This window comes from Parafrigoribacterium soli (assembly GCF_040227235.1).
GTDB lineage: Bacteria > Actinomycetota > Actinomycetes > Actinomycetales > Microbacteriaceae > Parafrigoribacterium_A > Parafrigoribacterium_A soli.
This window is the reverse complement of sequence record NZ_JBELNZ010000002.1, coordinates 285816-341832: the sequence shown is the minus strand read 5'-3', so window position 1 is coordinate 341832 and position 56017 is coordinate 285816. Positions and strand designations below refer to the sequence as shown.

Annotated in this window: 57 protein-coding genes and 1 tRNA gene (2 of these 58 only partly in view); 21 read left to right on the top strand and 37 right to left on the bottom strand. The window is 66.0% G+C overall.

Features of this window, described 5'->3' with window-relative positions; genetic code table 11:
• The 5 genes from ABUA37_RS05835 to ABUA37_RS05815 form a co-directional block, all read left to right on the top strand.
• A protein-coding gene (locus tag ABUA37_RS05835; RefSeq protein WP_349898190.1) for a HesB/IscA family protein crosses the window boundary here: on the top strand, positions 1 to 55 show its end. The gene continues 308 nt to the left of window position 1, outside the view; 55 of the gene's 363 nt are visible here — the last part of the coding sequence; its start codon lies beyond the left edge, outside the window; its stop codon occupies positions 53 to 55.
• A 165-nt stretch (positions 56 to 220) separates the two neighbouring features.
• Positions 221 to 1099, top strand: a complete 879-nt coding sequence (ctaC, locus tag ABUA37_RS05830) for an aa3-type cytochrome oxidase subunit II (protein ID WP_349898189.1) — start codon at positions 221 to 223, stop codon at positions 1097 to 1099.
• Between the two features lie 6 nt (positions 1100 to 1105).
• A complete protein-coding gene (ctaD, locus tag ABUA37_RS05825) occupies positions 1106 to 2851 on the top strand; it encodes an aa3-type cytochrome oxidase subunit I (RefSeq protein ID WP_349898188.1) in 1746 nt (581 codons plus the stop codon).
• A 4-nt stretch (positions 2852 to 2855) separates the two neighbouring features.
• On the top strand, positions 2856 to 3281 hold the full coding sequence (locus tag ABUA37_RS05820; protein WP_349898187.1) for a cytochrome c oxidase subunit 4: 426 nt from the start codon (positions 2856 to 2858) through the stop codon (positions 3279 to 3281).
• On the top strand, positions 3250 to 3711 hold the full coding sequence (locus ABUA37_RS05815) for a GNAT family N-acetyltransferase (RefSeq protein ID WP_349898186.1): 462 nt from the start codon (positions 3250 to 3252) through the stop codon (positions 3709 to 3711). The genes ABUA37_RS05820 and ABUA37_RS05815 overlap by 32 nt, the downstream gene beginning before the upstream one ends.
• A 309-nt stretch (positions 3712 to 4020) precedes the next feature.
• Here the strand turns inward: ABUA37_RS05815 and qcrB are convergent, their stop codons facing one another.
• The 4 genes from qcrB to ctaE are packed head-to-tail and all read right to left on the bottom strand — an operon-like array spanning position 4021 to position 8221.
• Entirely contained in the window at positions 4021 to 5616 is a 1596-nt protein-coding gene (qcrB, locus tag ABUA37_RS05810) for a cytochrome bc1 complex cytochrome b subunit (protein ID WP_349898185.1), read from the bottom strand.
• The gene (gene qcrA / locus ABUA37_RS05805; RefSeq protein ID WP_349898184.1) at positions 5613 to 6683 is read right to left on the bottom strand and encodes a cytochrome bc1 complex Rieske iron-sulfur subunit; all 1071 of its coding nucleotides are present in this window, start codon (positions 6681 to 6683) and stop codon (positions 5613 to 5615) included. Before qcrA ends, qcrB begins: the two co-directional genes overlap by 4 nt.
• A 54-nt stretch (positions 6684 to 6737) precedes the next feature.
• A complete protein-coding gene (gene qcrC, locus ABUA37_RS05800) occupies positions 6738 to 7547 on the bottom strand; it encodes a cytochrome bc1 complex diheme cytochrome c subunit (protein ID WP_349898183.1) in 810 nt (269 codons plus the stop codon).
• Between the two features lie 35 nt (positions 7548 to 7582).
• On the bottom strand, positions 7583 to 8221 hold the full coding sequence (gene ctaE, locus ABUA37_RS05795; protein WP_349898636.1) for an aa3-type cytochrome oxidase subunit III: 639 nt from the start codon (positions 8219 to 8221) through the stop codon (positions 7583 to 7585).
• Between the two features lie 97 nt (positions 8222 to 8318).
• Between ctaE and trpD the strand changes: the two genes are divergently transcribed.
• Both trpD and ABUA37_RS05785 read left to right on the top strand, forming a co-directional pair.
• On the top strand, positions 8319 to 9377 hold the full coding sequence (gene trpD, locus ABUA37_RS05790) for an anthranilate phosphoribosyltransferase (RefSeq protein ID WP_349898182.1): 1059 nt from the start codon (positions 8319 to 8321) through the stop codon (positions 9375 to 9377).
• Between the two features lie 43 nt (positions 9378 to 9420).
• Entirely contained in the window at positions 9421 to 9567 is a 147-nt protein-coding gene (locus tag ABUA37_RS05785) for a hypothetical protein (protein ID WP_349898181.1), read from the top strand.
• Positions 9568 to 9580: 13 nt separating this feature from the next.
• Here ABUA37_RS05785 and ABUA37_RS05780 read toward each other — a convergent pair whose 3' ends face one another.
• Complete coding sequence (locus ABUA37_RS05780) at positions 9581 to 9934, bottom strand: YchJ family protein (protein WP_349898635.1); 354 nt, start codon at positions 9932 to 9934, stop codon at positions 9581 to 9583.
• 92 nt (positions 9935 to 10026) lie between these two features.
• Here ABUA37_RS05780 and ABUA37_RS05775 point away from each other — a divergent pair, with 92 nt between their 5' ends.
• A complete protein-coding gene (locus ABUA37_RS05775; protein WP_349898180.1) occupies positions 10027 to 10626 on the top strand; it encodes an HD domain-containing protein in 600 nt (199 codons plus the stop codon).
• 27 nt (positions 10627 to 10653) lie between these two features.
• On the opposite strand, the gene ABUA37_RS05770 is transcribed toward ABUA37_RS05775, so the two are convergent.
• Both ABUA37_RS05770 and ABUA37_RS05765 read right to left on the bottom strand, forming a co-directional pair.
• Entirely contained in the window at positions 10654 to 11703 is a 1050-nt protein-coding gene (locus tag ABUA37_RS05770; protein ID WP_349898179.1) for a zinc-binding alcohol dehydrogenase family protein, read from the bottom strand.
• Complete coding sequence (locus tag ABUA37_RS05765; RefSeq protein WP_349898178.1) at positions 11700 to 12791, bottom strand: saccharopine dehydrogenase family protein; 1092 nt, start codon at positions 12789 to 12791, stop codon at positions 11700 to 11702. The genes ABUA37_RS05770 and ABUA37_RS05765 overlap by 4 nt, the downstream gene beginning before the upstream one ends.
• A gap of 91 nt (positions 12792 to 12882) precedes the next feature.
• Here ABUA37_RS05765 and ABUA37_RS05760 point away from each other — a divergent pair, with 91 nt between their 5' ends.
• Positions 12883 to 13449, top strand: coding sequence for a TetR family transcriptional regulator (locus ABUA37_RS05760; protein WP_349898177.1), 567 nt, complete (start codon positions 12883 to 12885; stop codon positions 13447 to 13449).
• Here ABUA37_RS05760 and ABUA37_RS05755 read toward each other — a convergent pair.
• On the bottom strand, positions 13446 to 13889 hold the full coding sequence (locus tag ABUA37_RS05755; RefSeq protein ID WP_349898176.1) for a winged helix-turn-helix transcriptional regulator: 444 nt from the start codon (positions 13887 to 13889) through the stop codon (positions 13446 to 13448). The genes ABUA37_RS05760 and ABUA37_RS05755 overlap by 4 nt on opposite strands.
• 92 nt (positions 13890 to 13981) lie before the next feature.
• On the opposite strand from ABUA37_RS05755, the gene ABUA37_RS05750 reads away from it, so the two are divergent.
• The 3 genes from ABUA37_RS05750 (at position 13982) to ABUA37_RS05740 (ending at position 16772) form a co-directional block, all read left to right on the top strand.
• Positions 13982 to 14557 (top strand): dihydrofolate reductase family protein, encoded by a 576-nt coding sequence (locus ABUA37_RS05750; protein WP_349898175.1) that lies wholly within the window; start codon positions 13982 to 13984, stop codon positions 14555 to 14557.
• Positions 14558 to 14568: 11 nt separating this feature from the next.
• A complete protein-coding gene (locus tag ABUA37_RS05745) occupies positions 14569 to 15381 on the top strand; it encodes an MBL fold metallo-hydrolase (protein WP_349898174.1) in 813 nt (270 codons plus the stop codon).
• A gap of 167 nt (positions 15382 to 15548) precedes the next feature.
• A complete protein-coding gene (locus ABUA37_RS05740) occupies positions 15549 to 16772 on the top strand; it encodes a low temperature requirement protein A (RefSeq protein ID WP_349898173.1) in 1224 nt (407 codons plus the stop codon).
• Here ABUA37_RS05740 and ABUA37_RS05735 read toward each other — a convergent pair.
• From ABUA37_RS05735 to ABUA37_RS05725, 3 genes are all read right to left on the bottom strand, one after another.
• Positions 16757 to 19123 carry an excinuclease ABC subunit UvrA gene (locus tag ABUA37_RS05735; RefSeq protein WP_349898172.1) on the bottom strand — a complete coding sequence of 789 codons (2367 nt, stop codon included), beginning with the start codon at positions 19121 to 19123 and terminating at the stop codon, positions 16757 to 16759. The two genes, ABUA37_RS05740 and ABUA37_RS05735, sit on opposite strands and share 16 nt — an antisense overlap.
• Positions 19120 to 19623, bottom strand: a complete 504-nt coding sequence (locus ABUA37_RS05730; RefSeq protein WP_349898171.1) for a heme-degrading domain-containing protein — start codon at positions 19621 to 19623, stop codon at positions 19120 to 19122. Before ABUA37_RS05730 ends, ABUA37_RS05735 begins: the two co-directional genes overlap by 4 nt.
• A gap of 67 nt (positions 19624 to 19690) precedes the next feature.
• Positions 19691 to 20449: an SDR family oxidoreductase gene (locus tag ABUA37_RS05725; protein WP_349898170.1), complete on the bottom strand. Its 759-nt coding sequence runs from the start codon at positions 20447 to 20449 to the stop codon at positions 19691 to 19693.
• A gap of 125 nt (positions 20450 to 20574) precedes the next feature.
• On the opposite strand from ABUA37_RS05725, the gene ABUA37_RS05720 reads away from it, so the two are divergent.
• From ABUA37_RS05720 to ABUA37_RS05705, 4 genes are all read left to right on the top strand, one after another.
• Positions 20575 to 21048, top strand: a complete 474-nt coding sequence (locus ABUA37_RS05720; protein WP_349898169.1) for an NfeD family protein — start codon at positions 20575 to 20577, stop codon at positions 21046 to 21048.
• Entirely contained in the window at positions 21045 to 21962 is a 918-nt protein-coding gene (locus ABUA37_RS05715) for an SPFH domain-containing protein (protein WP_349898168.1), read from the top strand. Before ABUA37_RS05720 ends, ABUA37_RS05715 begins: the two co-directional genes overlap by 4 nt.
• Complete coding sequence (locus ABUA37_RS05710) at positions 21940 to 22713, top strand: glycerophosphodiester phosphodiesterase family protein (RefSeq protein WP_349898167.1); 774 nt, start codon at positions 21940 to 21942, stop codon at positions 22711 to 22713. The genes ABUA37_RS05715 and ABUA37_RS05710 overlap by 23 nt, the downstream gene beginning before the upstream one ends.
• Positions 22714 to 22816: 103 nt before the next feature.
• Positions 22817 to 23182 (top strand): RNA polymerase-binding protein RbpA, encoded by a 366-nt coding sequence (locus tag ABUA37_RS05705; protein WP_349898166.1) that lies wholly within the window; start codon positions 22817 to 22819, stop codon positions 23180 to 23182.
• Positions 23183 to 23208: 26 nt separating this feature from the next.
• On the opposite strand, the gene ABUA37_RS05700 is transcribed toward ABUA37_RS05705, so the two are convergent.
• The 10 genes from ABUA37_RS05700 to ABUA37_RS05655 all read right to left on the bottom strand — a co-directional run bounded on the left by ABUA37_RS05700 (position 23209) and on the right by ABUA37_RS05655 (position 33757).
• The gene (locus ABUA37_RS05700) at positions 23209 to 23928 is read right to left on the bottom strand and encodes a polyprenol monophosphomannose synthase (RefSeq protein WP_349898165.1); all 720 of its coding nucleotides are present in this window, start codon (positions 23926 to 23928) and stop codon (positions 23209 to 23211) included.
• Positions 23921 to 25453, bottom strand: coding sequence for an apolipoprotein N-acyltransferase (gene lnt / locus ABUA37_RS05695; protein ID WP_349898164.1), 1533 nt, complete (start codon positions 25451 to 25453; stop codon positions 23921 to 23923). Before lnt ends, ABUA37_RS05700 begins: the two co-directional genes overlap by 8 nt.
• A gap of 49 nt (positions 25454 to 25502) precedes the next feature.
• Entirely contained in the window at positions 25503 to 27956 is a 2454-nt protein-coding gene (locus ABUA37_RS05690) for a DEAD/DEAH box helicase (protein WP_349898163.1), read from the bottom strand.
• The gene (gene tatC / locus ABUA37_RS05685) at positions 27953 to 28714 is read right to left on the bottom strand and encodes a twin-arginine translocase subunit TatC (protein WP_349898162.1); all 762 of its coding nucleotides are present in this window, start codon (positions 28712 to 28714) and stop codon (positions 27953 to 27955) included. The genes ABUA37_RS05690 and tatC overlap by 4 nt, the downstream gene beginning before the upstream one ends.
• A gap of 47 nt (positions 28715 to 28761) precedes the next feature.
• A complete protein-coding gene (tatA, locus tag ABUA37_RS05680; RefSeq protein WP_349898161.1) occupies positions 28762 to 28995 on the bottom strand; it encodes a twin-arginine translocase TatA/TatE family subunit in 234 nt (77 codons plus the stop codon).
• A gap of 100 nt (positions 28996 to 29095) precedes the next feature.
• Positions 29096 to 30073: a helix-turn-helix transcriptional regulator gene (locus tag ABUA37_RS05675; protein ID WP_349898160.1), complete on the bottom strand. Its 978-nt coding sequence runs from the start codon at positions 30071 to 30073 to the stop codon at positions 29096 to 29098.
• The gene (locus ABUA37_RS05670; RefSeq protein WP_349898159.1) at positions 30066 to 31079 is read right to left on the bottom strand and encodes a helix-turn-helix transcriptional regulator; all 1014 of its coding nucleotides are present in this window, start codon (positions 31077 to 31079) and stop codon (positions 30066 to 30068) included. The genes ABUA37_RS05675 and ABUA37_RS05670 overlap by 8 nt, the downstream gene beginning before the upstream one ends.
• 13 nt (positions 31080 to 31092) lie before the next feature.
• Positions 31093 to 32034, bottom strand: coding sequence for an FKBP-type peptidyl-prolyl cis-trans isomerase (locus tag ABUA37_RS05665; protein WP_349898158.1), 942 nt, complete (start codon positions 32032 to 32034; stop codon positions 31093 to 31095).
• Between the two features lie 38 nt (positions 32035 to 32072).
• On the bottom strand, positions 32073 to 33086 hold the full coding sequence (locus tag ABUA37_RS05660) for a tRNA (adenine-N1)-methyltransferase (protein ID WP_349898157.1): 1014 nt from the start codon (positions 33084 to 33086) through the stop codon (positions 32073 to 32075).
• Entirely contained in the window at positions 33083 to 33757 is a 675-nt protein-coding gene (locus tag ABUA37_RS05655) for an HAD family hydrolase (protein WP_349898156.1), read from the bottom strand. The genes ABUA37_RS05660 and ABUA37_RS05655 overlap by 4 nt, the downstream gene beginning before the upstream one ends.
• An 85-nt stretch (positions 33758 to 33842) precedes the next feature.
• Between ABUA37_RS05655 and ABUA37_RS05650 the strand changes: the two genes are divergently transcribed.
• Positions 33843 to 34772 carry a proteasome assembly chaperone family protein gene (locus ABUA37_RS05650; RefSeq protein WP_349898155.1) on the top strand — a complete coding sequence of 310 codons (930 nt, stop codon included), beginning with the start codon at positions 33843 to 33845 and terminating at the stop codon, positions 34770 to 34772.
• 128 nt (positions 34773 to 34900) lie between these two features.
• Here ABUA37_RS05650 and ABUA37_RS05645 read toward each other — a convergent pair whose 3' ends face one another.
• Together ABUA37_RS05645 and mshC are read right to left on the bottom strand one after the other, a co-directional pair.
• Positions 34901 to 35404 (bottom strand): DinB family protein, encoded by a 504-nt coding sequence (locus ABUA37_RS05645; protein WP_349898154.1) that lies wholly within the window; start codon positions 35402 to 35404, stop codon positions 34901 to 34903.
• A 93-nt stretch (positions 35405 to 35497) separates the two neighbouring features.
• Positions 35498 to 36748: a cysteine--1-D-myo-inosityl 2-amino-2-deoxy-alpha-D-glucopyranoside ligase gene (gene mshC / locus ABUA37_RS05640; RefSeq protein ID WP_349898153.1), complete on the bottom strand. Its 1251-nt coding sequence runs from the start codon at positions 36746 to 36748 to the stop codon at positions 35498 to 35500.
• A gap of 92 nt (positions 36749 to 36840) precedes the next feature.
• On the opposite strand from mshC, the gene ABUA37_RS05635 reads away from it, so the two are divergent.
• A complete protein-coding gene (locus tag ABUA37_RS05635; protein WP_349898152.1) occupies positions 36841 to 37278 on the top strand; it encodes a VOC family protein in 438 nt (145 codons plus the stop codon).
• 9 nt (positions 37279 to 37287) lie between these two features.
• Here ABUA37_RS05635 and ABUA37_RS05630 read toward each other — a convergent pair whose 3' ends face one another.
• Both ABUA37_RS05630 and ABUA37_RS05625 read right to left on the bottom strand, forming a co-directional pair.
• Positions 37288 to 38145, bottom strand: coding sequence for an undecaprenyl-diphosphate phosphatase (locus tag ABUA37_RS05630; RefSeq protein ID WP_349898151.1), 858 nt, complete (start codon positions 38143 to 38145; stop codon positions 37288 to 37290).
• Positions 38146 to 38163: 18 nt separating this feature from the next.
• Positions 38164 to 39492 carry a M20/M25/M40 family metallo-hydrolase gene (locus ABUA37_RS05625; protein ID WP_349898150.1) on the bottom strand — a complete coding sequence of 443 codons (1329 nt, stop codon included), beginning with the start codon at positions 39490 to 39492 and terminating at the stop codon, positions 38164 to 38166.
• A 200-nt stretch (positions 39493 to 39692) separates the two neighbouring features.
• On the opposite strand from ABUA37_RS05625, the gene ABUA37_RS05620 reads away from it, so the two are divergent.
• Positions 39693 to 39777 (top strand) — tRNA-Leu (locus tag ABUA37_RS05620).
• 14 nt (positions 39778 to 39791) lie between these two features.
• Here the strand turns inward: ABUA37_RS05620 and ABUA37_RS05615 are convergent.
• The 3 genes from ABUA37_RS05615 to ABUA37_RS05605 form a co-directional block, all read right to left on the bottom strand.
• The gene (locus ABUA37_RS05615; RefSeq protein WP_349898149.1) at positions 39792 to 40565 is read right to left on the bottom strand and encodes an alpha/beta fold hydrolase; all 774 of its coding nucleotides are present in this window, start codon (positions 40563 to 40565) and stop codon (positions 39792 to 39794) included.
• A 125-nt stretch (positions 40566 to 40690) separates the two neighbouring features.
• A complete protein-coding gene (locus ABUA37_RS05610) occupies positions 40691 to 41440 on the bottom strand; it encodes an SDR family NAD(P)-dependent oxidoreductase (protein WP_349898148.1) in 750 nt (249 codons plus the stop codon).
• Positions 41441 to 41545: 105 nt separating this feature from the next.
• Positions 41546 to 41986, bottom strand: a complete 441-nt coding sequence (locus ABUA37_RS05605; protein WP_349898147.1) for an OsmC family protein — start codon at positions 41984 to 41986, stop codon at positions 41546 to 41548.
• 276 nt (positions 41987 to 42262) lie between these two features.
• Between ABUA37_RS05605 and ABUA37_RS05600 the strand changes: the two genes are divergently transcribed.
• Positions 42263 to 43018, top strand: a complete 756-nt coding sequence (locus ABUA37_RS05600) for an SDR family NAD(P)-dependent oxidoreductase (protein ID WP_349898146.1) — start codon at positions 42263 to 42265, stop codon at positions 43016 to 43018.
• A 38-nt stretch (positions 43019 to 43056) separates the two neighbouring features.
• On the opposite strand, the gene ABUA37_RS05595 is transcribed toward ABUA37_RS05600, so the two are convergent.
• On the bottom strand, positions 43057 to 44067 hold the full coding sequence (locus ABUA37_RS05595) for an aldo/keto reductase family protein (protein ID WP_349898145.1): 1011 nt from the start codon (positions 44065 to 44067) through the stop codon (positions 43057 to 43059).
• A 128-nt stretch (positions 44068 to 44195) separates the two neighbouring features.
• On the opposite strand from ABUA37_RS05595, the gene ABUA37_RS05590 reads away from it, so the two are divergent.
• On the top strand, positions 44196 to 45047 hold the full coding sequence (locus tag ABUA37_RS05590; protein WP_349898144.1) for a universal stress protein: 852 nt from the start codon (positions 44196 to 44198) through the stop codon (positions 45045 to 45047).
• 25 nt (positions 45048 to 45072) lie between these two features.
• On the opposite strand, the gene mgtA is transcribed toward ABUA37_RS05590, so the two are convergent.
• The 8 genes from mgtA to ABUA37_RS05550 all read right to left on the bottom strand — a co-directional run.
• Positions 45073 to 47715 (bottom strand): magnesium-translocating P-type ATPase, encoded by a 2643-nt coding sequence (gene mgtA / locus ABUA37_RS05585; protein ID WP_349898143.1) that lies wholly within the window; start codon positions 47713 to 47715, stop codon positions 45073 to 45075.
• A gap of 34 nt (positions 47716 to 47749) precedes the next feature.
• Positions 47750 to 48382 carry a response regulator transcription factor gene (locus ABUA37_RS05580; RefSeq protein ID WP_349898142.1) on the bottom strand — a complete coding sequence of 211 codons (633 nt, stop codon included), beginning with the start codon at positions 48380 to 48382 and terminating at the stop codon, positions 47750 to 47752.
• Positions 48379 to 50103, bottom strand: a complete 1725-nt coding sequence (locus ABUA37_RS05575) for a sensor histidine kinase (RefSeq protein WP_349898141.1) — start codon at positions 50101 to 50103, stop codon at positions 48379 to 48381. The genes ABUA37_RS05580 and ABUA37_RS05575 overlap by 4 nt, the downstream gene beginning before the upstream one ends.
• 122 nt (positions 50104 to 50225) lie before the next feature.
• Positions 50226 to 50717 (bottom strand): universal stress protein, encoded by a 492-nt coding sequence (locus ABUA37_RS05570; RefSeq protein ID WP_349898140.1) that lies wholly within the window; start codon positions 50715 to 50717, stop codon positions 50226 to 50228.
• A gap of 63 nt (positions 50718 to 50780) precedes the next feature.
• A complete protein-coding gene (locus ABUA37_RS05565; protein WP_349898139.1) occupies positions 50781 to 51668 on the bottom strand; it encodes a universal stress protein in 888 nt (295 codons plus the stop codon).
• A 46-nt stretch (positions 51669 to 51714) separates the two neighbouring features.
• Positions 51715 to 53619 (bottom strand): heavy metal translocating P-type ATPase, encoded by a 1905-nt coding sequence (locus ABUA37_RS05560; RefSeq protein ID WP_349898138.1) that lies wholly within the window; start codon positions 53617 to 53619, stop codon positions 51715 to 51717.
• Between the two features lie 14 nt (positions 53620 to 53633).
• Positions 53634 to 54098 (bottom strand): pyridoxamine 5'-phosphate oxidase family protein, encoded by a 465-nt coding sequence (locus ABUA37_RS05555; protein ID WP_349898137.1) that lies wholly within the window; start codon positions 54096 to 54098, stop codon positions 53634 to 53636.
• Between the two features lie 53 nt (positions 54099 to 54151).
• A protein-coding gene (locus ABUA37_RS05550; RefSeq protein ID WP_349898136.1) for a phosphoketolase family protein crosses the window boundary here: on the bottom strand, positions 54152 to 56017 show its 3' portion. Its footprint extends 633 nt past the window's final position; only the last 1866 of its 2499 coding nucleotides appear in the window; its start codon lies beyond the right edge, outside the window; its stop codon occupies positions 54152 to 54154.

The following is a 56017-nucleotide window of genomic DNA, read 5'->3' as shown; positions in this document are numbered from 1 at the left end:
GATCGACAACCCGAACGCCAGCGGTAGCTGCGCCTGCGGGGACTCCTTCCACTAGCACCTGTCCACACGATGGTGTGATCGAAAGGGGAATCGCTGCGGCGGTTCCCCTTTTTTCTCGACTGGGCCCATTTTCGGTCGGCGGGAGCGCCTCCGGCGGCTAGGCTGGGAGCAACAAATAGACTGTGCTTCGTAACAGTCCGTGTCATCCGAGAGGTCACAGGTGCGTTCTTACCGCCGTCTTCGATGGGCTGCCATCCCGACTGCCGCTCTGCTTATTGCGACAATGGCTGGCTGCACGCAGGAGCAACTTAGAGGCTTTTTGCCGGGCACGCCCGGTATCACCAATCACACCGATGGCATCACCGGTCTATGGGTCACGTCATGGCTCGTGCTGCTCATCGTGGGTCTGATCACCTGGGGTCTCATCATCTGGGCGATCGTGGTGTACCGCCGCCGCAAGGGCCAGACCGGCCTCCCGGTGCAGTTGCGCTACAACATGCCGATCGAGATCTTCTACACGGTCGTTCCGCTGATCATGATCATCGGCTTCTTCGCGTTCACCGCGAAGGAGCAGGCGTCGATCGAGCAGCCGACCAAGAATCCGGATGTGCAGATCGAGGTCTACGCGAAGCGCTGGGCCTGGGACTTCAACTACCTCAACGTCGGTCCTTCGAAGGAGGGTGTCTACTCTGCCGGCATCCAGGCGCAGGAGCTCGAGAAGGAGAAGTCAATCGACTACTCCCAGCTCAACACCCTGTACCTGCCGGTCAACAAGACGGTCGAGATCAAGCTGGAGAGTCGGGACGTTGCCCACTCCTTCTGGGTCGTCGACTTCCTTTACAAGAAAGACAACATCCCTGGCAAGGACAACTACATGTACTTCACTCCGACGAAGGTCGGAACATACGCCGGTAAGTGCGCTGAGCTGTGTGGTGACTACCACTCGCTCATGCTCTTCGAGGTGAAGGTCGTGCCGCAGGACGAGTACGACGCGTATATCCAGAGCCAGGCTGATAAGGGCTTCACGGGCGCACTGGATGAGAAGTACGACACGAACACGAATCAGCCTGACAACAAAGCTCCGAAGAGCAACGAGTAGGTCGACATGAGTACAGCAACACCCACCCGCCCCACAGTGCGCGGCACCAGCTCCGGGCAGGACTTCGGCGCATCGAAGGTCGGCCGCAAGGGCAACGTTCTGGTCAGTTGGATCACCTCCACCGACCACAAGACCATCGGGTACATGTACCTGATCACCTCCTTCATCTACTTCATGCTCGGTGGTGTGATGGCGCTCGTCATGCGGGCACAGCTGTTCGAGCCCGGCCTGCACCTCTTGCAGACCAAGGAGCAGTACAACCAGCTGTTCACGATGCACGGCACGATCATGCTGCTCATGTTCGCGACGCCGCTGTTCGCAGGATTCGTGAACGTGATCATGCCGCTCCAGATCGGGGCCCCTGACGTCGCGTTCCCGCGTCTGAACGCCTTCGCTTACTGGCTCTACAGCTTCGGAAGCCTCATCGCTGTCGGCGGCTTCCTCACGCCGCAGGGTGCTGCGTCCTTCGGTTGGTTCGCGTACGTCCCGCTCTCAACGACGACCTTCTCGCCATCCCTGGGTGGCAACCTCTGGGTGTTCGGACTAGGCATGAGCGGATTCGGCACCATCCTCGGTGCGGTCAACTTCATCACGACCATCATCACGATGCGCGCGCCGGGCATGACCATGTTCCGGATGCCGATCTTCACCTGGAACGCCCTCGTCACGTCCATCCTCGTGCTCATGGCCTTCCCGGTGCTTGCCGCGGCAATGCTCGCGCTCGGCTCCGACAGGGTGTTCGGCTCTCAGCTCTATAACGTTCAAGCCGGTGGTGCGATCCTCTGGCAACACCTGTTCTGGTTCTTCGGGCATCCCGAGGTCTACATCATCGCACTGCCCTTCTTCGGCATAGTGTCAGAGGTGTTCCCCGTCTTCAGCAGGAAGCCGGTCTTCGGTTACAAGACCCTCGTCTACGCCACAATCAGCATCGCCGCTCTGTCGGTGACGGTATGGGCGCACCACATGTACGTGACCGGCTCGGTGCTGTTGCCGTTCTTCTCGCTCATGACGATGCTCATCGCTGTTCCTACCGGCCTTAAGATCTTCAACTGGCTGGGAACGATGTGGCGAGGGTCCGTGACCTTCGAGGCGGCAATGCTCTGGGCAATCGGCTTCCTCGTAACCTTCACCTTCGGTGGTCTCACGGGCGTCATCCTCGCCTCGCCGCCGCTCGACTTCCACGTCTCCGACACGTACTTCGTCGTCGCACACTTCCACTACGTGGTCTTCGGCACCGTCGTCTTCGCGATGTTCAGCGGCTTCTACTTCTGGTGGCCGAAGTGGACCGGCAAGATGCTCAACGAGCGACTCGGCAAGATCCACTTCTGGCTGCTGTTCATCGGATTCCACACGACCTTCCTCGTGCAGCACTGGCTCGGCGTCATCGGCTTCCCTCGTCGCTATGCGACCTACCAGCCGGAAGACAACTACACCTGGCTCAACCAGGTCTCCACTATCGGCGCGATGATCCTCGGAATCTCGATGATCCCGTTCCTGTACAACGTCTACATCACGGCTCGCAACGCGCCCAAGGTGACGGTGAATGACCCATGGGGTTACGGCCGCTCGCTCGAATGGGCGACCTCGTGCCCGCCGCCGCGTCACAACTTCACCTCCATCCCGCGCATCCGGTCGGAGTCGCCGGCGTTCGACCTGAACCACCCGGAAGCAGGCGTCCCACTGGGCGTCGGACCGGGCAAGGATGCTCCGGAGGCCGACGTGTACGACCGCAACGACGGAAAGGTCAAGTAGCGCAATGACAATCAACGTCAGGGTCTTTTGGGTGCTGTGCGCGTTCTTCGCGGCAGCCACCGTCGAGTACACGGTGTGGGGCTTGCTCGATCCGTTCCACTACCGCGTGGAGTGGGTTGGCACGATCGCCCTGGGGCTCTGCTCGGCGCTGTTCGCGCTCATTGCCTTCTACCTTGCACGTGTTCGCAACAGCCTTGAGGGTCGCATCCTCCCCGAGGACGCGGCTGACGCCAACGTCGACGACGGTGATCCCGAGCAGGGATTCTTCAGCCCGTGGAGCTGGTGGCCCGTGAGCCTGGCATTCGGTGCCGGTCTCGTGTTCCTCGGTATCGCCGCCGGCTTCTGGATCGCCTTCATCGGTGCCGTCCTGGCTGTCATCGCACTGGTCGGATGGATCTATGAGTACTACCGCGGAAACTTCGCGCATTAGCGGCACGACCATCCGTCTCGCGTCTGCTGACGACGCGGACGCGATCTTTGGGCTGCTCGAGCAACTGCCGTCCAGCTATAACCCGCCCCGGGCGTCGTTCGACGAGGCGTTCGGCGATGTGGTTCGCGATCAAGAAGATCGCTTTCTCTACGTGGCGGAATTCGGCGGCTCCGTCGTCGGCTACGCGCTGACCACTGTCGTGAGGCCGCTTTACACTGACGGCCTCTCTGCGGAGCTCCAGGAGCTCGTGGTCGACGTTGCGGCGCGCAGTCGCGGCATAGGTAGCCAGCTTGTTACCGCCGTCGAGGCGGAGTGCCGCCGCAGGGGAGCTCGTCAGCTCACCGTGGCCAGCAGCCGTGGCGCCGCCTTCTACGAGCGGCTCGACTACCGCTCCACCGCAGACTTCCTCAAGAAGGTCCTCAGCGACTGACGCTGGTGGGACTGCGGCGGCAGCGCGGCCATTCGTGCTCCTGTGTCGACTCGTTCTGTGCCGCACGAGCGCAACTCGGTGGCTTCCGTGCGCCCTCTCGGGCCTCGCTGGTGCGGAGCATGTCAACGTGCGCGTTGCTCCCAGGCGAAGATCCCGCGACGGCTCGTGCCGTGTCAGTGGCTGCGTGCGCGTCGCCTTCGATAGGTCCCGCCGGCATCGACACCTGCGTTGACGGGCACCCTCCGGCGCAACACAAGTAGGTGCGCCCGATCGAAAGATCGGGCGCACCTAGGTTGTTGTGCTGAGCGCCTAGTGGTGCTCGCTTGACTCGAGCTCGTGGCGGGTGACGGGTGAGATCCGGTCCTCGAAGAACCACCGCGAGAAGCCGGCCCGCAGTCGCTGACCGAACGTGATGCGGCCGCGCGCATCCGGACGGATCATCAGGGGCTTGTAGTCGAGGAAGCTCACGAGCCTCCAGCGCTCGTACTCGCTGAGCTGCTCGTGCACCTCGATGTACTCGCCTCCCGGCAAGCGCACGATGCGGCCGGACTCGAAGCCGTGGAGCGCGATCTCGCGATCCTTCTTCTGCAGTCCGATCGCGATGCGCTTGGCCAGGTGATAGGCCACGAATGGACCGACGAAGAGCAGGGCCTGGAGGGTGTGCGTGACTCCCTCGATCGTGAGCTTGAAGTGGGTGGCGATCAGGTCGGAACCCGCAGCAGCCCAGAGCACGCAGTAGAAGGTGACTCCCGCTGCGCCGATCGCGGTGCGCACGGGGGCATTGCGCGGACGTGCAATGTGGTGCTCACGCTTGTCGCCGGTGATCCACGCCTCGATGAAGGGGTAGATGGCCACCGTGACGATGAACAGACCGAGTACCAGCACCGGGATGATGATGTTGAACGACCAGGTGTGGTCGAGCCAGACGAACTCCAGCCCCGGCGGCATCAGTCGTAGCGCGCCGTCGGCGAATCCGATGTACCAGTCGGGCTGGGTGCCGGCCGATACGGGGGAGGGGTCGTACGGCCCGTAGTTCCAGATGGGGTTGATCGTGAAGAACGAGGCGATCAGGACGATCACACCGAAGATGACGAAGAAGAACCCTCCGGCCTTGGCTGCGAACACCGGCAGGATCGGAACACCCACGACGTTGTCGTTCGTGCGACCGGGACCGGCGAACTGCGTGTGCTTGTTGATGACCATCAGCAGGAGGTGCAGGCCGAGTGCCGCCACGAGAATCGCGGGCAGCAGCAGAATATGCAGACTGAACAATCGCCCGACGATGTCGGTTCCGGGGAACTCTCCTCCGAAGAGGAGGTACGAGATCCAGGTGCCGACCACGGGGAGGCCCTTGACCATGCCGTCGATGATGCGCAGGCCGTTGCCGGAGAGCAGGTCATCGGGCAGCGAGTAGCCGGTGAAACCCTCGGCCAAGGCCAGGATGAACAGCACGAAGCCGATGACCCAGTTGATCTCGCGCGGCTTGCGGAACGCACCGGTGAAGAACACGCGCACCATGTGCAGGCCGATCGCGGCGATGAACAGCAGCGCCGCCCAGTGGTGGATCTGGCGGAAGAGCAGGCCCCCACGGATGTCGAATGACAGGTTGAGCGACGATGCGTACGCCGCCGACATGTCCATGCCCTTGAGCGGTACGTACGAGCCGTGATAGACGACCTCGGTCATAGCGGGCTGGAAGAAGAACGTGAGGAACGTACCCGACAGCAGGATGACGACGAAGCTGTAGAGGGCCACCTCGCCGAGCATGAACGACCAGTGGTCGGGGAAGATCTTGCGACCCAGCTCCTTGACGAAGCCCGAGATGCTCGTGCGCTCATCGATGTAGTTCGCGGCGGCCGTCGTGAAGCGCGACGCCTGATTGGGTGGCGAGGTGACGGTGCTCATGAACGCTCCCAGAAGCTTGGTCCGACTGGCTCGTGGAAGCCACTCTGTGCGATGAGGTATCCCTCCGAGTCCACCGCGATGGGCAGCTGGGGGAGAGGCCGCTTGGCCGGTCCGAAGACCACCTCGCAGTGGTTGGTGACGTCGAAGGTCGACTGGTGGCACGGGCAAAGGAGGTGATGAGTCTGCTGCTCGTAGAGGGCGACCGGGCATCCGACGTGGGTGCAGATCTTGGAGTAGGCGACGATGCCGTCGTATGACCAACCCTTGCGGGAGGGCATCTCGTGCAGGTCTTCGGGCTTGAGGCGCATCAGTAGCACCGCGGCCTTGGCCTTCTGCTCGAGCTTGTCTTCAACGTCGTTGAGTCCCTCGGGGATGACATGGAAGACGGAGCCGAGGGTGACCTCCGAGGCCTTGATGGGGGTACCGGACGGGTCCTGTGTGAGGCGAGTGCCGGTCTTCCACATGGTCTTGTCGAGCAGCTTGACGGGGTCTTCCGCTGGACCCAGGTCGCGGAACAGCACGACCGCGGGCAGCGGAGTGGCGACCAGCGCGCCGATCAGGGTGTTGCGGATGAGTGTGCGTCGTCCGAATCCGGACTCCTCGTTGGCCTGCTTGAAGATCTCCACGGCACGCTCGCGCGTGGGCTCCGAGCCACGCGTGAGGTGGCGGGACTCGGTCAGGTCGTGACCGCTCATGAGGTTCTTGGCCCAGTAGATGGCGCCGACGCCGATACCGAGCATGCCGAGCGTGATGCCGATGCCCAGGAACATTGTGTTGAGGCGAACCGACTCGGTGTTACCCGGGATGATCGGGAACGCGATGTACGCGACGATGGCGAAGATGCTGCCCACGATGGAGACCGCGAACAGCGTGTACACGCGACGCTCGGCCTGCTTTTCTTTGACGGGATCGAGATCGGTTACCCGTGGGCGCTCTGGCGGCAAGCCGGGGTTCGTGAAACCGTCAGCCGTGGCGACCGCGGTTCCGGGCGATGCCAGGGGCGGCTCGCTCTTCTCGATGGCCGAGCCAACAGCGGCGTTCGTGCCACCGTCGTCGTCGTGTGCCATTCTCTTCCCTTCGTTTGGTGCAGGTAGTTGCGTGAAGCGCTGTGAGCAGCCGCTCTAGTTTGCCTTCGCGGCGATCCAGATCGTGACACCGACGACAGCACCGAGCCCGAAGATCCAGATGAAGAGTCCTTCAGACACCGGACCGAGGCTGCCGAGATCGAATCCGCCCGGGGACGGGTTCTTCTCGAGGTACTTCAGGTAGGTGATGATGTCGGCCTTCTGCGTGGGCGTGAGGTTCGCATCGTTGAACACGGGCATGTTCTGCGGGCCGGTGACCATCGCTTCGTAGACGTGCTCCGCGCTGACGCCGGCAAGGGCCGGAGCAAACTTGCCATCCGTCAGTGCGCCGCCGGCGCCGGCCACGTTGTGGCACATGGCGCAGTTGATGCGGAAGAGCTGGGCGCCGGTGGCGGCATTGCCGTCAGCCTGCAGGTACTTGGAATCGGGGATACCGGGCCCGGGAGCGAGCGAGGCGACGTATGCCGCGAGGTCAGCAACCTGCTCATCGGTGAACTGCGGCGGCTTCTGCTCGGCCTGCGGTCCCTGCTGCGCGAGCGGCATGCGACCGGTGCCGACCTGGAAGCTGACGGATGCTGCGCCGACGCCGTAGAGGCTCGGGCCGTCCTTGGTGCCCTGGGCGTTCATGCCGTGGCAGGTCGCACAGTTCGCAGCGAAGATCTTCTGCCCCTCCTGAACGGAGGACTGTGACGCGGCGGTCGGCGTCTGGGCCGAGGCCGCGGTGGTGAAGAGAGCGTAGGCGCCACCGGTGGCGACCAGCCCGATCATCATCAGGGCGACGGTGGCCAGCGGATGCCGTCGATTGGCCGGTCGACCCCTGCGGGTCTTGAGTGCTGAATTCGCCATGCGAGTGACTTTCCTGATTCCCATCGGTGGAGCGACTATTTCAAAACGTAAATGACCAGGAACAGCCCGATCCACACGACGTCAACGAAGTGCCAGTAGTAGGAGACGACAATCGCGCTGGTCGCCTCCTTGTGACCGAAGTTCTTGACACTGTATCCACGGCCGATGATGAGCAGGAATGCGATGAGGCCGCAGGTGACGTGAATCGCGTGGAAGCCCGTGGTGAGGTAGAACGCGGAACCGTAGGGGTCTGAGGAGAGAGTCACGTGCTCCGACACCAGCGTCGCGTACTCGAAGATCTGGCCGGTGACGAAGACGGCGCCGAGAGCGTAGGACAGGAAGAACCACCTGGTCAGGCCCCACTCGCTGAACTTCCATCCGGTGGAGCGGGGCTGCAGCCGCTCCGCGGCGAATACGCCGAACTGGCAGGTCACCGATGACAGCACCAGGATGAGCGTGTTGACGAGCGCGTATGGCACGTTGAGGTGCTCGGTCTGCGCGGCCCACAGCTGTGGAGACGTGGAGCGCAGGGTGAAGTAGATCGCGAACAGGCCGGCGAAGAACATCACCTCGCTCCCGAGCCAGACGATCGTACCCACGGCTACCGGGTTCGGTCTGTTGACGGAGGGAGCCCCGACTGAAGAAGAAAGAGAGGTGCTGGTCACGCTTCCCATTATGGTCGATATCGAGGGTGACATTTCTCATTCCTGCGGCCTGTCTGCCCGTTCGGGGCGCCGAATCCGCGTCGGGGGAGTCGATATGATCGCAGCTATGCCCTCGGAACTCACCTGGCCGGCCCTGCTCACTTCTCTCCTGAGGGGAGAGGATCTCAGTATCAGCGAAGCCTCCTGGGCGATGCGCAGCGTCATGCTCGGCGAAGCGAGCCAGGCCCAGCTGGCCGGATTCCTCGTCGCACTGAGCGCGAAGGGTGAAACGGTCGACGAGATCGTCGGTTTTCGCGATGCCGTGCTCGAGCACGCGCTTCCGCTCGCCGTCGACCCGATGGCCCTCGATATCGTCGGGACTGGTGGCGATCGCTTCGGCACCGTCAATGTGTCGACCATGGCCTCGATCGTCGTCGCGGCATCCGGGGTACCCGTCGTGAAGCACGGCAATCGCGCGGCCAGTTCCAAGTCCGGCGCCTCGGATGTGCTCGCCGCCCTCGGGGTGAATCTCGAACTGCCTCCGGAGCGCGTTGCTGAGGTGTTCGGGGAGGTCGGGATCACGTTCGCGTTCGCGGCGCTGTTCCACCCCGGCTTCAGGCATGCGGGCCCGACGCGCGGCGAGCTCGGCATTCCCACCGTGTTCAATTTCCTCGGACCGCTCGTCAATCCGGCCCGGCCGGAGGCGAGCGCGGTCGGTGTGAGCAGCCTGGACAAGGTGCCGCTCATCGTCGGCGTCTTCCAAACCAGGGGAGCGACCGCCCTCGTGTTCCGCGGCGACGACGGGCTCGACGAACTCACGACCACTGGTCACAGCCACATCTGGGAGGTGTCGCGCGGCGCGGTCACCGAGCACGACCTCGATCCGCTCGACCTCGGCATCAAGCGAGTGGACGTCTCCGCGCTGCTCGGCGGGGACCCCGCGAACAACGCCGCGGTCGTGCGATCCACGCTCGCGGGCGAGACGGGCGCCGTGCGCGACATCGTGCTGCTGAACGCAGCCGCCGGCATCGTCTCCTACGACCTCGCGCTGCATCCGGGGCACGTGCAGGAGTCGATCGTCGACCGCTTCGCGAGTGCGATGGCCACGGCCGCGGAGACCGTCGACTCGGGTGCGGCCGCCGCCAAGCTCGAGGCCTGGGTCGCCGCGACGAATGCGCACACCTAACCCCGCGCTATCGCTGGGCATCGCTCACTTGTAGCCTGAGCCGATGAGCACCTTTTTCTATCTCCCGTTCCTGATCTACCTCCTGCTGGTGGTCATTACGCTCTGGATCCTCTGGGCGATCATCCGGTCTGCCGTACGAAGGGCCCTGCGCGACCACCAGGAATGGCTCGAGGGCCGGGGGATGCGCTGATTCCGGGTGAGACCTAGGCCTGGCCCAGGTACAGCCAGCGGCCGCCTTCTCGCACGAAGCTGCTCGACTCGTGCTGCTCGCCGCTGCCGGCGGGGGAGCGGTAGTGAGCGCGGAACTCCACAGTGCCCACCGAGTCGAGCATCCGTCCGCCGGAGGTGGCGAGGATGTCGAGCCGATACCAGCGCAGCGAGGGGTCGAGTTCCAGCTCGCGCGGCCGCGTGTTCTGATGCCAGCTGGCGAGCAGATAGGCGGCATCGCCGACCGCGAACGCGGAGTACCGCGACCGCATGAGCTGTTCAGCCGTCGCAGCCTGTCGCTCGCCCCGGTGGAGGGGGCCGCAGCACTCCTCATAGGGGAGACCGCCCAGGCAGGGGCAGTGCGAGGGGTTAATCGGAGTGCCTCACCATCGTTGACCTGGTCATTCCTCTGCTAGCGCGCGGCATCCGTCATCATGGTGCCATGAGGCTCAATGATTTCACCGTTCCGGATAGCCAGGCTGCGCGAGCCGCACTGGTCATCGCGACCGAGTATCACACGCCGTCGCTGCTGAATCATGTGCAGCGCTCCTGGCTGTGGGCGGAAGCCTTCGCTCGCGCTCGCGAAGTCAAGCCCGATCACGAACTGCTCTACGTCGCCGCGCTCCTGCACGACATCGGCATCGCACCCGAATTCGATAACGTCGCGCTCGCCTACGAGGATGCCGGTGGCCACGTTGCGGTGGCACTGACCGCCGGTGCCGGGTGGTCGGCGGAGCGCCGCATCCGTGTCCACGAGGTGATTGTGCGACACAACTGGCCCCAGGTCGATCCGGAGCTCGACGTCGAGGGGCATCTGCTCGAGATTGCGACGGCGCTCGACATCTCTGGCGCCAGACCGGACGAGCTTCCCGCGACCTTCCTGCGCGACGTTCTCGACCGCTATCCGCGGCTCGAGCTCGCCGCGGAATTCACCGCGTGCGTCGTCGATCAGGCCTCACGGAAGCCGAATACCGCCGCCCATCGTCTCGTCGACGGAGGCTTGGGAGCGAAGCTTCTGGGCAATCCACTCGAGCGCGTCTAGCGGGCCGAGGCAGGGCAGCGGAGAGCGCTACACGCGAATGACGAGTTTCTGCGCGGAGACTCCGCGCCGCAGCCGCGTGAGCGCGGCAGGAATCTGCTCGAGACCTTCGCCGATGACGAGTGCCTCCGGAGTTGCCCGATATGTCCCCTCGGCCAGTGCGGCGGGCAGATACTCCGCGTAGATGCCGGGACCGACCTCGTTGCTGCGCAGGGTTCCGCCCCAGACCGGCGTGACGCGCACGCCGTGGCGACGACGGCCGAGGAGATCGAAGCGCACCGCGACGGAGGGTTGCGCCGTGGCGATCCGTCGAGAACCGGGCACGCTCGCGACAACGTCGAGCGTTGGGCGCAGCGAGCGCCTGCCAATGGCGTAACTACCCGCGAGCGTTCTGCCGTCGAGAGCCGTGACGATGTCGTCGGCCGCCGTGCGGCTACGGCGGTCGATCGTCGACTCCGCTCCGAGGGACCGCAGATAGTCGAAATTTTGAGGCGAGGAGGTAGCGATGACGCGGTAGCCGGCGCCGCGGGCCAGCTGGACCGCATTGCTGCCGACGCTCGTCGAAGCGCCCCAGACCAGCACGGTTTCGTCGCGCGGCGGCGGCGCGACGGTCGGCAGTGGCAGGCCCAGATGATCGGATTGGAAGAGTCCTGTCGCGGCGGTCGAGAGCGCGAGCGGCAGCACGCACGCTTGCTCGAAACTGAGGGCGTCGGGAATCGGCGAGACGAGTGTCTGCGGCAGAACCGCGTAGTGCTGGAACGCGCCCTCGGCAGCTCGATTGCGGTCGCGCTCGACTCCGACGGCCATCCCGAGCACCCTGTCGCCGACGTGCAGTCGCGTAACGCCCGCACCCAGCTGCACGATCTCGCCCGCGACGTCGCTCCCGATGACGGCGGGGAAGGTGAGCCAGGGCACCATCATCCGGTAGAAGATGCCCGGAAACGCGTCGACCGGATTGACGGCCACCGCGCGCACGCGCACGACGACCTGGTCGGGAGCGGGCGCCGTGTACGGAGCGGCCCTGACCTCGAACGTGGCGCCGGGTCGCGGCAGCCACAGCGCGGCGTTGTCGGGGGTCACTTCACCACTCCCGCGAGAAGGTATTCACCGCCGCAGGCCTCGGCGAACGACGAACCGAACAGCGCGGCCGGCGTGTACGCGCCCGGCCTGCCCTCGGCGGCCAGCAGACGTCTCGCGGTCTCCGCGGCCACCGTGGAGGTGAACTCGCTCGCGTTCGGCAGCTTCAGCCAGCCCTCGCGGTGCCTGCCGTCGTACCACTCGACCTCCGCATGTCCCCAGGAGTGCTCTCTGGGCTGTGGTCGGGCGGACGTCTTCACCGCGGCGAGGCGCCTGGTGACGAAGCGCCGCAGAGGCGCTATGTGCAGGAGCGGGAGAGTCGCGGGCAGGAGCGCGCTGAGCAGCGACCCGGATGGCGCCTCACTCGATGCGGTCTCGATGTAGGGAGCGTGCGAGGCGCGCTCGGCCGCAAGAAGCTCACCGAGCGGCATGACGGCGGTGACGACCTCGTCGCCATCCGGGGTGGTGAGTGTCCTGGCGAGGCTGCCGAGTGTGGCCTTCGCAAGCCGGCCGTCCGTGATCCTCCGGCCTTGAAAGCGTCCCCCTCCGGCTATTCCGGGCAGGCCTTCGACGATGGATGCCGCGAGCGCCTCGCCGACGACACCCTCGGTGAACGCCACGGAGGGAATCATGTTCACGCGGACCCGCCGCGCGTTCGGCTGACCCTCCAGCAGCCTGGTCAGTACGCTCTCGGTCGCCGTGACGCCGAAGCCCGCGCCCGTGACGATGGTCGTGCCTGCGGTACGTGCGGCATCGTCTCGAGCGAACAGCTGGGTGAAAGTGGAGATGTCGTTCGCGATATCCACGTAGTGTCCTGACAGCAGCGCCGCGTCGGCGATGACGGCCGCAGTCGACTGGAATGGTCCGACGGTATTGACCACGACGGCGGGTCGCTCTCGCAGAATCGCGCTGGCCATCGCGGCGGGCGAGGCGGCGGCCACGGTTCGCGCCCCGAGCGGGGCCGCGGCTCTGTTCAACCTCGCGGCATCCCGGCCGACCAGAACCGGAACCGTGCCTCGAGCCGCGAGCTTCTGCGCGATTGCCGCACCCGCTCGGCCCGTAGCACCGAGCACCCAGATCTCCTCTGACATGTCTTTCCCTTCCGATACGCGCCTGATGACACGCAATGTCATGGCGACGCTATCACGGATGACACGGCGTGTCATGAGGTAGCCTTGCGACATGGGCAGATGGGATCCGGATGCGCGCGAGCGCCTCGAGCGAGCGGCATTGGAGCTGTTTGCCGAGCAGGGCTTCGCGGCAACGACGGTGCCGCAGATCACCGGGCGCGCGGGGCTGACCACGCGCACCTTCTTCCGCTATTTCGCCGATAAGCGCGAGGTGCTGTTCTCGGGGGAAGCGGAGATGCGGTCGCAGTTTGCGGACGTCATCCGGGGAGCGCCGTCGGACCTGAGCGCGATGGACCTCGTGCAGTACGCGCTCGAAGCGGCGGCGGCGACCATCTTCGAACCACGCTTCGCGGACCTGCGCAATTGGCGCACCGTCGTCGCGAGCGACGAGGGACTGCGTGAGCGTGCGCTGCGGAAACAGCAACTGTCGACCGAAACGGCGATAGTCGCGCTGCGGGAACGCGGCCTCGATGGGCAGACGGCAGCGGTGCTCGCCGGTCTCGCGAGCGTGCTGCTGCAGAGCGCGGTCGGGGCCTGGGTCGAGCAAGCCGTGGTCGAGAAGAGTCTGACCGCGTACATCCGCGAGTCGGTAGAACAGTTGCGGTCGCTCGTCGCCTAGCGCTCCGGCGCCGACCGCGCGACATTCGTCACTGCATCTCCAAGGTGGCGGGCGCGGAGGTCGTCCATGAGCCGCTCAAGCTGTGCCAGCTCCTCAGCGGGTGAGCCGCTGCGAGGCGGCGCATCCGCATCGCCGCGCCAATCGAGTCCCCAGGTGCCCAGGGCATGGAGGATCGGTACGGTCCGGATGCCGGCCTCGGTGAGGCTGTAGCGGGCGCGCTGCCCCCTGGCGGCGGTGCCGCGGCGGAGGATGCCGGCCTCCACGAGCCGAACGAGGCGGTCGGCGAGGATGTTCGATGCGATTCCCGCGTCGGACCCGGTGAGCAATGCGCGGAAGTGGCGACGGTCGGAGAGGATCACGTCGCGCAGGATGAGAAGGGTCCAGCGATCGGCGAGCACGTCGGTTGCCGCGCTGATCGCGTCTCCGGGGAGTGGCCGCACGATTCCTCCTTTCCTGAACTTCAAACCTTGACAAGGCTCGACACCTCAATATAGTAGTTGCAAAGCGCAACCACTCTGGGAAAGAGGAGCTGATGGGCCGTTTCGTGTACTGGATGAACGTCTCGGTCGACCTGCGCATCGAGCAGGTTCCGGGCGACGATGGCGCAGGGGAGTGGTTGCACATCGGGGAGTCGCTGCACCGCGAATTCAACGCGCGGGCGCGGCAGCTCGACGCGATGGTGCAGGGCCGGGTCATCTACGAAACGATGGAGGAATTCTGGCCTGCTGCACGTACCGACGACTCGCTGCCGGAGTTTCTGCGCGAGTACGGAGAGATCTGGACCGATGCGCCGAAGGTGCTCGTGTCTCGCACGCGAACCAGCGCCGACTACAACACCCGGATCTTCGGGGGAGACGACGCGATCGAGCAACTGGCGCAGTTCCGTGCCGAGACCGACGGTCGCATCGGCGTGGGCGGTGCCACCATCGCCACCCAACTGCTGCGAGCTGACCTGCTCGATGAACTGATGCTCTTCACGCATCCGTCGATCCTCGGCTTCGGTCGGCCGCTGTTTGACGACTACGACCGGCCGATCGACCTCGAACTGCTCGAGCAGGGATCATTCGAGGCGGGCGTCACCCTGCATCGCTACGCGATTCGACACTGAGCGGAGTGCGGATGCTGACCCGGGTCGCCGACGATGTCTTCGTCCACGAGAGTGACTTTCTGAAGAGCAACGCCGTCGTTGTTCGCGGCGCCTCGGGAGTCGTGCTGATCGATGCCGGGATCAGCCGCGACGAGCTCGCGACTATCGCGAGCGATCTGCGCGAAGCGGGGGACACCGTCGTCGCGGGCTTTTCGACCCACCCGCACTGGGATCATCTCCTGTGGCATCCCGAGCTGGGTGATGCGCCTCGCTACGGCACTGCTCGCTGCGCCGCGGCCATTCGGGGGCGGCTCTCGACGCCTGGGTGGGAGGCCATGGTCGCGGGGATGCTTCCGCCGGATATCGCGGATGAGATTCCGGTGGACGCGCTGTTCGGCCGCATCACCGCGCTGGATGCCGGTGCCGATCGGATCCCGTGGGACGGCCCCGGCATCCGGATCATTGAGCACGAGGCGCACGCTCCCGGGCACGCGGCGCTGCTGGTCGAGGAGCACGGCGTGCTCGTGGCGGGGGACATGCTCTCGGATGTCCTCATTCCCATGCTCAACGGCATGGCCGAGAATCCGATCGAGGATTACCTGACCGCGCTGGAGCGGCTCGAGGGCGTTGCGGACGCCGTCGACATCGTGATCCCGGGCCACGGATCGGTTGTGGGAGGCGCGGAGTACCGGAAACGCATTGCGCTGGACCGGGCCTATGTGCTTGCGCTGCGCGACGGTGTGGAACCCGCCGACCCGCGAATCGGGCCCCACGCACAGCCCGGGTGGGAATGGGTGGGAGAGGCGCACGCCAGGCAGCGGGAGTATCTCGCTCGGCTGACCTGACATAATGTGCATTATCAGCGATTGAGATTATGCCGGACGGGGCTGCCCGGACCCGTCGCGCTGGAGCCGCCCGCTTGCGGCCGGCACACGGCCATTGCTCACTTGCCATAGCCGGAGCGCCGCATCGGTAATATATGGAACGATCGTCCACTTACCAAAGGGTCGGAATGGCTGGAAGACCGAACGGCGGCTCGCGGCCCACCGCGCGAATTCTCAACTCGGTGCGCGTCGCGGGCGACGGCCACGGGGTCAATGAACTCGAACTCTTCTTCGACCTCATCCTCGTGTTCGCCTTCACCCAGGTCACCCAGACCATGGCACACCACCACGATGCACCGGGGATCCTTCGCGGGCTGATCATTCTGGGATTGCTCTGGTGGTCGTGGATCGCCTACGCATGGCTGGGTAACCAGGCGTATGCGGATCGGGGCCTGATGCCCATCGGACTCGGGCTCGCTGCGGCCCTGATGTTCGTCATCGCCTTCGCCGTCCCTGAGGCGTTCGCGGACGACTACGGTCCGCGGTTGGAGCCGTTCGTTCTTGTCATCGCCTATGTCTTGGTCCGACTGATTCACTTCGGGCTGTACCTGATCGCTGCACGCGACGATCCAGGATTGAAGCGGCAGCTCATTCTCACCAATTCCATTGCCGTCGCACCCATGGCCGTGCTTCTCGCTGCCGGCGCGTGGTTGGGCGGCCCCGCTCAGACGTGGCTGTGGCTTGCAGCTCTCGTCTACGACGCGGCCGCCGTCTTCTTCAGTTCCAGTCGTGGAGACTTCCGGGTGAACTCCACGGCGCACGCGGCAGAGCGCTTTGGGCTGGTGGTGATTCTCGCCCTGGGGGAATCGGTGGTCTCCATGGGGACGGGTCTGCGGGGTGTTGAGATCGGCGGAGCGCTCATTGCCGGTGTCTTCCTCGCGGTAGCCGGCAACATCGTGGTCTGGTGGCTCTACTTCCACCGTTTTTCGAACGCCGTCAAGGACGCGCTCCAGACGCGCTCGGCGAAGCGGCTCGAAGATGCCACGCTCATCTATACCTTCGCCCACTTCCCCATCGTCGCCGGAATCTTGCTCACCGCGGCAGGTATCGAGTCAGCGATGCCGCACATCGCAGAGTGGCAGGGCATCGGCTTGTTTGGTGCGATCGCCATCGGAACCGGTGGGTCTCTCATCCTGCTCGCCACGGTGGCCATCTGGCACCGCGTGACCGGACGCATCTTGATTTTCCGCATCGCGGTGGCGATCGCGTTCATTCCTGCGGCGATGCTTGCTGCGCAGCTCCCGCCGATCGCTTACTTCAGCGTTTTCGTGCTTGCCGGCGCCGCGCTGGTGTTCGTGGAGTCACGGACGCGCCAGCTTCGCGTCGCCGACCAGGCTCAGGCGCCGATGTAGGTCGCGAGATGCTTGCCGGTGAGCGTTGAGCGATCCGCGACAAGATCCGCAGGCGTTCCCTCGAACACGATTCGTCCGCCGTCGTGACCGGCTCCGGGCCCCAGGTCGATGATCCAGTCGGCGTGAGCCATCACCGCCTGGTGGTGCTCGATGAGGATGACCGACCTGCCAGAGTCCACGAGCCGGTCGAGCAGGCCGAGCAGGTTCTCGACATCCGCCAGATGCAGGCCCGTCGTCGGCTCGTCGAGCACGTAGACGTTGCCCTTCTCCCCCATGTGGGTCGCCAGCTTGAGTCGCTGGCGTTCGCCGCCGGACAGGGTCGTCAGCGGCTGTCCGAGGCTCAGGTAACCGAGTCCAACGTCCGCGAGCCGTTCCAGGATGGCGTGGGCCGCCGGGATGCGCGACTCCCCCGCGCCAAAGAATTCCTCGGCTTCGGTGACCGGCATCGCCAGCACCTCCGCGATGTTGCGACCGCCGAAGCGGTACTCGAGCACTGCGGCCTGGAACCGCTTGCCCTCGCACACCTCGCAGGTCGTGGCCACCCCCGCCATCACGCCGAGGTCGGTGTAGATGACACCCGCGCCGTTGCAGTTCGGGCAGGCGCCCTCCGAGTTCGCGCTGAAGAGTGCCGGCTTGACACCGTTCGCCTTGGCGAAGGCCTTGCGGATTGGCTCGAGCAACCCCGTGTACGTCGCCGGATTGCTGCGTCGGGAACCGCGGATGGCGCCCTGGTCGATCGACACCACGCCATCCCGACCCGACACCGAACCGCGGATCAGCGAACTCTTGCCCGACCCCGCGACCCCCGTCACCACGGTCAGCACTCCGAGCGGGATGTCCACGTCGACATTCTGAAGATTGTGGGCGTTCGCACCGCGAACTTCGAGCGCACCGGATGACGTGCGCACGTCGCCCTTGACGCTGACTTTGTCGTCGAGATGCCGGCCGGTCAGCGTTGAGCTCGCCCGCAGCCCCTCTACCGTCCCCTCGTAGACGACCTCTCCCCCGGCCGTTCCGGCACCGGGCCCGAGGTCGACGACGTGGTCGGCGATCCCGATCGTCTCCGGTTTGTGCTCCACCACGAGCACCGTGTTGCCCTTGTCCCGCAGCTGCAGCAGGAGCTCGTTCATCTGCTGGATGTCGTGCGGGTGAAGGCCGATGGTCGGTTCGTCGAAGACATAGGTCACGTCGGTGAGCGACGAGCCGAGATGGCGGATCATCTTGGTGCGCTGCGCCTCGCCGCCCGAGAGCGTTCCCGCCGGCCGATCGAGGCTGAGGTAACCGAGCCCAATCCGCACGAAGGAGTCGAGCGTCTCCCCCAGCGATGTGAGCAGCGGGGCGAGCGAGGGCTCGTCGAGGCCGCGCACCCACTCGGCGAGGTCGCTGATCTGCATGGCACAGGCATCCGCAATGCTGATGCCGTTGATCTTTGAGGACCGTGCGCCCTCGTTGAGGCGGGTTCCGCCGCACTCCGGGCAGGTCGCGAAGGTGATCACGCGGTCCACGAAGGCCCGAACGTGCGGCTGCATCGCCTCCCTGTCCTTGGAGAGGTACGACTTCTGAATCTTCGGGATCAGACCCTCGTAGGTGAGGTTGATGCCCTCGACCTTGATCTTGGTCGGTTCCTTATAAAGAAGGTCGTCAAGTTCCTTCTTGCTGAACTTGCTGATCGGCTTGTCCATGTCGAAGAAGCCGCTGCCGCCGAAGATCCGGCCGTACCAGCCCTCCATGCTGTAGCCCGGCACCGTGAGCGCACCCTCGCTGAGCGACTTGCTGTCGTCGTACAGCTCGCCGAGGTCGAAGTCGTTGACCGTCCCCATGCCCTCGCAGCGCGGGCACATTCCACCGGTGATGCTGAAGTCGCGACGTTCCTTGACGGTCTCGCCGCCGCGCTCGAACTTGATGGCGCCCGCGCCGCTGACCGAGGCGACATTGAACGAGAAGGCCTGCGGCGAGCCGATGTTCGGCTGACCGAGCCTGCTGAACAGGATGCGCAGGAATGCGTTGGCGTCGGTGGCCGTGCCGACGGTGGAGCGCACATTCGCACCCATCCGCTCCTGGTCCACGATGATCGCCGTCGTCAGTCCCTCCAGCAGGTCGACATCCGGGCGGGCGAGCGTGGGCATGAAGCCCTGCACGAAGGAACTGTAGGTCTCGTTGATCATGCGCTGCGACTCGGCCGCGATGGTACCGAAGACGAGCGAACTCTTGCCCGACCCCGAGACCCCCGTGAAGACCGTGAGCCTGCGCTTCGGAAGCTCGAGGTGCACGTTCTTGAGGTTGTTCTCCCGGGCGCCGTGCACGCGGATGAGGTCGTGGCTGTCGGCGGCGTGCCGTGCGTTCGCGGTCACGGCGTGCTCGATTCGCGGGCGAGGAATACCTCGATCGCCTCGACGACGAGCGCGTGGTCATCCGCCTGGGCGAGGCCCGAGACGGTGACGGTGCCGATCACGCCGCTGTCCCTGATCGCGATGGGGAAGCATCCGCCGTGGGCCGCGTAGAGAGTGTTCTCGGCCCAGGGCCTCGTCTCGAACGGCGTTCCGGATGAGCGGTGCCGCAGTCCGACGAGGAAGGAACTGACGCCGTACCTGCGCACGGTGCGAGTCTTGCGCGCGACCCAGTCGTCGTTGTTCGCGGCGGTTCCGGCGAGGGCCGCGTGGAAGAGCTGCTGGTCGCCGCGGGTGATGTCGATGGTGATCGGCAGGCTGCGCTCCGTGCCGAAGCCGACGAGGATGCTGCCGAGGGCCCACGCGTCCTCGTGGCTGAAGCGAGTGAAGACCAACCGCTTCTCCTGCGCTTCGATCTCTGCCATCAGCGCCTCGGCATCCTCGTTCACTGCGTCGTTCGACACCACGTTCTCCATTCTGCGCCAGGGACGGGTTACCGCCGGATCAGTATTTATCGGATGACCGCAGGCCTCAGGCGAAATTGCTGACGTCTCCGACATACCTGGTGTGGTCGGTGGCCACGGGTTCGACCGCGGCGAGGGCGACCTCCGCGGCGAACTCGCCGACGTTGTACAGCCGTCCTGCCGCCTCCTTGCGGGCCTCGATGGCGCCCGGATTCGCGCGCTCCAGCAGGGTTGCCGTGATCGTGCCCTCGATCATGTCGCCGGAGACGACGACGAACTCGATGCCCGCCTCCTCCAGACGCGGGAGCTGATCGCGCAGCGCGTCTTCGCCCGCTCGCTTGCTCAGCGCCACCGGGAGGTACTCCGGCATCGTCTCGACCGTCTTGATGAAGTGCGCCTGGTGGCTCGTGACGAAGACGACGCGCGAGCCCGGAGCGAGCAGCGGGATCGCGGTCTCGAGCAGGTTCACCTGCGCGTCGCGATTGAGCTTCATCGCGTAGTCCTCGGCCATCCCGGCTTCCATGCCGCCCGAGGCATTCAAAACGAGGATGTCGAGGCCGCCCCAGGCCTGGGCAACGGTGTCGAACATCCCGGAAACGGACTGGGGATCGGTGAGGTCTGCCCCGACGGCGATGGCCGTGCCGCCATCGGCCTCGATCTTCTCGACCAGCTGGAGGGCGCGCTTCTCCTTGTTGCGGAAGTTGATGACGACGCTCGCCCCGGCGCCGGCGAGATAGGTGGCGGTGTCGGCTCCGATGCCGCGCGAGGATCCCGTGACGAGCGCACGCTTGCCGTCGAGTGAGCCTGCGGCAAGTGGATTGGTCACGTGATTCAACTCCTGAGTTTCGGTCCTGAGCGGGCGGCGGCCGGCTCCATCCCGAGAATAGCAAGAACGCTCACTACCGATCGGGTCGTGATGATAGTTTCAGTGTGACTCAAGAGGAGCCCGCCATGGTCGAATTCATCGTCAGTTACTCCTGGCTGCTGTGGCTCGGGCTCGTGCTCGTCTTTGTGATCATTGAGGTCAGCACCGTCGACTTCACCTTCCTGATGCTCGCCATCGGCAGTCTTGGCGGTCTCGCCTCCGGCCTTCTGGGTCTTCCCGTGTCGGGCCAGATCATCGTCGCCGCCGTGCTATCCGTGCTCCTGTTGTTCCTCGTGCGGCCGTGGCTGAAGCGCGTGTTGGAGCGCGGCAGCGACCGCACACCCAGCAACGTGGATGCCCTCCTCGGTCTCACGGGCGTCGTCACCACGGAGTTCGTCGATGGCCAGGGGCACGCCAAGCTCGCCAACGGTGAGGTGTGGACCGCGAGGCTTTCACAGAGCAGCGCCCAGCGCGTTGTCGAGGTCGGCGAGAACGTCATAGTCACCGCAATCGAGGGGGCGACCGCCATGGTCGTCCCGTCCGAAAGGATCGCACAATGAACGAGGGCCAGATCTTTGGGCAGGTGATCCTCGTGATCCTGCTCATCATCGTCGCGATTTTCGTGCTGGTGATCCTGTTCCGCTCCATCCGGATCGTGCCGCAGGCCACCGCGGGCATCGTGGAGCGACTCGGCAAGTACCACAAGACGCTCTCGCCGGGGCTCAACATCCTCATTCCCTTCATCGACCGACTGCGCCCGCTCATCGATATGCGTGAGCAGGTGGTCTCGTTCCCACCCCAGCCCGTGATCACCGAGGACAACCTCGTGGTGTCGATCGATACGGTCGTCTACTTCCAGGTGACGGATGCGCGCGCCGCGACCTACGAGATTGCCAACTATCTCGGCGCCGTCGAGCAGCTGACCACCACCACGCTGCGTAACGTCGTGGGTGGGCTCAACCTCGAGCAGGCGCTCACCAGCCGCGACAACATTAACGGGCAGCTGCGCATCGTGCTCGACGAGGCAACGGGCAAGTGGGGCATTCGCGTGGGCCGGGTCGAGCTCAAGGCCATCGACCCGCCGCTCTCGATCCAGGACTCGATGGAGAAGCAGATGCGCGCCGAGCGTGACAAGCGCGCCGCCATCCTCACCGCCGAGGGAACCAAGCAGGCCGCCATCTTGCAGGCCGAGGGTGCCAGGCAGGCCGCCATCCTCGAGGCAGAGGGCGACGCGAAGGCGACCGTGCTGCGTGCCGAGGGCGAGGGGCAGGCCATCACGACGGTCTTCAAGGCGATTCACGACGGTGACGCCGATCCGAAGCTCCTCGCGTACCAATACCTCCTCACGCTGCCGAAGCTCGCGGAGGGCGAGTCGAACAAGCTGTGGATCATCCCGTCTGAGTTCACGGATGCCATGCAGAACATCGGCGCCGGCTTCCTGGGTAATAAGGGTGCAGCCCCGCCCACCGCGTAGCCCCGGCTTCTTCACCGCCGCTCCCCCGCGCGTGCTCGCTCACCGGGGGCTGGCGATCGGCGCACCGGAAAACACGCTGCTCGCGTTTGCGAAGGCGGTCGCGGTGGGCGTCACGCACATCGAGACCGACGTGCACGCGAGCAGCGACGGTATCGCCGTGATCAGCCACGATCCGGATCTCTCCCGGCTGCTGGGGCGTGACACCCGCGTGAGCGAACTCACGATGGCGCAGCTCGGCCGCCTCGAACTCGGCAACGGGCAGGTGTTCTCGAGCCTTGCGGAGGCACTCGACGGCTTTCCCGAGACGCGCTTCAACATCGACGTGAAATCGGCGGATGCGGTGGAACCGACGATCAGGGCGATCCGGGCCGCGAACGCGACCTCTCGGGTTCTCGTCACCTCGTTCAGCGAGCGGAGGAGGGCCGCCGCCGTTCGAGACCTTCCCGGCGTCGCGAGCTCGGCATCCGCTCCCCTGTTCGGCGTCGCGCTCGTCGCGGGAAAACTCGGGCTCTCTTCGCTGCTGCGTCTCGCGCTCAGGAACGTGGATGCCGTGCAGATTCCCGAGCGCGCGGCCGGAATGAACACGGTGACGCCCCGTCAACTGCGACTGGTGCATGCCGCCGGGATCGAGGTGCACGTCTGGACCGTCAATGACGTGCCCACGATGACGAGATTGCTGGATCTCGGGGTCGACGGACTCGTTACCGACCGTGCAGACCTCGCGATGGAACTCCTCCGCTCCGGTATCTGATCCCCCTCAGTCTGTGAAGGGGCTGGGAATGGCGCGGGGCGGAAAGGTTCTACCCAGCTTGGGGGTTTATAACTTTGAATGCATCGCGAGAAGGGACCACACAATGGCGGATCGCAGTTTGCGCGGAATGAGGCTCGGATCCCAGAGCCTCCAGAGCGAAGAGGGCGTCACCTTTTCCCCGCGGAAGAAGAGTACTTACCAAGCCGCCGACGGCTCGACGTTCGAGGTCATGTTCTCTGCTGAGGCGGATGTACCGACCGAGTGGGAGTCGCCGAAGAGCGGCCAGTCGGGTCGACTCCTCGATGACAACGGTCATCAGGTCGAGTTTGACGAGGCAGACGTAAAGGTGCCTCGCAGCCACTGGGACATGCTGCTCGAGCGTCGTACGCGGCCCGAGCTTGAAGAGTTGCTTCAGGAGCGACTCGACTACCTTCGTGCGCGTCGCGGCCAGCACAAGATCGGCGCCTGAGCGGCTCTGAGGGTCGCATCGTTTAACTAGTTTCGGCGCGCCCGAACGGCGAGGCCCCACAGGGTGACCCTGAATAACGCCTCCGCAACGATGCCGAGGTGCATCTTGGAGCGCCCGGCCGCGCGTTCGGTGAAGACGATGGGATGCTCCACGACGGCGCTCCCCGCGCGCTCGATGCGCCACGCCATCTCGACCTGGAAGCAATAGCCCTGGGACGAGACGGCGGAGAGATCGAGCGAACGCAGCGCATCCGCCCTGAACACCCGGTAGCCCGAGGTGAGGTCGCGCACGCGCGACCGGAGCATCCGCCTGGCGTAGGCGTTGCCCACGCGCGAAATCGCCTGGCGCAGCCACGGCCAGTGCAGCACGCGACCGCCGGGAACCCACCGCGAGCCGATCACGAGGTCGGCGCCGTCGCGGGCGGACTCGAGCATGGGCAACAACTCGACCGGATCGTGGGAGCCGTCGGCATCCATCTCGACGACAAAGCGATATCCGGCCGCCTCCGCGCGCGCGAATCCGGCCCGATACGCGACCCCCAGCCCCTCTTTGCCGCGCCGGTGCAGCACGGAGACCGAGGCATCGCCCGCCGCGAGCTCGTCGGCCAACGCACCGGTGCCGTCGGGGCTCGCGTCGTCGACGATGAGCACGTCCGCGTCGGGCACAGCCTGACGCAGCCGGCCGAGAAGCGACGGCAGGCTCTCCGCCTCGTTGTAGGTGGGCACGATCACGAGAACGTCAGCCACGGCGCGTCCTTCGCGCGAGCGTCAGCAGGAGACCGAGCACCAGGCCGGATACCCCGATGCCGCAGGCCAGCCACTCGACGGCCGGACCGATCGCCATTGCCGGCGTCACGGTAGACGACAGCGGCACGTTCTCGAGCATCGCCCCCGCCCTGTAGTCGGGCAGTTGGGCGATGACGCGTCCATCGGGAGCGAACATGCCGCTCATGCCCACCGTCGAGATGTTGACCACGCTGCGACCGGTCTCGATCGCGCGGAGTCTGGCGATCGCGATCTGCTGGCGCGACTCGTCGCTGTGGCCGAAGTCGGCGTTGTTTGTCGGGGCCAGGATGAGCTGCGCTCCCCCGCTGATCATCTGCCGCACGAGCGAGTCGTCGACGATGTCGAAGCAGATCGCCACCCCGGCCTTGATGCCGTTGATGTCGAAGACGTTCGAGCGCTGGCCGAAGGAGTAGTCGCGCGGCACCATGTCGAGCAGATCCGGTGCCAGCGGGTACCAGAAGGCGCGATCCGGCAGATATTCGGCAAACGGCACGGGATGGATCTTGTCGTACTGCTGTACGGAGCCCTTGCCCGACTTCCAGAGCAGCAGGCTGTTGAACACGCGACCCTTGTCGTCTTCGGTGATCGTGCCCGTGACGAGCGGGGCGCCCATGCGCTGGGTGACGAAGTCGAGCACCTGGGCCGACTGCGGGTTACGGAGCGGGTCGACGTCGGCCGCGTTCTCTGGCCAGACCACGACATCCGCCTTCTTGCCGAACAGCGGCACGGTCGCCTGCAGGTGGTCGTCGAGCGTCGTGCCGGGCGGATGCTGTGCGAAGAGGCCGGCATCCGCGTTTCCCTGCACCGCGGCCACCCGCATCGTGCCGGAGGACTGCACGGGCCACGCCGGGATCGCCACCAGCGCGAGCGCCGCAGCGGTGGCGACGATCCCCCGCACGGGCCAGTCGAAACCGACCTCGAGCAGCAACTGCAGCGCGAGGGCGCTCACCCACGCGAGGAGGAAGCTCAGCCCCGAGACTCCGACCCAGGTGACGAGCGTCGCAAACGGACTGTCGGACTGCGAGAAGGCGAGCCTGCCCCAGGAGAAGCCGCCGTAGGGCCAGACGCTCGTGACGGCCTCGCGCAGGGTCCACAGTCCCGCGAGCACGAGCGGGATGCCGGCGATGCGTGAGGCGCGGGTTGTCCAGATGAGGGGCGCCCACCGCCAGGCCAGCGACATCAGCATCGCTCCGAGCGCGAAAAAGATTGCCTCGAGGCCCGCCAGCGCCAGCCAGGGAATCGGGCCCAGGTACACGGTGAGCCACAGGATGTGGCAGCCGAAGAACGCGAAGCCGGCGATGAGCCCGATGAGGAGGGAGCCCGCGACGCTGCGACCGCGCAGCGACCAGAGGATCATGCCGGTGCCGAGGAAGATCAGCGGCCACCAGCCCAGCACGGGAAACGCTCCGGCATTCACTCCCCCACCGAGAGCGGCTGCGGCTGCGGCCCAGGCCAGCGACAGCGGCGGTCTCGGTCTGGGGTGCACTAGGACAGCCTAGATTGTCGCGACGGGGAGAGTTCTGGCACCGCGGGTCTTACGCGACGCTCGAGTACGCGACGATGCCGCGCCTGATCGCTTCCAGCGCCGCGCGCGCGTTTCGCGCGACCGTGGCGCTCGCGACGAGCGAGATCTGGTCGAGAAGGTCGATCGTCTGCTTGCACATCCGCACGAAGTCGCCCGCCGCGAGGTCTGCGTCGCTCAGCACGGAATCGAGGTGTGCGCCCTGCGCCCAGCGATTCATCGCGAGCGCGAGCCCGGTGGAGAGCGGGTTGCTGCCCGGCAGCCTGTGCTCCTGCTCGAGGTCGTCGAGCCTGCTCCAGAGCTCAGTGGTTTTCTCGAGCGCCGGTCGGAACGCACCCTTCGGCAGGTAACGATCGGATGGCTGTCCCTCGTCGCGTCGCGGCTCGTACACGAGCGTCGCGGCCATCGCGGCGAGAGCGGCCGGGTCGAGGTCGTTCCAGACATTGCGACGCAGGCACTCCGCGACGAGCAGGTCGCGCTCGCCGTAGATGCGGCGCAGGATTCTGCCGTGCGGCCCGACGGTGACGGTGCCGTCGGAGTCCCGCACGAGATAGCCGAGCTCGAGCAGCACCTCGCTGACGCGATCGAAGACCTTGGCTACGGCGCCGGTGCGGGACCTGATCTGCCGGCTGAGATCATCCGTCTGCTTCTTCAGCTTCCACCAGCGCTCCGCCCACCTGGCGTGGGACTCGCGATCCCGACAGCCGTTGCACGGATGCTGCTTGAGGCGCCTGCGGAGTTCGGCGAGTTTGCGCTGACGCTTCTCCCGAGCGGCGCGAGACTGCTGCTGGTCCCCCCGCAGCGCGCCCTTGCGTTCGAGGTCGGTGAGTTCCCGCCGGATGCCGGAGTACTCGGCGAAGTCGCCCAGGTGGCACTGCATCGACTTCGCATATCCGGCGAGCGATTCCTCCTGGCTGCGCACCTTGCGGGCGAGGTCGACGACGGCGCGATCCGCCTGGAACTGGGCGAAGGATGACTCCAGCACCTCCCGAGTGCGGTCACGACCGAACTGCTCGATCAGGTTGACGGCCATGTTGTAGGTGGGGCTGAAACTCGAGTTGAGCGGATAGGTGCGCCGGGATGCGAGGGAGGCGACGGCCTGCGGGTCGAGACCCTCCTGCCACTGGATGACCGAGTGTCCCTCCACGTCGATGCCGCGGCGGCCTGCCCGGCCGGTGAGCTGGGTGTACTCCCCCGGCGTGATCGGCACCCTCGCCTCGCCGTTGAACTTCTCGAGCTTCTCGAGCACGACGGTGCGCGCGGGCATGTTCATGCCGAGCGAGAGCGTCTCGGTGGCGAAGACGACCTTGACGAGCTTGCGCTGGAAGAGCTCCTCGACGACCTCCTTGAAGGCGGGCAGCATGCCCGCGTGGTGGGCCGCGACGCCGCGCTCGAGCCCCCCGAGCCAGTCCCAGTAGCCGAGCACGGCCAGGTCTTCGTCGCGAAGGGTGCGGCAGCGCTCCTCGACGATCTCCCGGATCTCGTCGCGTTCGGTGGTGGTCGTGAGCCGCACGCCGGCCCGGAGTACCTGGCTGACGGCTCCGTCGCATCCGGCGCGGCTGAAGATGAAGAACACCGCGGGCAACAGGTTCTGGGAGTCGAGGAGCTCGACGAGTGCGGCCCGGTCCATCCGCCCGCTCTCGCGCGCCTGCCTCGCGTGGTACCGACCCAGTTCGCTCTGCCGCCTGCCGCCCATCGATCGGCCGCTCGAGGCGGCGAGTCGCACCAGTTCGGGATTGACGCGCGGCATCGTCGCCGGCGCATGGTGTGTGTCGGTTGCTGTGGCATCGAACAGGTTGAGGAGCTTACTGCGCACCAGCACGTGCTGGTCGAGCGGCACGGGGCGCTCCTCGGAGACGACCACCGCGGTGTCTCCGCGCACGGCCTGCAGCCAGTCGCCGAACTCCTCGGCGTTCGACACCGTCGCGCTGAGCGAGACCAGGCGCACGTGCTGGGGAAGGTGGATGATGACCTCCTCCCACACGGCGCCGCGGAAGCGGTCTGCGAGATAGTGCACCTCGTCCATCACCACGAAGGCGAGTTCGCCGAGGAGGTCGGAGTCCGCGTAGAGCATGTTGCGCAGGACCTCGGTCGTCATCACCACGATGCGGGCCTGCGAGTTGATGTTGGTGTCGCCCGTGAGCAGGCCCACCTCATCCGGCCCGTATTCGGCGAGGAACTCCTGGTACTTCTGGTTGCTCAGCGCCTTCATCGGCGCGGTGTAGAACACCTTTGCCCGGGGCCGCTGCATGGCCAGGTAGACCGCGAACTCGGCAACGATCGTCTTGCCGGCGCCGGTGGGCGCGGCGACGAGCACGCTCTTGCCCTCCTCGAGAGAGCCGCAGGCGCTCAGCTGGAAGGCGTCAAGGTCGAACGCAAGCCTGCTGCGAAAGTCCTCAAGCTGCGGCAGCGAACTGCGGTTACGGGACGCTGCATAGCGCTCTGCGGGTGAGAGCTCCTGCGTCATGCGGCGGCTGTGTCGTACTCGTTTTCGAGCGCTGCCGCGCGTTTAGCCGCTGCCCGGTCGTGCAGGAAGGCGATGCCGACGGCGATGAAGTACAGCATGATGATCGGGATCGCCAGGAGGAACATCGAGATGACGTCGGCCGAGGGCGTGGCGATTGCACAGAAGACGATGATGACGAGGATGGCCCAGCGCCACGCCTTGAGGATCGCCTTGGCGGACAGGATGCTCATGAAGTTCAGGAGCACGAGGAACACCGGGAGGATGAAGGCGAGGCCCACGGCAAGGATGAGCTTGACCGCGAATCCGAAGTAGTCCTTGGCGTCGAGGAAGTTCGCGTCCTGGCTGGAGACGAAGGAGTTCAGGAGCAGGAACATGTGCGGCAGCACGAGCCAGCCGGCCGCGCATCCGGCGAGGAACAGCGGAACCGTCGAGAAGAAGAAGCCGAAGGTGTACTTCTTCTCGCGCCCGGTGAGGCCGGGGACCAGGAAGGCGAAGATCTGGTAGAGCCAGATGGGGCTCGATGCGATGATGCCCACGAAGAACGCGATCTGAAGGTGAAGATCGAACGCTGCCGTCGCGCCCGAGTAGTTGAGCAGCGTCTTGACGCCGTGTTCCTTGCTTGCGGCGAGGATCGGTTGGCGAAGCGCATCGAGCACATAGTCGCCCACGAAAAATCCGCCGACGGAAAACAGGAGAATCGCGCCCGCAGAGCGAAAGAGTCTCTTGCGAAGCTCAACCAGATGCTGGCGGAGCGACATGCGGCCTTCGCTTTGTGCGCCTCGCTTGGTGCGCGCAGCCACGGAAACTACGACTTGGGCTTGGACTCTGCGGAGTCCGCATGAGCTGCGTCGGTGCTCGCGGTGCTTGCCTCGGCGTCAGTGGGAAGCTTCTTGCCGTTTTCGTCGGTCTTCATCTCATTCTTGAAGACCTTCATCGACTGGCCAACGCCCTTGGCTAGCGCGGGAAGTCTCGTTGCACCGAACAGCAACAGGATAATCAGCGCAATGATCAGAAAGTGCCATCCGGTCAAACCAGCCACGGTGCTACGTCCTTAGGATCGGGAACAACAATTCGAATCAGTTTACCGTGCTTTTCAGGGACCCGGTGTCACGAACGAGGAACGTTTGCCGCGCCTGAAACTAGCTCTCGTAGCGGGCAGCGCCGGCGGCCGCCCACTCCGCCACCATCCGTCGTGCCTCGGGTGGTTCGACCACGCTGACGAGGCCCGGGAGCGCCGCAACGAGCCGCTTGAGCCCGTGGTAGTGCGATACGCGGACGGTGGTGCGCACGCGTCCGTCCCGCTCGACAGAACTCGCGGCCTCGGGAATGTAGTCGGCGAGCAGGGGCAGCGCTCCGGGCGCGACGTCGATCGTCACCATGCGGTCGTCAGCCGAGCCCTCGAAGAGCTTCTCGGAGAGCTTCACCTCGTCGGCGTGATAGCTGATCGGCTCGCTCGTGGTCTGCGGGTTGCTGATGCGGTCGAGCCGGAAGGTGCGCACGGCCTCGCGCAGGTGGCACCACGCGCGCAGGTACCAGTCGGCATCCAGAGACTCGATGCGCAGCGGATCGACCCTGCGGTGCTCGTGCTCCCCGCGGGAATCGAGGTAGTCGAACTCGAGCTGCACACCCGCCGCGACGGACTCTCGGATGATCGCGAGGGTCGCATCCGTCTCGGAGTCTTCGACAGCGAGCTGGCTCGGCGGCGCCGATGCCCCGCGAGAGAGCTTGGCCATGAGCGAGGCGATCGCGGCGCGGTCCGCGTGCTCCGGCAGCGCGGAAAGGTACTGGAGGCCCGCGATGAGCGCGGCGGCCTCGCGACCCGAAAAGCGGGGCGAATCATCGATCGCGACCAGGTGGGTGAGCACGATCTGGTCGTTGTCTTCGAAGTCATCCCAGGCGAGGTCGAAGAGGTCGCCGTGCTGGTACTGGCCCGTCTCGCCTGGTATGCCGGAGACGGCAATCAGCCTGACCGCCTCGCGCACCTCCTCCTCGGGAACCGAGAAGTGACTGGCGACCTCGCCAACGCTGATGCGCTCGTGGTCCATGAGGAAGGGAACGAGCGAGAGCAGGAAGGCGAGCTTGTCCTGCGCCTGCAGTGGTCCACGCCGCTCAGCCATTGCTGCCGCCCTCCGACATGTGCTCCTGCGCGACGAGACGCAGTCGTGCGCTCACCGCGAGCCGCAGCTCCGGCGGCGAGAGCACGAGCACCTCAGGGCCGTAACCCGCCAGTTCGTCGGCGACGATGTTCGCGTCCGAATAGTGCAGCAGCAGGGTGCCGGATGCCGTCGTGCGGGTGCCGCGACGCTTGCGAAGCCTGGCCGCGGCATCCGAGTCTGGAGTGACCTCGACCTCGGCCGTGTGCGAGTTCCACACCTGTTCGAGCTCCGCGAGGGCCGCGCTCGACTGGTCCGTGTCGTCGGGCACGAAGGTCTTGCCCGTCGTGGTCACCTGGCTCACGATGCGGCGCAGAAGGAAGGTCTTGGTGACCCGAGTGTCGGGCTCCAGGGCGTGGAGGTGCCAGCGACCCTGGTGCTGCACGAGCGCGAGCGGCGCGACGGTGCGCACCCGTGCATCCGCCTCGCCTGGCTTGAGATAGGAGAATCGCACGATCTGGTGCTTCTCGAGCGCCGATCGCAGGGGCTCGAACGCGGCATCGCGCACGCGAAGGCTGGGCACGTAACCGAGCACCGGCTCCCCCGTGCCGCCGCCGAGGGAGCGCAGCTTGACGATGGCCCTGCGTGACTCCGCGGAGAGTGAGCCCTCGCGCCAGACCATCGCGGCGAGGCTGAGCAGCGCCGTCTCCTCCGCCGAGAAGGAGATGTCGCTCGGCAACTCGTAGGCTCCGCGCGGGATGCGGTAGCGAAGGTTCTGATTGTTGCCCGCCTGCCCGGGCGCATCGATCGTTTCGAGCGGCACACCGAGCTCGCGAATGTCGTCTTTGTCGCGCTCGAACTGGCGCTCGAGATTGGAGTTGTCGCCCGAGGCGGAGTAGCGCTGGCGATACCCCTGCACCGTGGAGAGGATCTCGTTCTTGCTCAGGCCGGTTTCGGTCGCCAGCAAGGCCAGGACGAGGCTGAAGAGACGCTCCTCGACCGGGACCCTGGGAGAACTGGACTGAGCCACGACAAGATTCTAGTTAGTTGGAGATTCCCAGGATGTCGACGACGAAGATGATCGTGGCATTCGCGGGCACCTCGCCCTGCCCCTTGGCGCCGTAGCCCTCCTTCGGAGGGATGACCAGCAGCACCTGGGAGCCGACCTTCTGGCCGACGAGTCCCTTGACGAAGCCCGCGACGACGGTGTCTTTCGCCACCTTGATCATGACAGCCTGGTTCTTCGTCCAGGTCGAATCGAAGACGCTGCTGGCGTCATCCCAGACCACACCGGTGTACTTCATGACGACCGTGTCGCCCTCGGTGATCTTCTTACCATCGCCCGCCTTGAGCACGTTGACCTTGAGCTTCTTGGGCGCGCTGTGCTGCGGGACGGTGATGCCGGGGCGGCCGTTTGGAGCCAGCACGACCTCGGGCATGCCGGACTGGGACGCCTGTGGGGCACCGTTGGCCTTGGTCAGGAAGGCCTTGGTGATGTCGGCGACGAAGATGACGGAGCCGGGCTTGCCGTCCGCCTTCACGCCACCCGTCTTGGCGCCCGCCTTGTCTGAGGTGGCGATGACGACGCGCGAGCCGACGCGCGAGCACTCGAGTCCGTGGCTGAGGGCCGAGAGGTCGGGCTGGCCGAGGGTGAGCAGGTTCTTGGCGCCCTCGGTGTAGCCGGTCTTGTCGATGACCTTGCCGTCGGCACCATTCAGCAGCGTGGCCTCGAACAGGACCGGCTGGCCGGGCTGCAGCTCGGCGCCCTTGCCCTTGATCAGCTCGGTCTTCTGCGTGGTTTTGGAGGTGATCGGAGTCGGAAAGTCGATCTTGGGCGCGGAGCCGACGGCACCCGTCGCCTTCACGACTGATGAGGCGGCGCCGGAGACCATGGGGTTGTCGCAGCCTTGCGCTCCCCCGCCGGAGCAGGCGGTCAGAGCGGTCAGAACACCGAGGGTTGCGATCAGCGCGAGTGTCTTGCGCACGAATCCTTCTTTCAGTCAGGTCGTGAAGTTTTCCAATTCTAGGCGGACGGTGCGTCCTCGCCCGCCTCCGCACGCATGGCGTGCTCCGCCGCAGACTGGGCCTCTCGAGCGGCCTTGCGCACGCGCTTGGGCGACGCGGTGCGGTCGCCGAGGGCTCCCGGGGTCCAGGCGTCGACATCCGCATCGCTGAAATCGCTCTTCGAGGCGCGGCGCTTGAGTTGCGGCAGGATGACGTCCGGTGCGAGCCTTCTGGCGGTGAGCAGGAAGCCCGTGTGGGCGACCATCCGGTGATCCGGGCGCACCGCGAGCCCCTCGACGTGCCAGCCGCGCACCATGGTCTCCGAGGAGTCTGGTTCGGTGAATAGGCCGCTGTGGCGGATGGCTTCGGCCACCCTCGACAGCTGCGTCACGGTGGCGATGTAGCAGACCAGCACGCCGCCGGGCGTGAGGGCCTCGGCGCAGGCCTCGATGCACTCCCAGGGTGCGAGCATGTCGAGCAGGATGCGGTCGACCGAGCCAGCGGTGACGGATGTCGGCAGCGCCTCCACGAGGTCGCCGACGACGACAGACCAGTTCTGCGGTTCGGCACCGAGGAAGCTCGCGACGTTGCCCTTGGCGACGGCGGCGAACTCCTCCCGCCGCTCGAAGGAGAGGAGCGTGCCTTCGTCGCCTATCGCGCGCAGCAGCCAGAGCGACAGCGCTCCGGAGCCGACGCCGGCCTCGACCACGGTCGCGCCGGGGAAGATGTCGCCGAGCGCGAGGATCTGCGCGGCATCCTTCGGGTAGATGATGGCTGCCCCGCGCGGCATCGACATGACGAAGTCGTTGAGCAGCGGTCGAAGCGCGAGGTATTCGTCATCCGTGGTGCTCGTGACGACGGAGGCGTCGGGCAGGCCGACGAGGGCGTCGTGCTCGATCATGCCGCGGTGAGTGTGGAAGACCTTGCCCGCCTCGAGCGTGATGGTGTTGAGCCTGCCCTTGGGTCCAGTGAGCTGCACCTTGTCGCCGAGTCGGAACGGTCCGCTCTGCCTGCGTTGGGCACCGGCGCTCACGCCGTCACTCCGAGCGAGTCGCGGTACACGGCGAGGAGGTCGTTGAGGGTGCTGCCCTCGAGGGTGTGCCAGATCGTGTGGCCCGGGCCCTCTTCGAGCGGCACGTGGAGGGGCACGCCGATGACGGTCGTGCCCGCGGCGAGGGCCGAGGTGAGGCCCGGAGCAGAGTCTTCGAGCGCGACACATTGCGCGGGGTCGACACCCAGCAGCTCCGCCGCCTTGAGGTACGGCTCCGGATGCGGCTTGCTGTGCGTCACGGTGTCGCCCGCGACGACCGCGTCGAAGGCTTCGAACCCGACGGCGGAGACGACATACTCGGCCATCCGGCGAACCGACATGGTGACGAGTGCGGTGGGAATGCCGGCATCACGCACCGCCTTGAGCAGTTCCCTCGATCCCGGGCGCCACGGCACCTCGGCCTCGATCTGTTCGAGCACCCGGTCGGTGAGGCGCGACACGATCTCGTCGGCGTCGAGCGCGACGCCGCGCTCCTGAAAGATTGCGGCGGACTCCCAGAGACCGTTGCCCACGAGTTGGAGGCCATCCTCGTGGGACCAGGTTCCGCCGAAGGACAGCACCAGCTCCCGCTCGGCGCTCAGCCAGTACGGCTCGGTGTCGATGAGGGTGCCATCCATGTCCCACAGGACGGCGGCCGGATGCTGTTGAGTCACCGCCTGATTCTAGTTGGACGGGCAGCACGTTCTATCCTTGACGGGAGGGTTGAGCCGCCACGGCTTGGGCCAGTGAGGGTATGCGGTGAGCACTAGCGCGGGAATCCTGAGCGGACGGCTGCTCGTCGTCGCGTTCGAGGGGTGGAACGACGCGGGCGAGGCGGCCAGCGGTGTCGTGCGCAGCCTGAAGGACCAGCTTGACCTGTATCCGATCGCGGAGGTGGACGCCGAGGAGTACTTCGACTTCCAGTTCAATCGGCCGACCACGACTCAGGATGAAGACGGCAACCGCATGCTCGTCTGGCCGAACGTGACCATGTACGGTCCAACCTCGCAGCGCCGCAAGAAGGTGCGGCGGCTCGCCGAAGACGCGCAGCTCGACATGAGCGCGGACAACGGCTCGAACATCTACCTCCTCCTCGGCACCGAGCCCTCTCGTGGCTGGCGCACCTTCACAGCCGAGATCATGGCGACCCTGCACGACACGCGCATCAGCGGCATCGTGTTCCTCGGTGCAATGCTCGCCGATGTTCCCCACACGAGGCCGATCTCGGTCTTCGTGACGAGCGAGAACGCGGCCGTGCGCAAGCAGCTCGGGGTGGAGCGCAGCAGCTATGAGGGGCCGGTCGGCATCCTCTCGGTGCTGGGTGAGGCGGCCGAGGCCGCGGGGATTCCGACGGTCTCGATCTGGGCGTCGGTGCCGCACTACGTGCACAACGCTCCCTCTCCCAAGGCCACGCTCGCGATCATCGACAAGCTCGAGGAGATCATCGATGTCGTGATCCCTCGCGGAGATCTGGTGACTGAGTCCGCCGCCTGGGAGAGCGGGATCGACGCGCTCGCCGCGGAGGACGACGACATGGCGACATACATCGCCCAGCTCGAGGCGGCGAGAGACACGGTGGACTCCCCCGAGGCGAGCGGTGAGGCGATCGCCCAAGAGTTCGAGCGCTACCTGCGCAAGCGCGACGGCGGCAAGGGCGACGGCAAGCCCGACGAGCCGTGGCGGCCGTAGCTCGCGTTCCCTGAGCTTGTCGCGTTCCCTGAGCTTGTCGAAGGGCGCTTCGCTCCCCGCCGGCGCGGCCGCCCGATTCTTCGAATCGTTCGGAACCGGCGGCGTGGGCCCAAGCTCAGCGACCGTCGTCAGCGCGGCCCGAGCCCCGTCGCGCCGTCGAGGAGCTCGCGCGCGGCATCGAGGTGCCCGGCGTGCCTCGCCGTCTCCTCGATGAGGTGCAGGGCGATCCAGCGAAGGCTGTCGATGTCCTCCCCCGGCCACTCCCGGTTGTGCTGGCCGACCGGTGCGGTGTCGAGCGACGTGCTCTCCAGTACCTCGTTCGAGATCTCGCACTGTCGACGATAGAAGGCGATGACCGCATCGCTACTGTGCCGGGTCGCGAACGGCGCATCCGGATCGTACGGATCCTCGACCTCATCCGGCCAGCTGTACTCCTCCGACAGTTGGCCGAGGGCGACATCCTGGAACCAGTGCTGCTCGGCGCCGCCCAGGTGCTCGATCATACCGATCGGGGTCCATCCGGAGGGCAGCACCGCGGATCGCAGCTGGGCCTCGTCGAGGCCCTCGATGATCGCCAGTACAGCGTTGCGCTGCTCATCGAGGAAGTGCTGGAGAGTCGTCTTTTCTGACATGCGGACACGCTATCGCGCGGTCCCTGAGCTTGTCGAAGGGGCGCATCGGATGGGCGCTTCGACAGGCTCGCTTCGACAGGCTCAGCGAACGAGTTAGAGGCGGATGCCGAGCAGCGCGTTGATCGCCGCGATGGCCGCGGCGGAGGCCGGCGTCCCCGAGGTGATGGCGTCGTCGATCAGGCGCAGCGCGCCCGGTGCGTCGAGGTCCTCGGCGAGCGTCGTGCGCAGTGTGCCCAGCAGGTCCGTGTCAGCCGTTTCGTCGGCGGACCCAGCCCATGCCTCCCAGCGCGCGAGTCGCTCCTCGGCGTCGGCGAGCTTCGCGTCCGTCCACTCCCAGTCGCTGCGGTAGTGCTCCGCGAGCAGGGCGAGGCGGATGGCCCGCGGGTCGACACCCCGCGCCGTCAGCTGCGAGACGAGCACGAGGTTGCCGAGCGATTTGCTCATCTTCTCGCCCTGGTAGCCGACCATTCCGGTGTGCAGGTAGCTGTCGGCGAGCGGGTGCCCGCTGAGCGCCGCGGCGTGGGCGGCGCTGAACTCGTGGTGCGGGAAGAGCAGGTCTGAGCCGCCGCCGTTGACGGTCAGCGGCGTGGGAAGGAACTCGAGCGCGATGACGGCACATTCGATGTGCCAGCCGGGGCGGCCGCGGCCGACGACAGACTCCCAGGCCGGCTCGCCCATCCGTTCGGCGCGCCAGAGCAGTGGGTCGAGGGCGTCGCGCTTGCCCGCCCGCTCCGGGTCTCCCCCGCGCTCCGCGGAGAGCTGCAGCATCGTCGCGCGGTCGAGATTGCTCTCGGCGCCGAGGTGCCAGGGCGAGCTCGCGGTCGCGGCGGCGTTGTCGAAGTAGAGGTCGGCTGCGGCATCCGGACTGTCGACCGGGTAGGCGATTGCGGCGTCGCGGAGCGTTCGCACGGCATCCGCGACCTGCGGAATCACCTCGGTTACCCCGAGGTAGTACTGCGGCGGCACGATCGACAGCTGCTGCATGTCTGAGCGGAACAGGTCGATCTGGCCGGCCGCGAGCTCGCGCCAGTCCACGCGGGTAGCGGTGGCGCGCTCGAGGAGCGGGTCGTCGACATCCGTGACGTTCTGCGCGTAGCGCACCTCATAGCCGGCATCGAGCCAGAGCCGCACGAGGGTGTCGAAGGCCAGGTACGTCGCGGCGTGCCCGAGGTGGGTGGCGTCGTAGGGCGTGATGCCGCACACGTAGAGCGACGCGACGGGGCTGTCGCCCCGCCCCGCGGATGCCGTGGCCGGCTTGAGCGAGCGGCTCGCGCTGTCGAAAATGCGCGGCACAGGTCCCGTTCCTGGCAGCGCCGGAATGTCGGGCGCGCTCCAGGACTTCACCCTCCGAGCCTAATTGACCGACAGGTGCGTCGCCGACGCCTCCGGCTTCGCATACCGCTGGAAGTCGCGGGCGGCCCTCGGTAGCATGCAGCATGCCCATCGCACTTGAGAATGTCGGGATCGCCGTTCGTGACCTGGAAGCGACGATCTCGTTCTTCACCGACCTTGGTCTTACGGTGGTGGGTCGCGACACGGTCAGTGGCGATTGGGCCGACACCGCTGTCGGCCTTGACGGCAACCACGCGAAGATCGCCATGCTTCAGACGCCGGACGGACATGGACGTCTCGAGCTCTTCGAGTACATCCACCCCGAAGCGATCGAGACGGAACCGACGCTTCCCCATGAGATCGGAATGCACCGGGTCGCTTTCTCAGTCGATGACATAGACGAAGCCATCGCGACAGCGGCGAAGCACGGATGTCACCCACTGCGTGGCGTGGCCGACTATCAGGGCCTCTACAAGCTCTCCTACCTCCGCGGGCCGAGCGGGATCATCGTGATGCTCGCCCAGCAGTTGAAGAAGAGCTGACCTCCGACTTTAGTAGGCCTGAAGCACGCCCGTGAGTAGGAGTACGGCGAGGACGACGCCGACCAGCAGCCGGTAGATCACGAACGGCAGGAACGACCGCTTCGAGATGTAACTCATGAAGAAGGCGATGACCAGAAGGCCGACGACGAACGCGACCGCCGTGGCCACGGCCGTCTCGACACCGTTGAAGACCTCGGGCGTGCAGTGTGCGGCCGCCGAGACGCACGGCTCCTTGATGGACTTGTACAGCTGGTAGAAACCGCTGCCGAGCACCGCGGGGATGGCGAGAAGGAACGAGTATCGCGCCGCTGCCTTGCGCTCGTAGCCCATGAAGAGACCGGCGGTAATGGTGCCGCCCGAGCGTGAGACGCCGGGGATGAGCGCGAGCGACTGGGCGAAGCCGTAGACGGTGGCGTGCGGAATGGTGAGGTCCTTGAGCCTGCGTTTCTTGGCTCCGACGTAGTCGGCGAACCCGAGCAGGATGCCGAAGATGATCATCGTCGCTGCGATGACCCACAGGGAGCGCAGCACGGTTTCGATCTGCGTTTGGAACAGCAGCCCGAGCACGACGATCGGGATGCTGCCGAAGATGATGAACCAGCCGAGCTTCGCGTTGGGATCGTTGCGTGGCACCCGCCCGAACAGCGACCGGAACCAGGTGGAGATGATGCGCACGATGTCGTGCCAGAAGTAGACGACGACTGCGGCCTCGGTGCCTATCTGGATGATCGCGGTGAAGGCGGCTCCCGGGTCTGCGCCAGTGCCGAGTAATTCGCCGATGATACGGATGTGCGCGCTCGACGAGATCGGCAGGAACTCGGTGAGCCCCTGGACGAGGCCGAGGATGATCGCGTTGATGAGGTCCACGGCGGTCCGTTCTGCGAGCTAATAGGTGAGCAGCAGGTCGGTGAGAACCCGCCTGCCAAAGACTAATGCGTCGAGCGGCACGCGCTCGTCAACACCATGGAACATCGCGGGAAAGTCGAGCTCTGCCGGCAGTTTGAGCGGCGCGAACCCGTAGCCCTTGATGCCGAGCTTGCTGAGCGCCTTGTTGTCTGTGCCGCCGCTCAACAGGTACGGCAGCACCGGCGCACCCGGGTCGTGCGCGTTGAGGGTCGCGGTGATGGCGTCGACGAGGGGTCCGTCGAAGGAGGTCTCGAGCCCGATGTCGCGGTGCATGGTGACGATCTCGATGTCTGGACCGATCAGGTCGGCAAGTTCGGCGAGCACGGCATCCTCTTCGCCCGCGAGTGTGCGGATGTCGATCAGGGCCTCGGCCGTGTCGGGGATGACGTTGTGCTTGTACCCGGCGGTGAGCATCGTGGGGTTGGTTGTGGTGCGCAGCGTGGCCTGGATGAAGCCGGCGGCCGTTCCCGTGGCGATGGCCAGCTCATCCGGCCCGACCTTCTGTGGGTCGACGCCGAGGATGCGTGCAATCTCGCCGAGCAGTTCGGTTGTCGTGTCGGTGAGCCGGATGGGCCATTGCCTGTGCCCCACCTTGGCGACGGCCTCGGCGAGGCGGGTGACGGCATTGTCGTGGATGAGGCGCGAGCCGTGGGCGGCCTGCCCGCGCGCGATGAGTTTGGCCCAGACGAGCGACTTCTCGCCCGTCTGCAGCAGGTACGCGCGCTGGTTGTTGAAGGTGATCGAGTAGCCGCCCACCTCGCTGATCGCCTCAGTGGCACCGGCAAAGAGTTCTGGATGCGTATCGACGAGGTGGTGGGAGCCGAGCACTCCCCCGGCTTCTTCGTCGGCAAAGAATGCGATGACGAGGTCTCGCGCGGGCTGGCGGCCGGAACCGAGGATGTCCTGCAGCGCCGTGATCATCATCGCATCCATGTTCTTCATGTCCACCGCCCCGCGACCCCAGAGCATGCCGTCTTTGACGACGCCCTCGAAGGGGTCGACCGACCAGTTGTCGGGCTGGGCGGGAACGACGTCGCTGTGGCCGTGCACGACGAGGGCTGGCTTGCGTTCGTTGGTTGAGCCTGCCGAAACCCCTTCCACCCGCGCGACGACGCTCGTGCGTCCGGGCTCCGAGTCGAAGAGCTGGGGTTTCAGGCCCATCTTCTCGAGGTGCGCTGCCAGGTATTCGGCGGCATCCGTCTCGCCGTTCGATCTGCCTTCGCCGTAATTCGTGGTGTCGAAACGGATGAGATCGCGCGCGATCTGCGCAGTGGCGTCGAGTTCCGGATTTTCTGCGCTGGAGGACATTGCTCCACGGTACCGGTGCGCGGCGCCGCTGTCCCCGCCCCGCCCGCACCGATGGCTGCCGTTTGTCGCCGCGGCGGTCGTTCGCGCGGCAGCCCTCGAGCCAAACGGCAGCCGTCGCGCTCGCCGCACTGTGATCGGCGTGAACCCCCGCCCCGCTCATGCTATTCTCGTACGCGGTCGTCCAAGCGGATGGCTACTGCGCGCGGATGGCGGAAATGGCAGACGCGCTAGCTTGAGGTGCTAGTGCCCGTATAGGGCGTGGGGGTTCAAGTCCCCCTTCGCGCACACATGTCCATACCTCAGGACATCGAGAACCGCTGGGCCCACGGGTCCAGCGGTTCTTGTCGTTTTCGGTCGCCGGTCGCGCTCTCGATCGCATCGAAGATCGCTCGCGCGGTGCGCGGGCGTATGAGGTGGTCGCCGCCGATGATGCGATGCACGGTCACGTTCGGATGTGCTTCGGCGAGCCGGATGCCGGCGGGCAGGATGAACGGATCCGCGGTTCCGAACACGATGTCGATCGGCACTGTCGTCGCCGCGATGTCGTCGATCGTCGACTGGACCTCGATCGCGTGGGCCAGGGACATTTCGAACGCGTTCCAGTTGCTCTCCGTCAGCTCCAACACATCTCGCAGCTGGGGCAGCCGCTCGAGCTCGCGCGCCAACTCCAGCGTGCGGCGCCGGTTGCTTCGAAGTGACTCGTAGATGCGCATCCGCAGGGATCGAACGACGCGGTCGGCTCGCTTGCTCAGCAATTCTGCGGCCGGATAGATCGGAGGGCTCACGAGGATGAGTCGAGCGATTGCCGGATGCCGCGTGGCCGCGTAGCGAGCGGCGATGAGTGCGCCCATTGAATGCCCGACGAGCACGAAGGGGCGTCTGAGGCGCAGTCGCTTCAGCGTGTGCGCGAGGGCGCGAACGTGATCGTCGAGGCTGAAATCGGCCGTGGCATCCGCCGCGGACTTCCCGAAACCGAGGAGGTCGATGGCAACTACCCTGTGCTCGGCGACGAGGAGCGGCATCAGCGCGGCGAAGGTCGTGGACGAGGAGGCGATTCCGTGAAGAAGTACCACGGCGGGTCCGGTTCCTTCGTCGATCGTGACGTGCAGCGGTGCATTCCGGCGACCCCAAGCGGGCAGGACTCGATCAAGAAGCCTTGGCCGCTCTGAACGGCGCGGCGGAGCGAAGTTGATCACATTCAGACTGCAGCCCACCCGCCGTCGTCGGCAAGGATGGCGCCGGATACGTTCGAGGAGTCGTCGCTCAGCAGCCAGGTGATCGCTGCTGCGAGTTCTTCCGGTCGTGCCACCGGCGGAACGGTCGTCTGCAGGAAGGGGCCGAGGCGCTCGCCGGCCCACGCGGACGTGAATGGCGCCTCGATGTTGGTCGCCACCGCTCCAGGGGCCACCGCATTGCAGCGCACACCCTTCGTCGTGTAAAAGAAAGCGGTGCTCTTGGTGAAGCCGTTCACCGCGTGCTTCGACGTCGTGTAGGTGGTGCCCGCTGCGGAGCCGCGCAATCCGGCCTCCGAACTCACGTTGACGATGCTTCCATGCCCGGCGTCCAGCATGAGCGGCAGCACCGCGCGGGTCAAGCGCATCATGGCGGTGAGGTTGACGGCAAGAACGCGATCCCAGGTGTCATCGTCGATCTCGGCGGTGGGCAGGAACCCATCCATGATGCCAGCGACGTTGGCGAGACCGTCGACCTTTCCATGGGCGGCGTCAAGGATTTGCTCGATCACCGCGGAATCCGCGATGTCTCCGGCGACGGTGGTGACTCCGGCGCCCAGCTCAGTCGCCAACGCGGCAAGGCGTGCCTCGACGACGTCGGTGGCGACAACGTGAGCGCCTTCGGCAGCGAGGCGCACGGCCGTCGCGCGCCCGATTCCTGAGCCAGCACCGGTGACGATGACGGTCTTGTTGCTGAAACGGTCTGAGGTTGCCATGGGAGTTCCTTCGGTCTGCCTAGTTCGGGTTTCCTCAACTCTGGCTGGCGAACCGCGTGCTCAGTAGGGTCTAACGACCCAGGCGCGGAGGGAGGATCAATGGCGCTACCGCGTTACTGGTTCAGCTGAGACGCTGACGATGGTGCCGTGAACGTTGCAGACTGCGGCGAGCGTGTTGTAGACCGTGCCGTATTGGCTCAGGTTCCGGTGGAGGAGGTCGATGCGCCGTTCGCTTTCATCCGTGACGATGCGAATGTCGTACTCGATCTCGACAAACTTGGGCGGCCTGTCTTGCCGACGGGCTTGCACGTCAATGTCGGCGCTCACGTAGTTGAACTTCAGGATGGCGCGAGAGCGCTCGAGATTCTTCAGCAGGCAGGCAGTGAAGGCGGCAGCGAGCAACTCGGCCGGGCCAGGCGCCCCGGATGGTCGGTCTGAACCCCAGGTGGAGTCGATCGGCATCACCTGATTGCCGAGCTCGATGGATGCTTCGCCGCCCGATACCCCTTTACCGCGCACTCGGTAGGTCTGAGGTGAGTTGCTCATTGGCTCCCCTGTCTGTCGTGTGGTGCTGCCGGAGCCTGCGGCCGGTAGCTGAAGCGTGCGCCCCTTGATTCCACACAGCAAGGGCCTTTGGACCCTGGGCTCGAACCCCGATGGGTTTTAGCGTGAAGGAGCACGATAGCGGGCTCGCGGCTTAGCGCATATATGCAAATGCATGGAATTTACCCCTGGTGCTCAGGGTTGTAGAGAGAGACGATCAGAACTGACTGGTCGGCACGATAATCGGCGGGACGTCGTCTCGCGAAAGAGAGGGACATCATGGCTAATTTCGAAGGCAAGGTTGCTCTGGTCACCGGAGGCGGATCCGGACTCGGCGAGGCGATCAGCAAGGATCTCGCACAGAACGGTGCGAAGGTCGTCGTGACCGACATCAACCTGGATGCGGCGACACGCGTCGCAGACGAGATCACCGCCGCGGGTGGGCAGGCCGCTCCGTTCCGCGCGAACACCATGGTCGCCGAAGACAGCAAGAAGTCCGTCGACTTCGCCGTCGAGACCTACGGCGCACTCAACTACGCCGTGAACAACGCCGGCATCGGCGGCGCGAGCGCACCGATCGGTGACATCGACCTGGAGGACTGGGACCGCGTCATCGACATCAACCTGAATGGCGTGCTGTATGGGATGCGCTACCAGATTCCGGAGATTCTGAAGGCCGGTGCCGCCGAGGGAGCCATCGTCAACATGGCCTCCATCCACGGAACTGTTGCAGCGCCGGGCAACGCCGCGTACACCGCAGCGAAGCATGCGGTCGTGGGGCTCACCAAGAACGCCGCGGCCGAGTACGGAGCCCAGGGCCTGCGCGTGAACGCTGTGGGACCGGGCTACATTGCGACGCCGCTGCTGGACGCTGCACCCAAGGAGCTCATCGACGGACTCGCGGCGAAGCATCCGCTCGGACGCCTGGGACAGGCACAGGAAGTCGCCAACCTGACGACCTTCCTGCTCTCAGACAAGGCCAGCTTCATGACCGGCTCGTACGTGATCGTCGACGGCGGCTACACCGCCGTCTGAGTCTCGTCCCGGACCGCCACGGCGGTCCGGGACGCTGCTTACGCTTCGCGGGTCTTCGGTGAAGACTGCAGGGTGAGCGCGGGATCGCGCAGCACGACGTCGCCGAGCGCCTCGTCGATCCGGGCCATGAGTTCGGCCGGAATCGTCACATCCGAGGCGACGACGTTCTCCTTGACCTGCTCGGGCCGCGAAGCACCGATGATGGCCGAAGCGATGTTCTCGTTCTGAAGCACCCAGGCGACGGCGAGCTGCGCGAGCGTGAGGTTCAGCTCGGCCGCGATCGGTGCCAGGTTCTGCACGCGAGTGAGGATGTCATCCTGCATCCAGCGAGAGATCATCTCGGCGCCACCCTTCTCATCCGTGGCGCGCGAACCCTCGGGGATTGCTGCGCCCGGCTTGTACTTGCCGGTGAGCACGCCCTGAGCGATGGGCGACCAGACGATTTGCGAGATGCCGAGTTCCTTCGACGTCGGCACGACCTCCGCCTCGATCACCCGGTACAGCGCCGAATACTGCGGCTGGTTGGAGATGAGCTGCACGTTCAGTTCCTTCGCCAGCGCGGCGCCCGCCCGGAGCTGGTCAGCCGTCCACTCGCTGACGCCGATGTACAGCGCCTTGCCCGCACGGACGACATCCGCGAAGGCCTGGAAGGTCTCTTCGAGAGGTGTCTCGTAGTCGAAACGGTGAGCTTGGTAGAGATCGACGTAGTCGGTCTGCAGACGACTCAGGGATCCGTCGATCGACTCGAGAATGTGCTTGCGCGACAAGCCGACATCGTTGTGGCCCTTCGGCCCTGTTGGTCCGAACACCTTGGTGAAGATCTCGAGCGATTGGCGACGCTCGCCCTTGAGGGCTTCCCCGAGAACGGTTTCCGCGGCGGTATTCGCGTAGACGTCAGCGGTGTCGAAGGTGGTGATGCCGTTCTCGATCGCCGCCTTCACGCACTGGGTAGCCGTGTCGTTCTCGACTTGTGAGCCGTGAGTCAGCCAGTTGCCGTAGGTGATTTCGGAGATCTTGAGACCGGAGTTGCCGAGGTATCGAAATTTCATGGCTTCACTCTACGAGCGTGTGCCGAACGAGGGCTGCATGTTCGTGCCCGACAAGGACCTTGGACCCTATGCGCCGGTCGCGGCGAGCTTTACCGTGTGGGAGAGCATTCTGTGAGGAAAGGGAAGACATGTACGAGCGCATTGTGGTTGCGGTAGATGGATCGCCGTTCTCGGAGGAGGTCATCCCCTACGCGTTGGGGATCGCGAAGGCGACCGGTGCAAAGGTCACCCTGCTGCGCATCGCGGAGAAGGGCACTCTCGCCGAGGCCGAAGAGTACCTGCAGATGCTCGCCGCGCTGAACCCGGTCGAAACTCGTGTTGTCGAGAGCCAGCGCAGTGTGCCGGAGGACATTCTTCGGGAAGCGAACAGCACCCCGAACAGCCTCGTAGCGGTAACCTCCCATGGCCGCGGCGGAGTCCTCATCGCGGTGCTCGGCAGCGTTGCCCGCGAGATCGTGCAGGTCAGCCACAACCCCGTGCTCGTCTATCGACCGGAGGAAGAGTCGATCGGTCACGACCCCATCCGCATCACGTCGGTGCTCTTGCCACTCGACGGCAGCGCCCTGTCCGAGAGCATGAAGCCGCAGGCGGCCGAATGGGCGCGTGCCCTCGGCGTGCCTCTGACCGTGGTGCAGGTGCTTCCGTCGACCAAGCGGATGGATTCCCTGCTCGCTTCGTATGACGCGCTCGACAGTTCGTACGTGACGTCGCATGCGACCGACATCGCGAGGGAGTACGGCGTGCAGACGGACTGGGAGGTGCTGCATGGCGACCCGGCGGATGCGATCGCTCGCTACCTCGACGGTCGCCGCGACGTCCTCGCGGTCATGGCGACGCGGGAGCAGAACGTCGTCAAAGCGGCGGTGCTGGGAAGCGTCACCTCCGGAATGGTGCACAAGGCAGGCATACCGATCGTCGTGCAGGCGCCCGCGAGGGCGATGCAGGATGCGGTGTCGAACGTGCGCGCCGAGCGCCGCTAGCCCGCATCCGGCTTCGTCGCAGCTATCAGGAACGCAGCGGCTTCGGGCTGCTGAAACGTGCCGCTCGACGATTCACGTGGTGCGCGGCGCTACGCCTGCGCGCGCCCTGCGGCCGCTCGGCGAGGTGTGCGAAGAACCACTTCTTGGCGGCTTCGACCAGCACGAGATACACCACGGTCAGGCCGATCAGCGTCAGGAAGAATGGCACGGGCAGCGGGTCGAAGCCCAGCACTCCCGCCAGCGGTGAGAGTGGCAGGTAGATGCCCACAGCGACCACCCCCAGAGACGCGACGAGCAGTCCGAGGGATGGCCGGCTGTGCAGGAACGGGACCTTGCGCGTTCGAATGGCGAAGATGATCAGCGTCTGAGTGGCGATGGATTCGACGAACCAGCCGGCACGGAACTCGCCGGGCAGCGCGTGAAAGGCGAAGATCATGAGCGCGAAGGTTGCGAAGTCGAAGAGTGAACTGATCGGACCGAAGACGAGCATGAACCGCCGGATGAAGCCGATGTCCCAGTGCGATGGCGCGACGATCTGTTCCTCATCGACCCGATCGCCGGGGATAGCGAGCTGGCCCGTGTCGTAGAGCAGGTTGTTGAGCAGGATCTGGCCCGGTAGCATCGGGAGGAAGCTCAGCGCCACCGAGGCTGCTGCCGCGCTGAACATGTTGCCGAAATTGCTCGACGTGCCCATCAGCACGTACTTCATCGTGTTGGCGAAGATGCGGCGGCCACCGACCACCCCGTCCGCGAGCACGCCGAGATCTTTGTCGAGCAGCACGATGTCTGCGGCGTCCTTGGCCACGTCGGTCGCGCTGTCCACCGAGATCCCGAGGTCGGCCCGGTGCAGTGCGAGGGCGTCATTGACGCCGTCACCCAGGAACCCGACCGCGCGCCCGCTCGTGCGGAGCGCCGTGATGAGTCTGCCCTTCTGTTCGGGAGAGACGCGGGCGAAGATGCTCGATTGTCGTGCCGCAACCACGAGTTCCTCGTCCGACATCGCGTCAATCTGCGTGCCGCTCAGGGTTCCACCGCTCACGATGCCGAGATCGGTGCAGACCTTCTCGGCGACCCGTGCGTTGTCGCCTGTGGCGATCTTCACGGTGATCCCGAGCGCGGCGAGACGATCCAGCGACTCCTTCGCATCCGCCTTCGGCTGGTCGAGGAACACGATGAACCCTGCGAGGCTGAGCTCCCGCTCATCCGAGACGTTTAGCGTGGTCTGCCCGTTCATCCGGCGGGTGGCCACCGCGACCACGCGCCCTCCCCGATCGAATTCCTGGTCGAGCATGGAGTGCGCCGTCGCAGGCACGTCGCGACAGAGCCGCATGACATCCTCGGGTGCACCCTTCGTGATGAGCATCGCCGGTGCCCCATCGCGGCTGACGAGCGCGCTCGTCATGCGCCTGCGGTGATCGAACGGGATGAGCGCGAGCCGCCGGTAGCTGCCAGCCTGGAAGCTTCGTGCCGCAGGGCACTCCCACAGTGCGGAATCGAGAGGGTTCTGACCCACCGCCGAGACGTGCGCGTCGTAGTCGAGTTCCGTGCACAGCAGGCCGAGGGTGGTCACTTCGTCCGCGGTGGTTGCGGCATCCACCGGAATCGCCTCGGAGAAGCTGATGCTGCCGGCGGTCAGCGTGCCGGTCTTGTCTGTCACGAGCACATCCATGTCGCCCAGGTCTTCGATGCAGACGAGACGCTTCACCAGCACCTTTTGCTTCGCGAGCTGCCGCGTGCCCGTCGCGAGGCAGGTGCTGACAACCGCGGGAAGCAACTGCGGCGTGATGCCGACCGCGATCGCGAGCGAGAACAGCAGGGATTCGAGCGGTGGTCGCTGCAGCAGCAGGTTCGCGATGAAGATCAGGGTCGTGAGCACGATGGCCACCTGGAGCAGGAGGAACGAGAAGCGGCCCAGCCCGTTCTGGAACTCGGTCTGCGGTTGCCGCTCCCCCAGGCCCAGCGCGATCCTGCCGAATTCCGCGCGACTGCCCGTGGCGACGACGACGCCGACTCCGGCACCGCTCTGCACTACGGTGCCCATGAACGCGCACGATGTCAGCTCCGCGAGCGAGGCGCCCGCGGCAACCGCAGCAGGGTCCTTCTCCACCGGCAGTGACTCACCGGTGAGGATGCTCTCGTCGCACAGGAGGTCGTTGCTACTGAGCAGCCGCAGGTCGGCCGGCACCACCGAACCGAGTGCGAGGTGGACGATGTCGCCCGGGACGAGGTCGACCACATCGATCTCGGTGAGCGTTGCATGTCGGGTCACGATAGTGCGATGACTGACCCTCGAGTGCAGTGCCTCGGCGGCGCGTTCGGCACGGAACTCGTTGCCGAAGCCGAGGCCAACGCTCACCACGAGGATCACGCCGATGACGATCGAGTTGGTGGTGTCGTGCAGAAAGAGCGAAGCAATCGCCGTGACGATCAGGAGGATCAGGATGGGGCTTTTCAGCTGCCTGCCGAGCACCGCCCAGGCACCTACCCTGTGGGTGCGAAGGGCGTTCGGTCCCACTGAAGCGAGCCGCTCCCGCGCCTCGTCCTCGGTCAGACCGGCCTCGCGGGATCCCAGCCGAGCGAGCACGTCATCCGGTGGCTCGCTGCCCGCGGCGACAGTCGCGCTCTCACCGCGCGCGGCCGTGTGTGGTGGGGCAGCCTCAGCGCTCACGTGTCACCGCCGTCATGTCCGGCGATACTCATCGTCAGAGCGGCTTCTGGGTGCCGAGTCGCAGCACAGCGGCCTGCGTGCGACGCTGCAGTCCGAGCTTGCTCAGGAGGCTCGAGACATAGTTCTTCACGGTCTTCTCGGCGAGGGCGAGGGTCTCGCCGATCTGCCGATTCGTCATGCCTTCGGCGATCAGGGCGAGCACCTCGTTCTCTCGCTCGCTCAGCGCCTCGAGGCGCGGATCGCCCTCGTGGTCGCTGCGAATGCGCTCGACCACCCTGTGGCCGATCACCGGGCTGATCAGCGATCGACCCGCCGCCACAGCGCGCACGTTCTCGATCAGCCGGTTTCCCCGCACCTCCTTGAGCACATACCCCGAGGCGCCGGCGAGCACGGCGGCGTTGATGGCCTCGTCGTCGTCGTAGGCGGTCAGGATGATGCAACGGATGTCCGGGTCTGCAGAGCGCACGTCCCTGCAGACATCGATGCCGTTGCCATCGGGCAGTCTCATGTCGAGGAGCACGACATCCGGGCGCGTGGCCGCGATGCGGGCCCTGGCCTGCGTGGCGGTGCCCGCCTCGCCGACTACCTCGATATCCGGCTCTGCGGTGCACAGGTCGATCACCCCGCGCCGAACGATCTCCTGATCGTCCACGACGAAGATTCTCATGGCAGATTCTCCCCTCGCTGCTGCTCAGCTGTGTCGTTCACGGGTACGCTCCACAGGATTCGAGTGCGGCCGGGACGCGAGTCGACGGAGCAGTCTCCCCCGCGGTGGAGAGCGCGCTGCTGCAGGTTCGCCAGGCCGCTGCGCCTGCTCGACTCCCCGAGGCCCACGCCGTCATCGGTGACCTCGAGCCTCGCGCGATCCTCCGAGACCGACAGCGTCAGCGACACGTGGTGCGCGGCGGCATGCTTGACGACGTTGGTGAGGGCCTCGCGGGCGACCGCCACCACATCGTCGGCAAGCGCATCCGCGATCACCAGGTCGACGGGGCCGGCGAACTGGATCTGGGGTTCCGGGGGCAGCGCGTGGCCCAGTTCCTCCGCAAGGTCGATGATGCGGTGGCGGACCGTGGGAGTCTCATCCCGCGTTCTCGACAGGGCGAAGATCACGGTGCGGATGCGCGCGATCGTCGAGTCGAGAGTGTCGATCGAGCGATTGACCCGGTCGGCACTCGCTCCGGGTGGCAGCGAACCGGCAACGTTCTGAAGTTCGAGACCCGTAGCGAAGAGCTGCTGGATGACGTGGTCGTGCAGGTCGCGCGCGATGCGTGCCCGCTCCTCGAACAGGAAGACCCGTTGCTGATCGGCGCGCGCCTCGGCGAGCTGCATCGCCACACTGATGCGACCGGCGAAATCGGCAGCCATCTCAAGATCCACGATGGTGAACCGTCCCCCGCCGGGAGCGCGCGAGACGATGAGAGCACCCTGTGCCATTCCCGAGACCATGAGCGGGATGGCCATGGTGGGCCCGGTGGTGCGGCCGGGAGTTGGCGCGAGTGCCGCCGCCTCCGCCTCATCGATGAGTCGCGGCTGTCCCGCTTCGATCACGCTCGCGGCGACAGACCCCGCTGCGGGAAAGACGGTGCCTTCCGGCCCGTCGCCCTCTCGGCTGCGTGCCGTTTCGACGACGAGCTGTTCCGCCGTCTCCGTGGGCCGGATGACGCAGACGAGCTCCGCATCCGCCAGCGCGAGCGTGCGCGACGTGAGCAGGTCGATGAAGATGCCGTGCTCGCTCGACAGCAGCGAAGCCGTGATCTCGGCGGACGCCGCCGCCCATTCCTGCCGCCGCTGCGAATCGGCGAACAGTCGCGCGTTGTCGATCGCAAACCCGGCGGTGGCCGCCAGCGCCGTGATGAGTTGCTCGTCCTCGGTGCTGAACTCCCCCGTGGCGCTGTTGCTCAGGTACAGGTTTCCGTAGACCTCATCCCGCACGCGCACCGGAACGCCGAGAAAGCTGTCCATCGGAGGATGCCCCGCGGGAAGCCCCCGGGAGCGCGAATCCTCGCCGAGGTGCCGAAGCCGAATCGGTCGTCGCTCCTCGGTCAGCGCGCCGATGAGGCCGATGCCCTGCGGTAGCCGGCCGATCGCCGCCACCTCCTCCGCGGACATCCCCACCTGGATGAGCTGTTCGAGGCTTCCGTCCGGCGCGAGAACGCCGAGCGCGCCATACTGGGCGCTCACGAGCTCCACCGCGGTTTCCACGATCCGGCGCAATACGGTCGCGAGGTCAAGGTGTTCGACGACCGCCTGATTCGCCCTGAGGAGCGCGCGCAGGCGACCCTGCGTTGCGGTGACCTGCTTCGCGAGGTCCACGAGCGTGCCCAGGGCCTGATCCAGTTCTCCGCGCGGTGCGTCGGGAAAGGTGAGAATCTCATCCTCGGTCATGCCGTCGTTCCTGTTCCAACCATCCAGACGCTGCGCGCACGTGAGCGGGGTCGCATAGCCAGAGTGTAGCCGCGACGCGTGCGGGATCGCCCTCGCCGTAGGCCGTCACTCAGCATGCCGCTTTAGGTCCGCGGGTGCACCACGAGTACGGGGCAGTGCGCGTGTTCGGCGCAGACCGCGCTCACGGAGCCGAGCAGGAGGCCCATGAATCCGCCGTGGCCTCGAGAGCCCACGACGAGCATCTCGGCGCCGACGCTTTCTTCGATGAGCACGCGCGCGGCGGAACCGCGTTTCGCCGCGGTGCTGAACCAGGAGGGGCGTTCGTTTCCGAACACCTCTTGTGTCACGGCGCTGAGCACCTCGCGTGCGTCCGCTTCGGGCGACCAGTCGGCGAGGAGAGCCACTTCGGCGCCCGCGGGATAGGTCCAGACCGCGATGGCCTCCACGGAGGTGCCGAAGGCCTGTGCGGTGCGCACCGCCAGACGCAGCGCTTCGATCGACGACTGCGAACCGTCGACGCCCACAACGATGCGGCCGTGTCGCCTCCCGTGCTCCGAATCGCTCGATGAATTCGCGGATGTCGTGGCGCCGGTCGACGCCTTGTTCTCGGTCATGACTACAGGTTCGCGGACGCCGCACCGGTCGGATAGGGCCGAAGGTCACATGCCCGCGGTCGACTACCAGTCGTCCCCGGCGTGAACGACGATCGTGGGCGCGGTCAGGTTCATGAGCACGTCGTGGCTGACCGAGCCGATCATCGCGTCCTCTGCGGAGTCTGCGCCGGAATCCCCGATCACCAGAAGCGCGGCCGTGGCGGCGGCGTCGACGAGCGCTTCTGCGGCCGGGCGCCTCACCGTTCGAACCTTCACGTCGGCTGCGGGCGCCGTGCTGCCGGCGACTGCGACCGCGTCGGCGAGCGTTGCAGCGGCGACCGCTTCGCCGTGCTTGATCACGGCGCTCTGGAGGTCCTCATCCGTCGTCGGCAGTTCGGGCGTGGTGTACGCCCGCAGCAGGGTGAGCGTCTCTGTGCTGAGCTCGGCCTCCTGGGTCGCGAGCCGCACGGCGCGCTGGGAGGCCGGTGAACCGTCGACGCCCGCGACGACGCCGCGTCCGGTTCGTGGTGAGCCCTGCGGGATGACGGCAACCGGCGCGTGGGCCAGTGAGGCCAGTCGCAGGCTCCGGGATCCGAACACCCGGCCGTTGATGAAGCCCGTCTTGTGGGTGCCGACGACGACGAGTCGTGCATCCGTGGATGCGGCCGTCAGCTCTTCTATCACGTCGCCATGGAGCACGCGGGTGCGTACGGCAATATCCGGTGCGAGGGATCGCGCATAGTCGGCCTCGCGCTCCAGGAGTCCCTCCGCGTCGCTGTCGAGTTCGCTCATCATGCGTGCGCTGATCGTCGTCCATTCGTCGTCGACGACGCGGAGGAGTTCGATGTCGGCGCCGTGCGAGGTCGCGTATCGCGTAGCCCAGCGCAGCGCCGCACGACCCGACTCCGTACCGTCGACGCCGACCAGAATGGTTCCGGCTGCGCCGTTTTCGACTGCACTGTTCACGCTCATGATGTTTCCTCCCTCGCGAGTGCCGTGATGGACCACGGAACACACTTCATGCTGACTCGCGGAGCGACATTTTCGTAGAGCCGAAAGTCCCGCTGCGGATGCGCTTCGGCGCGGCGTCGCCCCTTCGCGTTCCGATCGCGCGCAGCGCGTTCGCGATCGTGACCAGGTCGACGAACTCCTGGATGAGCGCACCGAGCGTGGCAGGAATCACGCCGAACGCGGCGATGACCATGAGCACGAGGCTGAGGCCTATGCCCAGCCACATGCTCTGCACGGCGATGCGCACGGTGTCGGCGCCGATGTCGAGAGCCCGCACTGTGCGGGAGAGATCATCGACCAGGATGACGGCGGCGGCCGATTCGCTTGCCGCGGTCGCGCCCTTGGCTCCCATGGCGATTCCGACCTCGGCGGCCGCCAGCACCGGGGCATCGTTGACGCCGTCGCCCACCATCAGCACCGGACGAGCGGTCAGCTGCTGCACGGCCCGCAGTTTGTCGGCGGGAAGACAGTCTGACCGCACCGAGGTGATGCCGACGGCGTGGGCGACATGGTCCGCGGTGGCGTGCGCGTCTCCCGTGAGCATGAGCACCTCGCGCACACCGCGGCTGCGGAGCGCGGCTACGGTCTCATACGCGTTGTCGCGGATGGGATCGGAGGCGATGATGCTGCCGGCGTACCGGCCGTCGATGACCACATAGATCGCGAGTTCGCCGCCCGCTGTCGGGGCTCGGGGAATGTCAGGCACGAGTTCCCTGCAGAATGCCAGCGTGCCGAGACTGACCTGCCGCTCCCGTATCCTCGCCGTGATTCCCTGCGCCGCGTCCTCGGAGGAGCTGTCGACGTCGAGCAGAACCAGCCTCCGGTTTCGAGCCTCGGCCACGATCGACGTCGCCAGCACGTGGGAAGAGAACTGCTCGGCCGAGGCGACCAGGGTGAGCAGGGCATCCTCATCGAAGGGTGCGAGCGGGCGGATGCGCGCGATCGTCGGAGTGCCGTGGGTCAGTGTTCCGGTCTTGTCGAAGACCGCCGTCTGGATGCGGGCGAGCGACTCGAGCACGCTGCCGCCCTTCACGATCACGCCGTTTCGAGCCGCGCGGCTCATCCCTCCCATGAAGGCGATGGGTGCCGCGAGAAGAAGGGGGCACGGCGTGGCCAGCACGAGAACTTCCGCGAACCGGTGCGGATCCCCCGCGACGATCCACGCGCCAACCCCCAGCGCCAGGGACACGATCGTGAACGGTACGGCATACCGGTCGGCGAGCCGCACCACGGGCGCCCGATTCTCTTGCGCCTGTCGAACCAGCGCGATGATCCCCTGGAACTGGCTGTCCGCAGCGGTGGCGCTGGCCGTGATGGTCACCGTATTCAGCCCGTTGAGAGAGCCGCTGAGAACGCTCTCCCCCGCGAACTTGCGCACCGGCATGCTCTCGCCCGTGAGAGAGGACTCATCGAAGCTCGCGTCCGCGGCGAGCAGGACGCCGTCGACGGGCACGACCTCGCCCGACTTCACCAGGATGATATCGCCGGGCAGCACCTCGCCGAGCTCGACGTCCGTGGCGATCTGGCTCGATTGGTCGACCCGATGCGCCACCTGCGGTTCACGCGCGAGCAGCGCGCTCAGTTCCCGCTGCGCCCGCGATTCCGCGAAGTCCTCAAGCGCTCTCCCGCCGGAAACCATGAGCACGATCACCATGCTCGCGACATACTCGCCGACAACGACGGTGGCCACAATCGCGATCACGGCGAGAACGTCCACCCCGAAGTGGCCGTGTCTGAGTTGGCGGATCATCTGCCAGGCGAGCATCGCTGCGACGGCCAGCGCGAACCCGCTGAACAGGATCTGGATGGCGACAAGGTGCGAGAAGGCCCAGAGGATGGCGCCGAGCGCGCCGACGAGCGCGGTCATCGCGACGAGCCGGTAGAGAAGGACTGCCCTCAGGATCTTCTTCACGAGTGCTCTCGGCGCTAGGTCGCGGGAAAGGTGCGTCCGGTGACCGTGTCGGGGATGACTCTGACGAAGTTGAACTTGTCCCCCGCCTGCGTCGATGCGAGATCGAGCACACCCGAGTGCTCGATCTCGTCATCGAACTCCAGCCGCGCCGCCTCGCCCTTGAGCACCACGCTGAACCAGTTGCCACCTGCGAGGCGCTCCACCTGAACGGCGACTTTCGGATGCCGCACGATGCTCGTCAGTTTGACGCCCGGTGCGCTTCTGAAATAGAGCCGACGCTCGTCGATCCGATAGTTGATGGGCATGATGTCGACGCCGGCCGGGTCGGTCTGAAACGCGAGACGGGCGATTCCCGAGTCACCCAGCACGCTCCAGCACTCGGCGTCGCCGAGCTCACGAGTGCGAGGATCCGGTTGGCTCGCATGATTGGCCGGCCCGCCGCTCGGCTCGTGGCGTCGGTCGTCTGCGGAGCGCTCCATATGACTATGCTGCTCCCTCGCGCGCCTCCGGGTCAGGGCCGAAAGTCCCGTCGTCAGACGTTGTCGCTGCCGGTGTCGTCGTTGCGGAAGTTTCCGTGCTCGGTGCCGGGCCAGGTCCACGCCGCGACCTCGGGAGTGTCTTCCCCGTGCTCACGGGTGTAGTCCCGAGCGCGAAGTCTCGCGTCCTGCATCTCCTGGCGCAGGGTCGCCGTCGTCGCACCCAGCGACGGAACGCGGTCGATGACATCCATGACCAGGTGGTACCGGTCGAGGTTGTTCATCATGACCATGTCGAATGGCGTCGTGGTCGTGCCCTCTTCGATGTAGCCCCGCACGTGAAGATTGTCGTGTCCGTGGCGGCGATAGGTCAGCCGATGGATCAGCCACGGGTAGCCGTGATACGCGAACAGCACGGGCTTGTCCGCGGTGAAGATGGCGTCGTATTCACCGTCGCCGAGACCGTGCGGATGCTCCCCCTCGCTCTGCAGACGCATGAGGTCCACGACGTTGACGACGCGGATCTTCAGCGACGGCACCCGCTCGCGCAGGATCGAGACCGCTGCCAGCACCTCGAGTGTCGGCACGTCCCCCGCGGCCGCGAGCACGACATCCGGTTCTGTGCCCTCCTGCTCGGTGCCAGCCCATTCGAGGATGCCGAGCCCCCTCGTGCAGTGCTCGATCGCCTGCTCCATGGTCAGCCAGTTCGCCGCGGGCTGCTTACCCGCGACGACGACGTTGACGTAGCCGACCGAGCGCAAGCAGTGGTCATAGGTGGACAGCAGGGTGTTCGCGTCGAACGGCAGGTAGACGCGCACCACGTCTGCCTTCTTGTTCACGACGTGGTCGATGAAGCCCGGATCCTGGTGCGAGAGGCCGTTGTTGTCCTGACGCCAGACGTGCGAGCTCAGCAGGTAGTTGAGCGAGGAGATGGGGCGACGCCAGGGGATCTTTCGGGTCGTCTTCAACCACTTCGCGTGCTGGTTGAACATGGAATCGACGATGTGGATGAAGGCCTCGTAGGAGTTCAGAACCCCGTGACGCCCGGTGAGGAGGTAGCCCTCGAGCCAGCCCTGGCACTGGTGCTCGCTCAGCATCTCGACGACTCGGCCGGCCCGCGCGAGGTGGTTGTCGTCATCGATGGGCCACAGCTCCGCGTTCCACTGCTTGTCTGTCACGTCGAAGACCGCGTTGAGCCGGTTGGATGCCGTTTCATCCGGTCCGAAGATGCGGAAGTTGTGCGGGTTGGCGGCAATCACGTCGCGCAACCATTCGCCGAGCACGCGGGTTGCCTCGTTCACGGAGCCGCCCGGGGACGGCACCTCGACCGCGTAGTCGCGGAAGTCGGGCAGCCTCAGATCCTGGCGCAGGAGGCCGCCGTTGGCGACGGGATTCGCGCTCATGCGCAACTCGCCGTCTGGCGCCAGCGCCGTCGCGAGAGGAACCACGGCGCCCTGCTCGTCGAACAGCTCTTCCGGGCGGTACGACCGCATCCAGTCTTCGAGCAGTCGCGTGTGCTCTTCCGTATCGCGGGCGTCGAGCAGCGGAACCTGGTGGGAACGCCAGTTGTTTTCGGCCGGATGACCGTCGATCTCGGCCGGACAGGTCCACCCCTTCGGAGTGCGCAGGATGATCATCGGCCAGGCCGGGCGATCCTCGAGCGTGCCCGCCGCTGCATCGGCCTTGATCCTCGAGATGTGGTTGAGCACCTCGTCGAGGGTCGTCGCGAAGCGTTTGTGCACCTCGATGGGATCCTCACCGTCGAAGCCGCCGGAGACGAGATAGGGCGTGTGCCCATAGCCGCGCATGAGCTCCAGCAGCTCCTCCTCCGGGATGCGGGCGAGCACCGTGGGGTTCGCGATCTTGTACCCGTTGAGGTGCAGGATCGGCAGAACCACTCCGTCGTGCAGCGGGTCGACGAA

Coding starts and splice junctions, on each gene's coding strand:
- ctaD (WP_349898188.1), top strand. CDS start 1,106: ATGAGTACAGCAACACCCACCCGCCCCACAGTGCGCGGCACCAGCTCC.
- ABUA37_RS05820 (WP_349898187.1), top strand. CDS start 2,856: ATGACAATCAACGTCAGGGTCTTTTGGGTGCTGTGCGCGTTCTTCGCG.
- ABUA37_RS05815 (WP_349898186.1), top strand. CDS start 3,250: ATGAGTACTACCGCGGAAACTTCGCGCATTAGCGGCACGACCATCCGT.
- qcrB (WP_349898185.1), bottom strand. CDS start 5,616: ATGAGCACCGTCACCTCGCCACCCAATCAGGCGTCGCGCTTCACGACG.
- qcrA (WP_349898184.1), bottom strand. CDS start 6,683: ATGGCACACGACGACGACGGTGGCACGAACGCCGCTGTTGGCTCGGCC.
- qcrC (WP_349898183.1), bottom strand. CDS start 7,547: ATGGCGAATTCAGCACTCAAGACCCGCAGGGGTCGACCGGCCAATCGA.
- ctaE (WP_349898636.1), bottom strand. CDS start 8,221: ATGGGAAGCGTGACCAGCACCTCTCTTTCTTCTTCAGTCGGGGCTCCC.
- trpD (WP_349898182.1), top strand. CDS start 8,319: ATGCCCTCGGAACTCACCTGGCCGGCCCTGCTCACTTCTCTCCTGAGG.
- ABUA37_RS05785 (WP_349898181.1), top strand. CDS start 9,421: ATGAGCACCTTTTTCTATCTCCCGTTCCTGATCTACCTCCTGCTGGTG.
- ABUA37_RS05775 (WP_349898180.1), top strand. CDS start 10,027: ATGAGGCTCAATGATTTCACCGTTCCGGATAGCCAGGCTGCGCGAGCC.
- ABUA37_RS05765 (WP_349898178.1), bottom strand. CDS start 12,791: ATGTCAGAGGAGATCTGGGTGCTCGGTGCTACGGGCCGAGCGGGTGCG.
- ABUA37_RS05760 (WP_349898177.1), top strand. CDS start 12,883: ATGGGCAGATGGGATCCGGATGCGCGCGAGCGCCTCGAGCGAGCGGCA.
- ABUA37_RS05750 (WP_349898175.1), top strand. CDS start 13,982: ATGGGCCGTTTCGTGTACTGGATGAACGTCTCGGTCGACCTGCGCATC.
- ABUA37_RS05745 (WP_349898174.1), top strand. CDS start 14,569: ATGCTGACCCGGGTCGCCGACGATGTCTTCGTCCACGAGAGTGACTTT.
- ABUA37_RS05740 (WP_349898173.1), top strand. CDS start 15,549: ATGGCTGGAAGACCGAACGGCGGCTCGCGGCCCACCGCGCGAATTCTC.
- ABUA37_RS05720 (WP_349898169.1), top strand. CDS start 20,575: ATGGTCGAATTCATCGTCAGTTACTCCTGGCTGCTGTGGCTCGGGCTC.
- ABUA37_RS05715 (WP_349898168.1), top strand. CDS start 21,045: ATGAACGAGGGCCAGATCTTTGGGCAGGTGATCCTCGTGATCCTGCTC.
- ABUA37_RS05705 (WP_349898166.1), top strand. CDS start 22,817: ATGGCGGATCGCAGTTTGCGCGGAATGAGGCTCGGATCCCAGAGCCTC.
- ABUA37_RS05690 (WP_349898163.1), bottom strand. CDS start 27,956: ATGACGCAGGAGCTCTCACCCGCAGAGCGCTATGCAGCGTCCCGTAAC.
- tatC (WP_349898162.1), bottom strand. CDS start 28,714: ATGTCGCTCCGCCAGCATCTGGTTGAGCTTCGCAAGAGACTCTTTCGC.
- ABUA37_RS05675 (WP_349898160.1), bottom strand. CDS start 30,073: ATGGCTGAGCGGCGTGGACCACTGCAGGCGCAGGACAAGCTCGCCTTC.
- ABUA37_RS05645 (WP_349898154.1), bottom strand. CDS start 35,404: ATGTCAGAAAAGACGACTCTCCAGCACTTCCTCGATGAGCAGCGCAAC.
- ABUA37_RS05635 (WP_349898152.1), top strand. CDS start 36,841: ATGCCCATCGCACTTGAGAATGTCGGGATCGCCGTTCGTGACCTGGAA.
- ABUA37_RS05625 (WP_349898150.1), bottom strand. CDS start 39,492: ATGTCCTCCAGCGCAGAAAATCCGGAACTCGACGCCACTGCGCAGATC.
- ABUA37_RS05610 (WP_349898148.1), bottom strand. CDS start 41,440: ATGGCAACCTCAGACCGTTTCAGCAACAAGACCGTCATCGTCACCGGT.
- ABUA37_RS05605 (WP_349898147.1), bottom strand. CDS start 41,986: ATGAGCAACTCACCTCAGACCTACCGAGTGCGCGGTAAAGGGGTATCG.
- ABUA37_RS05600 (WP_349898146.1), top strand. CDS start 42,263: ATGGCTAATTTCGAAGGCAAGGTTGCTCTGGTCACCGGAGGCGGATCC.
- ABUA37_RS05595 (WP_349898145.1), bottom strand. CDS start 44,067: ATGAAATTTCGATACCTCGGCAACTCCGGTCTCAAGATCTCCGAAATC.
- ABUA37_RS05590 (WP_349898144.1), top strand. CDS start 44,196: ATGTACGAGCGCATTGTGGTTGCGGTAGATGGATCGCCGTTCTCGGAG.
- ABUA37_RS05580 (WP_349898142.1), bottom strand. CDS start 48,382: ATGAGAATCTTCGTCGTGGACGATCAGGAGATCGTTCGGCGCGGGGTG.
- ABUA37_RS05575 (WP_349898141.1), bottom strand. CDS start 50,103: ATGACCGAGGATGAGATTCTCACCTTTCCCGACGCACCGCGCGGAGAA.
- ABUA37_RS05570 (WP_349898140.1), bottom strand. CDS start 50,717: ATGACCGAGAACAAGGCGTCGACCGGCGCCACGACATCCGCGAATTCA.
- ABUA37_RS05565 (WP_349898139.1), bottom strand. CDS start 51,668: ATGAGCGTGAACAGTGCAGTCGAAAACGGCGCAGCCGGAACCATTCTG.
- ABUA37_RS05555 (WP_349898137.1), bottom strand. CDS start 54,098: ATGGAGCGCTCCGCAGACGACCGACGCCACGAGCCGAGCGGCGGGCCG.